Genomic DNA, 56,555 nt, shown 5'->3' on the forward strand with positions numbered 1-56,555 from the left:
ACACAGTGTTTGAGCTTCGGATTTACCAAAACGGGTTTCCACTTTTGGTCCGAGGCTCCAAGGCGCCGCCCCGCTGGGGACTGGCCGGCGGCCCCGCAGAAGCGGGCCAGCCGTTCGCCTGGACTTTAGCCGAGCCCGGCTTCCTTGAGCTGGCCGTCGACGCTGGTGGCCAGCATGTCGAGGCCTTCGTCGATCGGCACTTCCTTGGCCACCATCTTCTGCAGCGTCGCCGCCCATTCGGTGGTGAGATCGAAGAACAGCGGCTGCGGGGTGAACTTGATGCTGGCGCCGGGCGCCGAAACGTCGAACATCTCGACATAGCCCGGATAGCTCTTGTTCAGCTTCTCGCGGAACATCTGGTCGTTCCAGACCGACTGACGCACCGGATTGACGAAGTCCATCTCGGTCGCACCGAACAACGCATGCTCGGGCCCGGATGCCCATTGCATGAAGTACCAGGTGGCGTCCTTGTCCTTCGAGAAATTGGACATCGACAGCGACCAGATCCAGATATTGGGCGTCGGCGCCTTGGCAGCGGGATTGGCCTTGAAGGCGGAGAAGGCGAGCTTGCCTGCCATCTTGTTGTCGCCGCCGTTCATGAAGTAGCCGAGAATGTCGGCGTCGAAGATCATCGCCGAGGCGCCGGCGCCAAGGTCGGTGCCGACCTGATACCAGGTGTAGGTCGACCAGTCCTTGGGGCCGCTCTCCTGGATCATCTGGACCCACTGCTTGTGGAAGGCCTTGGATTCGGCAGTGTTCATCGCGGCCGACAATTTGCCATCGGCCGAGACATTCAGGTCCTTCTGGTCAAAGTTGGCGTAGGCCGACAGGAAGCCGGGATGGATCGTCGCCCAGGAGCGTGAACCGCGCACGCCGATGCCGTAGACGCCACCACCAACATCCTTGGTGAGCTTGGCCGCCGTAGCGACCATCTCGTCCATATTGCCGGGAACGCTGACGCCGACCTTGTCGAACATACCCTTATTGTAGGTGATGTTGTTCTGTTCGAAGCCCCACGGGATGCACCACTGCTTGGCGTCGTCGGAACCGAGCACGCCGCCAGGCTGACCGTTCCAGGCGCAGGACTTCCTGACACCGGGCAGGAAGTCGTCCCAGGCATAGTTCACGTTGGTCTTGGTCGGATCCTTGATCCACTCGTTGAGGTCGGTGATCCAGCCGGCCGGGCCGTAGGTCCAGGTCATGTAGGCGCCGGTCATGAAGGCATCGTATTCAGGCGAGCTGGCCGACAGCGCAGCGGTGACCTTGTCGAAATAGACATCCTCCGGGAAGACGTCGTAGACGACTTCCATGCCGGTCAACTTTTTGAAGTTTTCAAGGTTGGCGATCATCGCATCCGCGTAGGGATGCTTGTTGAGCAAGAGCTTGATGGTCTTGCCCTTGTGCGCCTGCCAGTCGAAATCCGCCGCCAGGGCACGTGTCTGCCCCAGATTGAGCAGCGTACCGGCCGTGCCGGCGGCAAGGCCCATTGCGCCGAGGCCTTTGATCAGCCCACGACGATCGACTTGTCCGCGCAGGAACGCGTCGATCAGGTCTTTCTCTTTCTCATGCATGTGTCTTCTCCTCCACAGGGTAGTTTCAATCGAATGGTTGCCGGCTACCCGACCGGCGTCTGCTCCACGAGTGATCGCGCCGTCCGCTCATCGGTGACCAGGCCTTTGAGATAGCGGCCCTCCAACACCGACTTGATGGCACGAACCTTCACCTTGCCGCCGGCAACGGCGACAATCCTGCGATTGCTGATGTCTTCGCGCGCCAGCGCCAGCGCCCGGTTGGAAAGCGTCGTCTCGACCGCTTTTCCAGCATCGTCGAAGAAATGGCCGAGCAGTTCGCCGACGCCGCCCTTGCGGCGGATCTCCTCCATTTCACCCTTTTCGATCATGCCGGTGGCGACCAGCGACGCCTCGCGCTCGGCGGTGCCGATACCGGCAATGAGCAGGTCGGCGGCCTTGCCGAGATCGAAGACCTCGCTGATGCCTTTCTGCCCAAGCAGCACGGTTCGATCCTCGACCGTGTTGGCGAACATCGGCACCGGCATCACATAGGCTTCCGCGCCGGTCCGTTCCGCCAGGCGGTGAATGACATCGTGCGGATTGGCCGAGAACTTGCGCGTCAGGCCACCAAGCAGTGAAACGAAGCGGGTCTTTTCAGCCGATATGCGCGGCAGATATTCGACGCAGGCGGCGAGCGTGCGGCCGTGACCGACGCCGATCAGCGCATCCTCGCCGCGTTCGATCTCACGCTTGAGGAACTGCGCGCCGGCAATGCCGAGCGCCTTGAGCGGCAGGTCTTCGCCATCGAAGTCGGGAACGACCTCGCAATAGTCGAGGCCGTAGCGGCTGGACAAATCGTCTTCAAGCGCAACGCATTCCGACACTTCGCCGTCGATATAGACTTTGACCAACCCTTCCTGATTGGCCTTGGTGATGAGGCGATGCGCCTTGAGGCTGGTCAGGCCAAGCCGCTTGGCGACCTCCGACTGGGTCAGGCCGCCAGCATAATGAAGCCAGGCAGCACGCGTCGCCATACTGGTTTCATCGTCGCGCAGGAGGCCGTTTCCAAAACCAACCATTTCCGCCCTAGATATTTTTATCAGTTGGTGCAAAATTTTTCACAAGCCGCCGCCGGAGTCAAGCGCCGCGTAGTTCAAATTGCACCAAGAGGGCAAAAAAATTCAGCCCGCTGGAGAGCGATCGTGCAGGTTAGGGCCCGTTGAAGGGCCATGCCTATCGACCTGAAGGGCAAGGCTAAACGGCTCGCTCCAGGCGAACCGGTTGCATGGGCCGGCAAGGCCTGCTCCGCCGTCCAACACTGAGCGCATACCTGGGCTGGCGACGCCAAACGCCGCGTCTTGCTGAAAATCCTCTGCCTGCCGAACGGCGGTAGACTTCGCTTGCGGATCAGGCGGATTCGGGCACATTAGAACAGGGGCAGAGACGTATCGATCTTCGCTTCACGAGAGCTACAGTAATTCTTCACAAACGGCTATCTATCCTGGCGTCAGGCGTTTGGTTCGAGTCACGAGGGGCGCGGCTTGGAATTCGATTTGAAGACCATTGAGGCGCTTGCTCCCGATCAGGCGTCGCTGAGCGCCGCCTCGAAGCTTACCAAGCGATCGAACTGGCCGCGGCTCGAAAAGAATGAGCAGCAGGCGCTCATCTGGGGTGAATGCCAGGGCTCCGGCTCCAATCCCTATCGGGTGGTGGTCGACACAGGCGATCACGGCTACAAATGCACCTGCCCGTCGCGAAAATTTCCGTGCAAGCACACGCTGGCCCTGATGTGGATTGCAGCCACCGCGCCAGCCAGTTTTGCAGCCGCTGAATCGACACCGGAATGGGTGAATGATTGGCTCAGCCGGCGTAGGAAGACGACGCCACCGCCAGCGCAATCGGGACCCGGCGCGGCCAAGAGCATTGATGAAGCCGCACGGACGGACGGGAGCGCCGCCGTCGAAGACGCTGCGGCTGTGGAGCGTCGTGAGGCAGCGCAGCGCAAGCGGGCGGAAGACACACGAAAAGCCGTGTCGGCGGCGCTCGATGAGCTCGATCAATGGATCGCCGATCAGTTGCGGCTTGGTCTTTCCGGCTTCATCGACGCCAGCAGCGACCGTTGCCGCCGGATTGCCGCGCGGCTGGTCGACATGAAGGCAACCGCGCTTGCCGGTCGCATCGACGAGCTCCCATCGCGGCTGATGGCGCTGCGCAGTGAGGAAAGACCAGATGCGGCGATCCGCGAGCTCGGCAAGCTTGTGCTGCTGGCCAAGGCATGGCGGGCGTCGCCCGACGATCCCGAATTGAAGCGCCTCGTATCGACCTCTGAAACCCGCGAACAGGTCTTGGCCAATCCGGATGCAAGACAGGTCGAAAGCTTCTGGGAGGTTCTGGGCGAGAAGATCGAGAGCCGCCGCGACGGTCTCGTCAGCCATTCGACCTGGCTGCTTGATCTGAAGAGCGCTACCCCGCAATTTGCCGTGCTGCTCGATTATTTTCCGGCTTCCGCCGGACGGCGGTCCAACGCTTTTGCACCGGGCGATCGTTTCGATGCCCGGCTGGTCTTCTATCCATCACGCAAGCCGCTTCGCGCACTGGTGGCGGAACGCATGGGGGAAGTGATGTCCGGCGCGTGGCCTGATTTCACCTTCGGCGCCGCAAAGGACCCACTCGCCACGCATGCTTCCTATCAGGATGCTGCGCCTTGGATTGCCGACTGTCCCCTTATGCTGCCGCCTGGTGCGATCCTGATTGACGACCGCGGCACAGGCTGGTGGCAGGCCGCGGATGATCCGCACGGGATCGCCTTGCCGATCGCAGGCGCTGTCAATCAAACATTGCTTGGTCTCGACTTTGCGGCCACGGCAGCGCTCTGGGATGGCGCTCGGCTTGACCTTCTGGCGGCTCAAAGCGGGTTCGGGAGGCTTGACCTGTCGTGAATGAGGGCGAGCAGACAGGCCTGGCGACAATGCGCGATTGCTGGATCGCCGGCGGAGCCGCCTTCGATCTGGTTCCGACCGCCTGGAAGGCAATCGCCGGCGATGCAAGTGCCGACGAGCAGGAGCGCCGGCTCCTGGCAATCGCAGCGCAAGCGCTGGACGTCGCCCTGCGGCCGGCGGCGCCGAAGACGCTCAGGCGGCGGCCGCCGCTCCCCAGGCTTGCGCTCCCTATGCTGCCGGAGCGATTGCGGCCGCTGTTGAGAGCCGCTCTGAAACACGCCGCCGACGCGAGACGCAAGACGCGCGTGGTGACGCTTGTGGCCAGCCGCGGCTTTGTCCTTCATCCGATGGACTGGATGCCCGCCGCGTCGGATCAGAACAGCCCGGACGTCTACGCTCCCTGGATCGACTGGCAAGCAAGCGTGGACGAGGAGAGACATGCCCCGCAGGAGAAACTGACGGCGGAAAATTGGGATGAATTCTATCCCGCCGCGCGACGCATCGCGCTGGCAGACATGCGCCGCAGTGAACCGTCTTCAGCTCGAATGCTGATCGAGGCCAAGGCATCGGGCGAGCCCGCCGAGGTCAGGCTCGCGCTCATCGAACTCATGCGCTTCGGCCTGGGTGCCGATGATGCGCCATTCCTTAAAAGCCTCTCCGCCGACAGGTCCGGCAAGGTGCGCGAACTGGCTGGCCGGCTACTGGCAAGGTTGGGCGAGCACGGCCACTCAAACGAAGGCGGGGCGGATGATCCCGCAGTCGAACTCGCGGCCTTCATCAGCGAAGGCAAATCCGGCTTCATCCGCCGCCGGACAACTTACACGCCGGCGAAACTGAAATCCCCAGCGCAGGAAAAGCGCCGCGCCGAATTGTTTGAGACCTGCAATCTGGGCGACCTTGCCGCACGGTTCGGCACTACAGAAGCCGAATTCATAGGCGCCTGGCAGTTCGGCGCCGACAACAATGCCGACATGCTGATCGCACGAATGGTCGCCGCTTCAGGCAGTGATGCCGCGGTGACGCATATGGCGGACGCGCTTGTCGCCGATGGGGGCAAACCGGCGCTGTTCGTACTGCACCTCACGCCGCGCCTGGACAGTCGCAGACAACGAGCTCTCGTCCGGCTGATCCTCAAGCAAGCAAATTACCTCAGCGCGATCAATCTGGCGGAAGGCATTGATGCTGGTTGGCTGGAATGGGACGACCTTTCGAACGGGCCAGCTCTTGCGGCGCTGCGTTCCGCCGTTGCGGCAAACGACGACGCCATGCGCCGGGCCGACGATTTACTGGAAACGATCGGCTTCCTTGCCACCGCGATCGCAGCAGCAAAATTGATCGACGAGGTCGTCGCAGCCGGCATGCCGCCCGCTGCCCCATCACTCAGTATCCTGCGTCTAAACGCGGCGCTGGCCGAATATCAGTCTAGAACCGACACATGATCAATCCGGAGAATTCATATGAACGCTGCCATCCGTCTCCCGGTCGAGCAGGCCTATGCCTCTGAATTGCAGGCGCTGGCGCGCGGTGACGACAGGCAAAAGCCTGCCGGCTGGAGCCTCTCGCCGCAGGCTGTGCTGACCTATCTGCTGGGCGGGAAGGCCGGTGACGGCACGCCGGTAACACCAAAATATGTCGGTCGCCGCCGACTAATGGAGACCGCGGTGGCGACGCTCGCCACCGACCGCGCACTGTTGCTGCTCGGCGTTCCCGGAACGGCCAAGTCCTGGGTGTCGGAACATCTGGCCGCCGCCATTATGGGCGACTCGACGCTGATCGTGCAGTGCACGGCCGGCACCGACGAGAACCAGATCCGCTATGGCTGGAACTATGCACAACTTCTGGCAAAGGGCCCGAGCCAGGAAGCATTGGTGCCGACGCCGCTCTACCGCGCCATGCAGACCGGCAAACTCTGCCGGCTCGAGGAGCTGACGCGCATGGGCTCGGATGTGCAGGACACGCTGATCACCGTGCTTTCCGAAAAGATGATGCCGATTCCGGAATTGAACACATCGATCTATGCCCAGCGCGGCTTCAACATTATCGCCACGGCAAACAACCGGGACAAAGGTGTGAATGAGCTCTCCTCGGCACTCAAGCGTCGCTTCAATGTCGTGGTGCTGCCATTGCCGGAAGACATGGCGGAAGAGGTGGCGATCGTCTCCAAACGGGTCGACGAGATGGCCGGCGGGCTCGACCTGCCGGTGCCGAAAAATGTCGGTGAGGAGATAGCCCGGGTATTGACCATCTTCCGCGAATTGCGCTCCGGTGCGACCGCCGACGGCAAGGTGACGCTGAAGACGCCCTCGGGCTCGCTGTCGACCGCCGAGGCAATCGCGACGATGGTTGGCGGCCTGAGCCAGGCGGCGTGGTTCGACAGCGGCAAACTCGGCGCCGAAGGTCTAGCCGCCAGCCTTGTCGGCGCGATCGTGAAAGATCCGGTCCAGGACAAGGTCGTGCTGGAAGAATACCTGGAAACGGTGCTCAAGAAGCGGCCCGACTATGCCGGCTATTACGCGGCGCTGAACGCAGCGATCTGACGCTATGGGCGACGTCGTCTATTTCGGCATACGCCATCACGGGCCGGGTTCCGCCGACAGCCTTGTGCAGGCATTGCAGGATTTGCAGCCGGTCGCCGTGCTGATCGAGGGGCCGATCGATGCCTCCGCGCTGCTGCCGTTGCTGGCCCGCCCGGAGATGCAACCTCCGGTAGCACTGCTTTGCTATCCGGAGGAGGATCCAGCTTCGACAAGCTTCTGGCCGTTCGCCGAGTTCTCGCCGGAATATCAGGCGGTCCTTTGGGCCGTGGACAACAAGGCGGCGTTGCGCTTCATCGACCTGCCATCGTCGGCGCGCTTGGCGGAAGCGGCGGCCGATGGCGCGGAAAAAGTGGATGCTGGCGAAGCGAAAGAAGCAAGCGAGCATGATGACGTGGCTCCGCATCGGCGTGATCCGATAGGCACGCTGGCCCGCGCCGCCGGCTATGAGGATGGCGAAAGCTGGTGGTCGGACATCATCGAGCAGAATCCGGAACCAGGCCCGATATTCGCCGCCATCTCCGACGCGATGATGACGCTGAGGGATGGTGAAGGCTCGATCGCGCAGCTCGAGGCCCAGCGCGAAGCGCATATGCGGCTCGAAATCGGGGCGGCGCGCAAGGAATTCGACGGACCTATCGCCGTCGTCTGCGGGGCGTGGCATGTGCCGGCACTGCAGGCCACACACACGCAAAAAAACGATCAAGCCCTGCTTAAGGGGATTGCAAGGCGCAAGAGCACGATGACATGGGCGCCGTGGACGGGACCGCGTCTGGCGCTGGGCTACGGCTATGGCGCGGGCGTCGTCGCACCCGGCTGGTGCAAGCATCTCTGGCGCACGCGCGGCCGGCGCGATGCAGCAACCTTGTGGCTTGCAATGATTGCAGCGGTGCTGCGGGTGAAGGGTCACCTGGTCTCGACCGCTTCGCTGATCGAAGCCGAGCGGCTCGCCCGCACGCTCGCCGCGATTCGCGAGCGGCCGAAACCCGGGTTTGAGGAATTGCGCGACGCCGCAATTGCAGCTCTGTTCAATGGCGAAGCGTTGCTGTGGGCCCTGGTCGAGGCCGAGCTGCTTCTAGGTGCGGACGTCGGCGAAATTCCACCCGACACGCCGTTGGCGCCGTTGATCGAGGATCTGCAGCGCAACCAGAAGGCGGCGCGGCTGAAACCTGAAGCGCTGGAGCGGGAACTATCCGTCGACCTGCGAAGCGACAGCGGGCTGTTTCGTTCGACATTGCTGCATCGGCTGAACGTGCTTGGTGTGCATTGGGGCAAGTTGACGGACGCCGGTCGCAGCCGTGGCACCTTCCGCGAGCGGTGGACCCTGGCCTGGGAGCCGGAATATGCCGTCCGTCTGGTCGAGAACCTGATTTACGGACCGACCATCGAAAAGGCTGCCAACGGCCGCCTGATCCAGATGATCGACGCGGCGGCAACCCTCGATACGCTTGCTGCACTGGTCCAGCGCGCTATTACGGCAGGCCTGTCGGAAGCGTCGACAGCCGGTCTTGCGGCCCTGGAGGCGCGGGCGGCGCACAGCAGCGAATGCCTGGAGATCCTGGCGTCGGTGTCGCCGCTCGCCGACATCATCCGCTACGGCGAGGCCCGCAAGACGCAGACGAACCGGCTTTCCGGCCTCATGGAGCGGCTGATCGTCGAAGGTGCGATCGCGCTTCCTTATGCGGCACGCGATCTGGATGAGCAGGCCGCCGCGGCCCTGGCTGGAGCGATGCGCAAGGCCGATGAGGCGATCAGGCTGGTCGAGGCCGGGGAAGACGTGCTGAACGGATGGCGCAACGGGCTGGCTGCCGTGCTGGAGGGGTCGCGGTCGACGGCGCTGCTGGCCGGATGCGCCGCGCACCTGCTCTACGAGGCCGGCCGGCTGCCCGCCGAAGCCGCGGCCGGGTTGCTCGGGCGACGCCTGTCGCCGGGCACGCCGGTCGCTGAAGCGGCAGGGTTCTTCGAGGGCTTCTTCAGCACAGCCGGTCAACGGCTGATCTATGATGAAGGTCTGCGCGGCGCTGTCGATTCCTGGCTTAAATCGCTCGACGAAGATGCTTTCATCGCGCACCTGCCGTTGCTGCGCCGCGTCTTTTCCAATCTGGACAGCATGGAGCGCCGGCGGCTGATCGAGGCAGTTCTCGGCCGCGCCGCGCGCTTGCCGGCCGGCCTGACGCCGACGCCGGATGGCGGCGAGGCGTGGCGCCGACACCTGGAGCTGCTTGGACCATTGCTCACGGGAGGAAACGGCAATGGATGACGAGGGCGAAATGAACGAGGCCGGCCCACTCACAGCCGATGGCGGAAGGGAGCGCCGCTGGCGCCTGGCGATCGGCGCCGCCGATGAGGCATCGCCGTCGCTTTCCAGCGACGACAAACGGCTTTCGGCGGCGCTCGATGCTCTCTACGGCGATGGCGACAGCGCCGCAGCCAGCGACCCGCGCAAGCGGCGCGGCGGACTCGGCCGCTCGGCGCCGCGCGCTGCACAGTGGATGGGCGACATTCGCTCCTTCTTTCCCGCGCAGGTCGTTCAGATCGTCCAGAAGGACGCTTTCGAACGGCTGGACCTGAAGCAGATGCTGATGGAGCCGGAATTCCTCAAAGCGATCGATGCCGACGTCAACCTCGTCGCCGACCTGATTTCGCTGCGCTCGGTCATGCCGGCCAAGACGAAGGACATCGCCCGCACGATCATCGCCGATATCGTTGCCAAGCTGATGCAAAGGCTGGAGCAGAAAACCGCCGAGGCGATACGCGGCGCACTCGACCGATCGAGGCGCACCAACCGCCCGCGTGCACGCGATATCGACTGGCAGCGCACCATCTCGGCGAACCTTCGCCACTACCAGCCCGAGCATAAGACTATCGTGCCGGAGAAGCTGGTTGGTTTCATGCGCAAGCAGCGCCGGCTGGTCGATCTCGACGAAGTCGTTCTCTGCGTCGACCAGTCCGGCTCGATGGCAAGCTCGGTGATCTACGCCTCGATCTTCGCAGCGGTGATGGCCTCGCTGCCGGTCGTGCGCACCAAGCTCGTCTGTTTCGACACGGCCATCGTCGACCTTACCGAGGAACTCAGCGATCCCGTCGAAGTGCTGTTCGGCGTGCAGCTTGGCGGCGGCACCGATATCAACCAGGCCGTCGCCTATTGCGCCGACCGTATCGAGCGACCAACCAAGTCGCACCTGGTGCTGATCACCGACCTCTACGAAGGCGGCAATGGCCAGGAGTTGCTGCGGCGGCTGGCGGCGCTGGTTCGATCCGGCGTCAATGTCGTCGTGCTTCTGGCACTGACCGACCAAGGCCGGCCCGGCTATGATCCGGCAATGGCAGGTTCGGTTGCCGCACTTGGTATTCCCGTCTTCGCCTGCACGCCGGATCTGTTCCCGGACATGATGGCGGCGGCATTGCGCCGGGATGATATCGGCGCCTGGGCGGCGGGCGCCGACATCAAGCTGGTTCGTGCCGAGGCCGAAGCGCCTAGGGCGAACGAGTGAGCCCCATGTCACAGAAGGTTGCCGAGCTCCTGTCGCGGCTGGAAAAGCGGCTGGACAGGTCAGCGGTTGTTTCGGCCTACGAGGCAGGACTACGCTACCGGGAAGACCCAGACAGCAAGACAGGCGCACCGCCGGAGTTCGTGCTGCGTCCGCGCACGGCCGGCGAGGTGTCGGACATACTGCGCCTGTGCAACGAGGCGGGGCAGAGGCTCGTCATCCAGGGTGGCCGGACCGGGCTTGCCGGTGCGGCTCGCATCCAGCCCGGCGAAGCGGTGCTGTCGCTGGAGCGCATGACGGCGATCGAGCCCCCCGACCACGAGGCGGCGACGATCATCGCCGAGGGCGGCGCGCCGCTGCAAATGGTGCGGGACGCGGCCGATGCGGCCGGCTTGCTGTTCGGCGTCGACATCGGCGCGCGCGGCACGGCCACCGTCGGCGGCAATGTTGCCACCAATGCCGGCGGTATCCGCGTACTGCGCTACGGCATGTACCGCGCGCAGGTGCTCGGCCTGCAAGCTGTGCTTGCCGACGGCAGCATCCTAACGTCGCTCAAGGGCTTGCCCAAGAACAATTCCGGCTATGACCTCAGCCAGCTCTTCATCGGCAGCGAAGGTACGCTGGGCGTCGTCACGCGCGCCTGCCTGCGGCTGCACCCGAAGCCGGCCACCGAGGTCAACGCCTTCTGCGCGCTCGCGTCGCTCGAAGCGGCGATCGCGCTGCTTACGCTGCTCAGGCAGAAGCTCGGACCGTTGCTGTCGGCTTATGAGGTGAATATCGCACCGCTCTATGGCGCCATGGTCGCCGGCATGGACGCGCCGGCGCCGCTGCCCGTCGGCTCGCCCGTCTATGTGCTCGCCGAGATACAGGGCAGCGAGCCCGACCGCGACGGCGACCGTTTTGCCGACGTGCTGATGCAGGCGGTTGAGGACGGGGTGATCGATGACGTGATCGTCTCGCAGTCGCCGCGCGAATTCCGCGCGCTGTGGGCGGTGCGAGAAGACGCCAACCGCTTCCTGTTTTCGATAAAAGGCCTGATCAGCGTCGACATCAGCCTCCCGCTGGCAAGGATGGGAAGGTTCCTGCGAGAAGCGGAAGCGGCAATCCGGGCCATCGACCGCAACGCCGAAATCTACGTCTTCGGCCATCTCGGCGACGGCAATCTGCATTATCAGGTGCGCACCGTGGATCCGGCGGCGGCGTATGACATCGTCTATCGTGGCGTGGCTGCAGCCGGCGGCAGCGTCTCGGCCGAACATGGCATCGGCGCCGACAAGAAGGAATGGTTGCACCTGGTGCGCAGCGATGCCGAGATCGCCGCCATGCGGCGCTTGAAAGCGGCTTTCGACCCGAACAATATCCTCAATGCCAGGCGGGTCTTCGATCTCGCGCCCGTCTGAAAATCGAAGGCCGGAAGGTTCCTCTACTTCATGTCCTTCAATTCCGCATGCGCCACTGCGATGCGAGCGGCAAGCGCGGCATTGTTACGGACCAGCGCGATGTTGGCTTTCAGGCTGCGACCCTGCGAAAGCTCGTTGATGCGGGTGAGCAGGAACGGCGTCAGTTCCTTGCGCCCGATGCCGCGTGTCCCGGCTTCGGCCACCGCTGCCGTGATCGTGCCGTCGATGAAGGCCGGATCGAGCGCATCCTCCTCGGGAATCGGATTGGCGACGAGGATGCCGGTGCCGGAGCCGATCTGCTCGTGCAGCAGCATGGCCCCCGCAATGTCCCCCGGCGTGTCGAGGCGGTGATCGGCTTTCAGTCCGCTGGAGCGGGTATAGAAGGCCGGAAAATCATCACTCTGATAGGCAATCACCGGCACGCGTTGCGTCTCCAGATATTCCAGCGTTTTTGCAATATCGAGGATCGATTTTACGCCGGCGCAGACGACGGTCGTGCCGGTCTGGCCGAGTTCGGTGAGGTCGGCCGAGATATCGAAAGTGGCCTCGGCGCCACGATGCACGCCGCCGACGCCGCCGGTCGCGAAAATGCCGATGCCGGCCAATGCGGCGATCCGCATCGTCGCCGAGACGGTGGTTCCGGCCGAACCGCCGCGCACCATGATGGCGGCGAGGTCGCGCCCGGAGGCCTTGACCACGTCTTTTGCCGCTGCCAGCTGTTCCAGTTCACGGTCGTCGAGCCCGGCCTTGATCTTGCCGGCGACCACCGCGATGGTGGCGGGCACAGCACCGTTCTGGCGCACCACGGTTTCGACGCCGCGCGCAGTCTCCAGATTGGCAGGATAAGGCATGCCATGGGTGATGATCGTCGATTCCAGCGCCACCACCGCGCGGCCTTCTCGAAGTGCTGCCGCGACTTCGTCGTTCAGGTGGAGAAGGGAAGGTTTCATCGTCATTTCGCTTTCAGGGTTCGGCTCGCGTTCAGGCGGGAATGCGGTACATGCCGGCGGTTAGGAAGCGCGGCGACAGATCGGGATGGACGCTGGATTCGCTTTCGGTGGTCAGCGTGGCGAGCAGCGCCCCGGTGCGCGCTGCGTCGAGCACGGGATCTCCCGAAAGCACCTTGTACATGGTGCCGGCAATCATCGCGTCGCCGGCGCCGGTGATATCGACGGTGCGGGCCGGGACGGAACGCATTGTCGTCACGCCGCTTTCGGTCGCGACCGCAAATCCATGCGCGCCCATGGTCACGATCACCTCGCTGGCGCCGGCCGCGCGCAGCGCCGCGGCTGCCTCTTTCGGCTTCAGCCGCTTGTCGGCATCGGTGATGCCGAGCATCGAATTGGCCTCGTCATGGTTGGTGAACAACAGGTCGATGCCGCTCAGGTCTTTCGGCAGGCGCGCCGATTTCGGCGACGACACCGTGTCGACGGCGAGTTTGAAGCGCGCGCCCTGCTTACGTGACATCAGCGCTGCGATCGTTGCAGCCGGCAGATTGCAGTCGATGAACACCCATGTCGCCGAAGCCAGATGCGGCCAGAAGCGGTCGAGATAGGCCGGCGAAAACAGATCGAATATCTCCATGTCGGCGATGCCGAGCACGAGATCATTGTTGAGATCGAGGATGGCCACATATTCCGCCGTCGGCCGCTCCGTAGTGGTGATGACCTGGCTGACGGCGGCGCCGAGGTCGCGCAGATGCCGCACCAGCGAGCGGCCGGTTTCATCATCGCCGACAATCGAGACGAAGCTTACGTCGATGCCAAGGCGGACGAGGTTCTCGGCGACGTTGCGGGCGACGCCGCCGAAGCTGCGATAGCCGTCGACCGGGTTCGACGTTTCGAAGATCAGATCCTTCTTGGCGTGATACTTACGGTCCAGAACCGCGCCGCCGATGCAGATCATGCGCTTGGAGGCCGGCAAGACATAGCCGCGACCAAGAATGTAGCCCTTGTTTACGAGCTGCACGATGTGGGCCGCGACGGTCGAACGGGCAATGCCGAGCGCGGTTGCTATGTCCTGCTGGCCGGCGAACGGGTTCGCTGCGATGAGGTCGAGAACCGCCTGTTCCTGTGCTCCAAGGTCGTCCATCGTCTCACCCGCCCGTCCAGTTCGTCCCTAAAGGTTTGAACAACAACAGATGATCTTGTCAACATTTGTTTGGAGCGACAGGAGGTCTCCCTCAATGCCATCGGCTGGTACTGGTCGACGCCTGGCGGCGCATCACATTACTTATTGCGACGGCAGGAACTTGAAAGCAAGCGGATGAGCGAACAGGAGTTGATGTCGGAGCTGGAGCGGTTGGTTTCCGAGGACCGAAACCCGAAGACGATGGATATCGACCTGCTGCCAACCATCGAGATCCTGCGCAAGGTCAATGACGAGGACAGCGGCGTCCCGGCCGCCGTCGAGAAAGTCATTCCGGAAATTGCTGCCGCGGTAGACCGGATCGTTAGTGCGTTTCAAAAAGGCGCGCGCCTTGTCTACATGGGCGCCGGCACGAGTGGCCGGTTGGGAGTTCTCGACGCCTCGGAGTGTCCACCGACATTCGGCGTGCCCGAGGACATGGTGCTCGGCCTGATCGCTGGCGGCCCCAAAGCGCTGGTGCGGGCTGTGGAAGGCGCCGAGGATGATCCGCAACAAGGCGTGAAGGCACTGCAGGATATCAGGTTGACCGCCGACGATGTGGTGGTCGGCATCGCGGTCAGCGGCCGCACGCCTTATGTCATCGGCGGTTTGACTTACGCAAAGCAGGTGGGAGCGACGACAGTGGCGCTCTCCTGCAATCCCAGATCGACCATTGCCGGCATTGCCGACGTTGCCATCTCTCCGCTTGTCGGCCCCGAGGTTCTCGCCGGCTCGACCCGGCTGAAGTCGGGGACCGCGCAAAAGCTGGTTCTCAACATGCTGACGACAGCCAGCATGATCCGGATCGGCAAGAGCTATCAGAACCTGATGGTCGACCTTAATCCCAGCAACAAGAAACTCGTCGCCAGGGCGGTTGGGATCGTGATGCAGACCACCGGCTGCACAGCGCAGCGGGCACGACAGGCGCTCGACCAGACCGGCAAAGACGTGAAGCTGGCGATCCTGGTGACAATCACCGGCATGAGCGTCGAAGAGGCGCGCAAGGCGCTCGACAATGCGGGAGGATTCCTGCGAAAGGCGATAGGCGAAAAGACGTTGTGAAGCCGCCTGGATACCGGGATACTGGTATACAGAACGGATCGACCTCGACAAAGGCAAGGCAATGGACCTTGCTCACCAACCGGATCCATCCGACACATCAACAGCGGGATTATCGAGATTCGCCAACCGGTCGGCGATCCGTCAACGGAGCCTAACAAGTGAAAAGTGGGGAACCAAGCTGGGCCGTCGGCCTGATGACCGGCACCGTGCTGGACGGCAATATCGATGTTGCGCTGATCAAGACCGACGGCGAGCGGATCGCGGATTTCGGCACTTACACGCTGGCGCCCTACCCCAGATCAATCCGCACTCTGCTGGAGGATACGCTGGATCAGGCCAGGGCGTGGAATTTTGCCGGGCCGGAACCGGCGATCTTTCGCGAAGCTGAAGAAGCCCTGACGCGCGCCCAGTCAGCAGCCGTCAAGGACCTCGTCGAAAGCTATGGGCTGACGATGGCCGATATCGGCGTCGTCGGCTTCCATGGCCAGACCGTGCTGCATCGCGCCCCGCAAACCGGCCGGCTCGGCCAGACCCGCCAGCTCGGCGATGGAGCGTTGATGCATGCCATACTGGGCACCAAGGTCGCCTATGATTTCCGCTCGGCCGACATGCGCGCCGGCGGGCAAGGCGCGCCGCTGTCGGCCGCCTACCACGCCGCGCTGCTGCGCGATGCCGATATCAGCGGCGACACGGCGGTGCTCAATCTCGGCGGCGTCGCCAACATCACTTGGTGGGACGGCAAGGACAATGTCGTCGCCTTCGACACAGGACCGGCCAATGCGCCGTTGAACGATTTCATCAAGGCGAAAGGGCTTGGCGAAATGGATCGCGACGGCGCGCTCGCGCGGACCGGCACCGTCGACGAAGCCCGGCTGGCCAAGCTCCTGCAGCATCCCTACCTGGCCAAGCCCTATCCAAAGTCGCTGGACCGGTTCGATTTCGGCGCAGCCATGGCGGATGGGATCAACGCTGAGGATGGCGCCGCACTGCTGACGGCCTTCACCGCCGCAGCCGTCGGCAAGGCGCTCGACCTCCTGCCGCACCGGCCGAAGCGGCTGGTGGTCAGCGGTGGCGGCCGCCACAACCCGACGATCATGGCCATGCTTGCCAGCCGCGCCGGCGTCGAAGCGGTGCCGGCGGAGGCGCTCGGCTGGAAGGGTGATGCGGTCGAGGCGGAGTGCTTTGCCTTCCTTGCGGTTCGCGTGCTCAGGGGCCTGCCGATCAGCTTCCCGACCACCACCGGGGTGCCACAGCCGATGCGCGGCGGGCGCCTTGCCGGCTGATCAAGTCGACAATTTCTTCTGCAAGAAGACGCGGGCGCGGTCGACGGGAAAATCGGGAAGCACGCCGAAAGGCTGATATCCCTGACGCTCATAGACGTTTGCCGCTTTCGGATTGAACGTGTCGATCAGGGCGCCATGACAGCCGCGTGCGACGGCTTCCTGTTCGGCTGCGTCCAGCATCCTGCCGGCCATGTGCTGGCCGCGCAGTCGCTCATCGACCCAGAGCCATTGCACATAGAGCCAGCCCCAGGCGGTGTATCCCGAGATGCCGGCGACAACCGCACGGTGCTCGTCGCGTACGAACACGGCGAGTGCCTTCCTGTTGGCCGGACCGACGTCGCTGTCGTTGAACGCGCTGAGCCGCTCCCCGAGAAAAGCGAGTTCTTTCGGCGAAGGGTCGGCGGTGGTTTCAAGCGTCATGTTCATCGCTTGTCCAGACAGGCTCACAGCCGGATACCCGTATACAGCGCTCCCGGACGCGTGGCACTTTCATTTACATTTATCGAAGGAAAGGAGGGGAGCGCAAGCTCTGCCGCCGCGTGGCTCCGCGACTACACGGGCCGCGGCGAACGCCACGCCGCCGCCGAAGCGGCGACCAGCATGAGCAACGCTGCAACCACTGCCGATGCCGCAAAACCAAAGCTGGAATAAAGCGGTCCGAAAGCGGTGGCGCCGACAAACACCGCGAGATAGGTCACGGCGCTGTTCAAGCCCATGATCGTGCCGCGCCGCGCCGGATCGAGCGCCGAAAGGCGCATCACCAGGACGTTCAGTCCAAAATGATTGGCAAGGCCCCAGACTGCGACCATCGCGATGACCAGGCCGAAGCTGCCGCTTGATGCGGCAAGCGCGACGTAGATGATCGCGACGAGGAGATAGGCGAACGGCATGACGCGTCGCGCGCCCAGGCGATCGATCACGCCGTCGAGAAGTGCCGCCATGCCGAAGCCAGCGCCATAGGCGAGTGCGGCCAAGCCATTGGCGCTGACCGGCTGTCCCAAGCCATTGTGAAGGTGATCGCCGAGATAGCCGTAGACGCCGTAGAAGGCGGTCATGAAGGCGCCGCAGGCGACCAGAAGCGGCACTATGCCGGGAACGGCCAAGGCGCCGAGCGGCGTCGGCGCCGGACCGCTTTTCCTAACGTCGCTCAGCGACGTCAGCGTAAGAGCGGTCAACGCGAGCGCCGCAAGCACCGCGACCGCCGCGAAAACTGCGCGCCAGTGCAGCAGATCGGCAATTACAGCCGACAACGCGACACCAGCGACCATGCTCAGGGTCCAGCCGGTCAGCACGACGCCGATCGTCCCGCTCTCGCGGCCAGGCGGCGCGATCGCAGCGGCGCTGGCGTAGATTGCCGGCATGGCGACGCCGGCGGCGATGCCGGCGAAAAGCTGGGCCGCAACCAGCGTCGTTACCGTCGGCGCAGCGGCGCTGGCGAGAAGCGCTATCGCCAGCAGCAGCAACGCCGCTTGCAGCATACGGCGAGCGCCGAGCCGGTCGATATAGCGTGCCAGGAACAAGGCGCTTGCTGATGTCCCCAGGCCGAACGCGGCGGACGCGATCATGACGGCCGGCACGCTCGTCGCAAACGACGCGGCCACTGCCGGTGCTATCGGACCGAGAACCAGCGAGTTGGAGCCGATCACCGCGATGCATCCGGTCAGGAGATAGGCGAGCGCCGGGATAGGCGGCCTTGCCGTCAATGTTGCGACTTGATCACTGTTCGTCATACGGCAATAATGGCCGTATTAAATTCTGTATCAATCAGGAATTTCGATATGGATGAAGAAACAGATGGCATTCTGCAGAACAGGCCTGCTGCCCGTGGCATCGACCCGATCGACCGAAAAATATTAGGCGTTCTGGTCGATGACGCTACGATCAGCTATGCCGAGCTCGGCGAACGTGTCGGCCTGTCACCCCCGGCAGCCCATGAACGGGTGAAGCGCCTTCGGCGCAGCGGCGCCATTCGCAACACCGCGATAATCATCGACCCCAAGGCGGTGCGCAAGCCGTTGCTCGCTTTCGTGCACATCGACACCAAGGGTTGGGGAAAGACCCCCGAACTGATGGCGATTTCCGAGCACCCCGAAGTCGAGGAGATTCATTCGGTGGCCGGCGACACATGCATGCTGATCAAGGTCCGCACCGAGGACACAAGGGCGCTCGAAGGCCTGCTGTCGCGGCTTTACGAAACGCCCGGCGTCACCTCGACGCGAAGCTACGTGGTTTTATCGACCTATCTGGAGCGGCCGGTGCAGCCCGGGATCACGACGGAATGGCCAACGCCCCGGCACATGGCCAAGCCGCTGTATTAGGGGTCGCCCTGTCTTCAATCAACCAAGCTCCAAGGTCGTGATTGCAAAGACCCCGGATTGCGCTAACTGCGGCGCTTTTCCCTTGTACATTCGAGCCGTTTCGAAGCCCGGGTGGAGGCCGGTGGACGTCAGCTGAGCTACGAAATGCCCGTTTGTCTCGGGAACGTCGAGATAGACATTTCCGGGTCCCGCGGTGTTGGCGAGCGCGGCAAAAAGGCGGCTTGCCGCGTCCAGGCTGTTGGAAAAGAGCGGCCCGATCTTGCAGCCGTCGCGGCATCGGCGCGCGACGCCATATCCCTCGATCGCGCCATCCCTAACGATCGCAAGCGCCATGTGCGGCGGGCGCAGCCATTGTTCCAGGAAGGATCGCCTCGGAGCGGGAAAGAAGCGGCTGTCGTAGTCCAGGACATCGGGCATGAGTTCCGGGTCTATGGCACGAATACCACTGTCGGCGGTTGCCGGAACACCCGGCGATCCGACGAACCGGATCGTCCGGTAGACCGGCGCAAAACCCATGCTGCGGTAATTGGCCTGCTGTTCGACGACACCATCGAGGCCGATCGTACGGTCGCCGAGCCGCGCCATGCCGGCATCCCAGACCGCCTTGCCATGACCCTCTCCTCGCCTGTCCGGCCGACAGATATAGAGGCCGATGAAGCCGAAATCGTCACCATAGGCGACGGCCGAAATTCCGGCCACCATCTCGCCATCGACAAAGGCGCCGATGAAGCCGTCTGGATCCGCCGCATGGAACGCCACGGCATCGCCGAGGCCGGGATTCCAGCCCTCCGCTGCCGCCCAGTCGACAAGGGTTTCCACGTCTTCAAGTGCGAGCGTTCTGATCGTTCGGCGCATTGCGGTCACTCGGCGGCAACAGATCAGGGGGCGAAGGATTTCAATGCGCCACGATAAGGCTTTGCCAGTGGGCTTGCATAGGCGCCACGCTTGGAGGTCGACAGGCCAAGCGCGATCAGAGCCTCGGCCTGCTTGACCGCTGCGCCGACGCCGTCGATGACCGGAACGCCGAATTCCCGCTGCAGCTCGGCTGCGAGATCGGCCATGCCAGCGCAGCCGAGCACGATGGCCTCGGCGCGATCCTTGTCGAGCGCGCGCGCGATCTCGCCCCGCAGTTTCAGGATCGCGTCCGATGCCGGGTCTTCGAGAGCAAGAACCGAGATATCGGCGGCGCGCACGCGGGCCCGCCCCGCCATGCCATAGCGCTGCACCAGCCCTTCGACCGGCACGCGCGAGCGCTCGGTCGTGGTGACTACGGTGAAGCGCTGGGCGATGAACGAGGCCGTGCTGAGCGCTGCCTCGCAGATGCCGATGACCGGAATGTTGGCCATGGCGCGCGCGGCATCGAGGCCGGTATCGTCGAAACAGGCGATGATCGCGGCTTGCGCGCCTGAGCGCTCGCCGGCGGCGATCTCGACCAGCAGGCCCGGCACGGCAAGCGCCTCGTCATAATAGCCTTCGATCGATACAGGCCCCATGGACGAGGTGACCGCGACGATGTCCGTGCCGGCGCCGGCCACGAGCCGCGCCGCCGCTGCAATGGTTTCGGTCATGCTGGCGGTCGTATTGGGATTCACCACGAGGATTTGCACTGGGGGTCTCATGCACGCGCCAGGCGGCCGACATAGAGGATTGCGCCGAGCGTCAGCAGGATCACCAGGAAGGAAAATACTGTCGTCACGGTGCCCAGCGCATAGAGCACCGGCGTCGTGACATTCGTCGTCATGCCGTAAATTTCGAGCGGCAGCGTGTTGAACGTGCCCGAGGTCATCAGCGTGCGGGCAAACTCGTCATAGGACAGGGTAAAACCGAACAGGCCGACACCGATCAGGCTGGGCGCGATCATCGGCAGCACGACATGCGCGAAGGTCTGCCAGGAGGTCGCCCCGAGATCACGCGCGGCTTCCTCATAGGCCGATGAGAACCGGTTGAAGACGGCGAACATGATCAGCACGCCGAAGGGCAAGGTCCATGTCAGATGCGCACCGAAGGCGGATGTATACCAGGCGGGGCGGAAGCCGATCTGCTGGAAGACGACGCCGATGCCGAGCGAGATGATGATCGACGGCACGACCAGGCTGGCGACCGCCAGATAGAACAAAGCGGTGGCGCCGCGAAATTTTTGGCGGAAGGCAAGACCAGCGAGAAGCGACACGCCGACGGTCACGATCATCACCATCAGGCCAAGGATGAAGGAGCGTTTGAAGCTGCCGCCGAAATCGCCGACCGCCTGGCGCTCGAACAGATTGGCGAACCAGTGCAGCGAAACACCGTTCAGCGGAAAGGTCAGCCCGCCATTCTCGCCCTGGAAGGAGAGGATCAGGATCGCCGAAAGCGGGCCGTAGAGAAACAGCACGAAAATAGCGAAGAACGCCGCCAGCACGTAGAATTCGAAGGTGCGCTTGTCGTGGGTCACGTCACAGCTCCTTGCGAATGTCGACGATGCGCAGGATGCCGGCGACCATCAGCAGCACCAGCACCAGCAGCACGACCGCGTTGGCGGCCGCCGCCGGATATTGCAGCAGCGACATCTGGTTTTTCATCATCAGCGCGACGGAGGCGCTCTGCCCGCCGGACATCACCTGCACTGTCGAAAAGTCGGCCATCACCAGCGTGACGACGAAGATGGTGCCGATTGCCATGCCGGGCTTGGCGAGCGGGATGATGACGTTCCAAAGAACCTGCCAGCCGGACGCGCCGGCGTCGCGCGCGGCTTCGATCAGCGACTTGTCGATGCGCATCAGCGTGTTGAAGATCGGCGTCACCATGAACAGCGTGTAGAGATGCACCATGGCGAGCACCACGGCGAATTCGGAATAAAGCAGCCATTCGATCGGCTTCGGGATCAGCCCCATCTGCACCAGCGTCGAGTTGACCAGGCCATTGCGGCCAAGCACCGGAATCCACGAGATCATGCGGATGATGTTGGAAGTCAGGAACGGCACGGTGCAGACCAGGAACAGCACCATCTGCATGGCAGTGGTCCTGATATGGAAGGCGAGGAAATAGGCGACCCCAGAAGCCGACGAACAGCGTCAGCGCCCAGACGATGGCGGCGTATTTCAGCGTGTTCAGATGGGTTTTCCAGGTGACCCAGGAGCCGAGCGTGTCGGCGTAGTTGGTGGTCAGGAAATCCGGGTACATCGCCGCGAAATCGTAGTCCCAGAAGGAGACCACGGCGATCATCAGGATCGGCAGCAGAAGGAAGGCGCCGAGGATCAGCGCCAGCGGCGCCGCCTGGAGGTAGGGGACGAGGGCGTTGATCGAGAGCCGGCGGCGTCTGGCGGGTCTGGCGGCGGCTATAGGCTGGTCGAGAGCCACGGTCATCCGGAACCCCTTCGGGACGATGTGGCGAAAGAGAAATTTTGCCAGATTGCGATCCTTCCCACCCCCCTCTGTCCTGCCGGACATCTCCCCCGCTAGGGGGGAGATTGCGCCCTCAATGCCGCTTTCGCCAACCATCGGCGCTGCAGGAATGACGCCGGCAGCGCAACTGCCAATCTCCCCCCTTGCGGGGGAGATGTCCGGCAGGACAGAGGGGGGTGGGAAGGAATGAGGCATCTCAAATGGCGCGTTGGTTTTGCACTACGCCGCGATGAACTCGTTCCAGCGCCTCACCATGTAGCGGTCCTCGTCCATGACCGAGTTCCAGCAAGCGACCTTGCCCATGCGCTCGACGAAGGAGCCGCCGTCGCGCACCGCGCCCGCCTTCTCCATGATCTTGCCGTCTGGCGCCAGGATATCGCCCTTTGCCGGCTTGCCGTCGACCCAGTAGCCCCATTCGTCCTCGGACATGAACTGCTTGGCCGTGTCCATGGCGGCCGAGTAGTAGCCCTGGCGATTGAGATAGGCGCCGACCCAGCCGGACAGGTACCAGTTGATGTATTCGTAGGCGGCGTCGAGTTCGGCGCCCTTGAGATGCGCCGCCAGGCCAAGGCCGCCGCCCCACGAGCGATAGCCTTCCTTGAGCGGCTGGTATTTGCAGGCGATGCCCTTGGAGCGCACCGCAGCGACCGCCGGCGACCACATCGACTGGATGACCACTTCGCCTGAAGCCATCAGGTTGACGCTCTCGTCGAACGATTTCCAGAACGCCCGGAACTGGCCGTCCTGCTTGGCCTTGATCAGGAAGTCGATCGTCTTGTCGATCTCCTCTTTGGTCATATTGCCCTTGTCGGCGTATTTGATGTTGCCCATGGCTTCCATGATCATCGCAGCATCCATGATGCCGATCGACGGGATGTTGAGGATGGCGGCCTTGCCCTTGAAGGCCGGATCCATGATGTCGGCCCAGGTGGTGATGTCGCGGCCGACAAGGTCGGGGCGGATGCCGAGCGTATCGGCATTGTAGATGGTCGGAACCATCGTCATCCACTGCGTCGGTTCCTTCGCGAAGGTCTTGGCGTCCTGCGCCTCGACGAAGCCGACCGTATGCGGCGCGGTGCCCTGGGCGATGACGCTGTCGGGCGTCAGCTTGCCGGTGATGAACAGCGGCACGATCTTGTCGTAATATTTCAGCTTCTTGACATTCATCGGCTGCATCACCCCGGACGGATACACCTTCTTGGCGATCCAGTATTCGATGTCGGCAATGTCGTAGCTGTCCGGCTGGGTCACCGCGCGCTGGGCGGCGGCGTCGGAGTCGGTCGCCGTCATCTCCAGCGTGATGCCGAGGTCGGCCTTGCACTTGTCGGCGATGGCGTTGAGGTTGGACACGCCGGTGCCGAACTGGCGCAGCGTGATCGGGTTCTGCGCCCAGATCGTCGGGAAGCCTGATATGACACCGGAGCCGGCGGCAAAACCGACGGCGGCGGCACCTGTCTTGAGCAGCGAGCGGCGGGAAATTCCTGTCTTCTTGTCGGTGGTGTTGGTCATGTCAGTTCCCCTTTTTTGATTGGTTGTTCTGGTTCAGGAATCGAGACGGCCAAGGACGATCGCGTCCTCGGCGTCCCAGGCGATCGGTATGGCGTCGCCGACGGCGACCGGCTTGGCGAAGAAGCTGGTGTCGTCGACGATCACCGTGAAATCCTCGATGCCGGCGCCATTGACCGAAAGCTTCACGGTCGAGCCGCGGTATTCGACGTTGGAGACGATGCCGGTGAACCCGAGCCCCGCGGCCGGCGGGTCGCCGATCCGAACATGGTCGGTACGAATGGCGATATCGATCGGCTCACCAACCTGCCTGCCCTGCCCGCTGGCCGCAAGCGAGCCGCCACCAGGAACATCGAAGACAACCATGCCGTCGCGGCTGCCACTGACGCGGCCGGAGACGACGTTGTGATCGCCCATGAAACGGGCGACGAACGCGGTGGCCGGCCGCTCGAAGACGACGCGCGGATGCGCCGCCTGCTCGATGCGGCCGTCGTTCATGACCACGATCAGGTCGGCGAGCGCCATCGCCTCCTCCTGGCTATGGGTGACGTGAACGAAGGTGATGCCGAGCGACGTCTGCAGCTTCTTCAGTTCCGCCCGCATGCGGATCTTCAGGAACGGATCGAGTGCCGATAGCGGCTCGTCGAGCAGCAGCGCCTCGGGGTCGGTGATGAGCGCCCGGGCCAGGGCGACGCGCTGTTGCTGTCCGCCCGAAAGCTGCGCCGGGCGGCGGCCGGCATAGGCTTCCATCTGCATCAGCTTCAGCATGACGAGCGCCTTGGCGCGGCGCTCTTCCTTGCCGATACCCTTCATCTTGAGGCTGAACGCAACATTGTCGATCAGGTCGAGATGCGGAAACAGCGCGTAGGACTGGAACATCATGGCGGTGCCGCGCTGGGCCGGCGGCAGATCGGTGACCACAATATTGCCGAGCCGCACGTCGCCGCTGGATATGCTCTCGTGGCCGGCAATCATGCGCAGCGTCGAGGTCTTGCCGCAGCCGGACGGGTCGAGCAGGCAGCAGTAGGTTCCCGCGGGGATTTTCAGGCTGATGTCTTCGACGGCAGTCGTTGCGCCGTAGATTTTCGAAACGGACACGATGTCGATTTCGGGGGCTTTGGACATCCAGCTTCCTCTCTGCTCAACTTAAGCAAAGCATCATGCATGCCAATTGCCCTATGTCGGCCTCAAGCGATTGAAACCTTAGGAAAATCAGGATTGCATTCAGCTGCCCCCCGAAACGGCATGCTTGTGCAATGCACAAATTATAGGCGATAGCGGGCGATTCTCGCAAAAATCGTATGCAATCTTTTCTGACATCGTATTCACTTTGGCCCTCGTGCACGCGGCCCGATTCAGGGTAGAAAGGTGCAGGGACTACCATCATGAATATAGCCGACCAGACTTTCCCTGCTGTCGACAATGCCAACGAGGATCGCGCCCAGGCGATCCGCGACCAGTTGCGCGATGCGATCGTCGATCGCCGGCTGGCGCCCGGAACCAAGCTGTCGGAAGGCGAGGTCGGCACTTTGTTCGATGTCAGCCGCACCGTGGCCCGCGCGGCGCTGCAGATGCTCTCCTTCGAAGGATTGGTGCGGACCGAGCGCAATCGCGGCGCCTTCGTCGCCAATCCGTCGCCGGAGGAAGCGCGTCAGGTCTTCGCTTCGCGCCGGCTGATCGAGCCCGGCATCGCGATTGCCGCAGCCGGCCGGATGACGCCGGACCATGTCGCTGCCTTCAAGGCGCAGCTCGATGAAGAGGGCCGCTTCATTGCCGAACGCGGACCAAATGCAAGACGGTCGGAAATCAAAGCTTCGGGCGATTTTCACCTGCTGCTGGCTTCGGTTGCCGGAAACCCGATCCTCCAGCGCTTCATGGAAGAACTGGTGGCGCGGTCATCGCTGGTGATCGCGCTTTATGGCCGCTCGGGCGTCTCGAGCTGTGGCCATAGCGAGCACATGAATATCCTGGAGGCGCTGGAAAATGGCAATTCCGATCGCGCCAGCGCGCTGATGCTGCACCACATCGACCATATCGAGGCCGACCTCGATCTGCGCATCAGGAGCGGTCCGGCGCTCAGGCAAGCGCTCGAATTCTGACGCTCATTTCGACCGGAGGGACGCGAAAACGGCGCCCCTCAAAGCCGCTCCGCCCGGATTTTCAGGATCTGGTACAGCATGTCGCGAATGCGCCGCAGCCCCATCGACCATTTTTGGCTCATCTGCATTCCAGTTCTGTTTGCCGACTGCCTGCATTGATCGCCTCCATCAGAAGGTCTGTGCCGCCATGGCCATTCCAACCGCCGAGGTAGCGAGCCCCGCGGTGCGGACCGTCATCGGCCAACCAGCGAGCTTGAGGACGGACACCACGCCGATCGCGTGAAACATCGACGTGCCGAGCACGAAGCCCGCAGCGTAAGCGATGCCGCTGGCGCTCTCGGGGATCTCAAGGCCGTGGGCGTTGCCGTGAAAGAGGCCGAACAGGGCCGTCAGTGCTGCGGCGGCGGGCAGCGGCAGCGGCTTGGCAAGACCGACCATGGCGCCAAAGACCACCAGCGACAGCGCGATGCCGGTTTCAAGCGAAGGCAGGCCAATGCCCGCCATGCCGAGCAAGGCTCCGGCGACCATGGCCGAGACAAAGAACAGCGGGACAAGGACAATACTGCGCCCGCCGGTGCGAGCGCCAATGATGCCGACCGCGATCATGGCGAGCAGATGATCGATGCCGAAGAGCGGATGTTCGAGGCCGGCGAAAAAGCCGTGGGCGTGAGGGGCGCCGCTATGGGCAAACGCCAGTGATGGTGTGAGGGCGGCGAGAGCTGAAAGGGTGCCAAGTCTAGCTAATGTTTTCATGGTTGTACCTGTCCGATGAGAGTGATGGGATCTGGTTTCAGTGCCCGGGAACGGTGAATTGCGAAGCGGCGGAGCGGTCCGCAAGTGCGCGCGCCGCGGCGAAGCCGAGTGGCTTTTGCTCATTGCCATCGTGATAGATGAAGGCAAGGCGGCGGCGGTGCGATATCAGGCGCGCCGGCAGCGGGTGATAGGCGACACCGCTGCCGCCGACGAGCGGCATGACCGCGCCGACATCGACCAGATCCTCGGTCTCGACGCGAAGCAGATGAAGCCGAACGCCGTCCGCCCTCTCGCCGACAAAGGGTATGCCGGCCAGACGCAGAAAGCTGGATGGGTCCGGCGCCCGCGCAAAGCCTTCGAGGAAGGCTGTTTCAACAAGGTCGAGGTCGACCGATGCGGGATCGGCCGGCGGCTCGTGAGCCTGGTCCGGCAGATGCGGCGTCTGCCATTGCAGCGGCTTGCCCGCGGGCCCGTTATGGCCGAGGGCGTGCGGATGGTCATGATGACCATTCGGCCCATGATGATGGTGATGACCATCGCCATGATCGTGACTATGGTGGTGATCGTCATGCATGGTCAAAAACTCACCGGTTTGTCGATGATCGATTTATGCTTGCCGAGATTGCCGTGGGCGACCATCGAGCCGAGCGCCTCGACGACGACACGCACACCGAACAGCGCCGTGATGTCCGACGTGTCGTAGGGCGGCGAAACCTCGACCACTTCCAATCCGCAAATACCGGGCGCCGTCACCAATCCGAGAAGCTTGAGCGCCTCGCGCGGCAGGAAGCCGCCCGGCTCAGGCCAGCCGGTGCCGGGCACGAAACCGCAGTCGAGGCTGTCGACGTCGAAGGAGATGTAGACGGCGTCGGTGTCTTTCCATGCGAGTTCGAGCGCGATTTCCGCCGCCTTCTCAAGTCCCATCTGCTCGATGTCGGCAATGGTCAGCACGTTGGTGCCGCGCTTCCTCGCCTCGGCGACGCCGTAGCGGGGAACCTGCCAGCCGCCGATGCCGAGCTGGACGAGATTGGTCGCCGAGACATTCGGCAGGTTGGTCGCCCAATACCAGGGCGTGGTGTGCATGCGCTCGTCGAGATCCTTTTCCTGGATGTCGATATGGCGGTCGAAATGGATGATGCCGATGCGTTTCGAGGTCACGTCGGCAATGCCGCGCACGCAGGGAAATCCGATCGAATGGTCGCCGCCCAGCATGATCGGCAGCGCGCCGGACGAGGCGACGTGGCTGACGCCCTTGGTGATCTGGTCGAAGCTCTTTTCGAGGTTGGCGGGAATGGTGAAGACGTCGCCGGCGTCGCACAGCGTCATCTGCTCGCGCAGATCGACGCCGAGCTCGTAGTTGTACGGGGTGTAGAGCGCCGAGATGCGACGAATGCCTTGCGGGCCGAAGCGGGTTCCCGGCCGGTAGGTGGTGCCGCTGTCGAAGGGAATGCCGATGACGGCAGCATCATATTTGCCGACATCACGGACATTCTCGACATAGGGCGCCTTGAGAAAGGTGTTGATGCCGGCGAAATGCGGCAGCTCGCCGCGCGCGAATGTCGGGATCGACTTGTCGACGATCGACTCCGATCCCGGCAGGCCCATGTCGAGCGCCCATTGCTGCTCCTTGCGCCAGCCGCTTTCCGGCAGCTTGCCCTCGGCCTCGATCGACTTCCAGCCCTGCGTTCCGCGGGCATCGAAATCCGGGTGGTGGAAGCGTTCCCTGGCCTCCCGGGCGACGAGCCCTGCCCGGCGGTGGCTGCGTTCGGGGATATTTCTGGACATTCACGGTCTCCGTTACGACGCCGTCGTCGCCATTGCTGTATCCGGCCGGGTCGTCCCGACCATCGCGGCCACCTTGGCCAAGTGATGAGAGGAAGCCCGGGTCTTGCGATCGAGCCTCAGATCGTAGGTGATCGTCGCGCCATAAGCGGACGGAAACTGCGGATCGTGGCGCACCTTGTCGAAGACCAGCACGCGGGTACCGAGCTTGAAGGCTTCGCCGATATCGTGGGTGACCATCACCACGGTCATGCCGTGCTCGGTCCAGAGCTCGGTGAGCAGCTCGTGCATCTCGACGCGGATGCCGGGATCGAGCGCACCGAACGGCTCGTCGAGAAGCAGGATCTGCGGACGTCCAAGCAAGGTCTGCGCAATCGCCAGCCGCTGCTGCATGCCGCCGGAAAGCGATGCCGGATAAAGGCCGCGCGCATGGGCAAGGCCGACCCGTTCCAGCATGGTTTCGGCCTCTTGCCTGGCGTTTGCGCGCCTGGCGCCGAAGACGCGGCCAAGCGGCCCGCCCGAGCGAAAGTCTTCGACCAGCAGCAGGTTCTGGATGGCGGTCAGATGCGGAAACACCGAATAGCGCTGAAAGACGATGCCGCGCTGCGGCGTCGGCTCTGGCACGATTGGGCCATCGCCGACGATCACAACGCCACTGCTCTGCTGCTCCTGGCCGAGCAGGATGCGCAGGAACGTCGATTTTCCGCAGCCGCTGGCGCCGACCAGCGACAGGAATTCGCCGGCTTCGGCGGTGACATTGACCCGCTCGAGCACGCGAGCATCGCCGTAGCTCTTTTCCAGCCCATGGACGACGATGCGGCTCATCTGGCCTCCGCCGGATGCGCCCAAGGGGACACCGCCCGCGACAGCCGCACCAGCAGCCAATCGGTGATGACGGCAAGCAGCGTGATCCAGGCGACATAGGGCAGGATGACATCCATCGAGAGATAGCGGCGGACGAGGAAGATGCGGTAACCCAGCCCTTCGGTCGAGGCGATGGCTTCGGCGGCGATCAGGAACAGCCAGGCCGGCCCGAGCGCCAGCCGCACGCAGGTGATGAGGCGCGGCACGACTTGCGGCAGCACCAGCCGCAAGACCATGGTCCAGCTGTTGCCGCCAAGCGTCTGCGCCTTGGCCACCAGTTCGGACGGCAACTCCATCACCCGGTTGGCGATGTCGCGCACCATCACCGGCGCGACGCCAAGGGCAATCAGCGTGATCTTGGCCGTTTCGCCGAGGCCGAGCGCGATGAACAGGATCGGCAGCAGCGCCAGCGGAGGAATGACGCAGACGACGGTGACGAAGGGCAGCAGGAAAGCCCGCACCCGCGGAATGAAGCCGATGGCGATGCCGAGCGAAAGCGCGGCGAACGTGGCAACGCCCACGCCCGCGGACAGCCTGAGGAGACTGGCATAGGTGTCGACCCACAGGATAAGGTCGTCGGAGCGCTTGTCCGGAACCGTCGCCAGGTCAAGAAAGGCCGACCACATCTGTGCCGGCGAAGGCAGCAGCTTGTCGCTGGGATTGACGGCCAGTCGTTGCGCCGAAGCGATCAGATAGGCGACCGCCACGAACAAGAACGGCAAGCCGCCGAGGAACAAGGCGCTGCCGCGCGAGACCTTCGCATTGATCATGCGAAGACGCACTCTCGGCCTTGGCCGGGAAGGGCGCACGGTGCCCTCCCGGCCGGTCTCGGACACTTCATCCCTGGCACTCATTTCCTTGGCCAGCATGTCGCGTCAGGGCGCTGCGGTTGCGGCCTCGGCCATGAAGGCTGGATCGAAACGCAGCTTGACGTTTTTGGCGTCGCCGAGCGTGGATCCGTCGGGAAAACTCATACCGACCACGTCTACACTCGTGGCGTTGGTGCCCAGGATGCCGTGGCTGAACAGGAAGTTGCGAACCAGATCCATCGTTTTCGGCAATTCGGTGCCGTTGGTGAACTCGACCGCCTTGGCAGGGTCGAAGAACATCGCCGTCGAGGCGAGTTGCGCGTCGAAGCCGGCGAGGTCCGTGCCGGACGCCTTGGCCATCTCCTCCTTGGCTGCCTTGCCCTCCGGCGTGTCCGAGGTCATCAGGTCCATCGCTTCGTACCACGCGCCGACAAGCGCCTTGCCCAATGCCGGATTGTCCGTCAGCGTCTCGGTGTTGACGACCATCATGTCGATGATCTCGCCGGGAATCTGCGAGGAATCGAAAACCTTGTGCGCACCCGGCATGGCGACGATCTCGGAAACCAGCTGGTTCCAGGTGACGACCGAGGTGACGTCGCTGGTGCCGTAGGCGGCGACCATGTCGGCGTCGGACGTGTTGACGACGGTGATGTCCTTCTCGGCGAGCTTGACGGTGTCCAGCGCCCGCGCCAGCAGGTAATGCGAGACGGAGAGCTCGACGAGATTGACCTTCTGGCCGGCAATGTCGGCGAGCGCGGCCTTGTCCTTGAGGATCACGGCATCGTTGCCGTTGGAGAAATCGCCAATGATCACCGCGGTGGTGTCGACGCCGCCGCCAGCGGGGATCGAGAGCGCGTCCATGTTGGTCATCGAACAGCCGTCGAAGCCGCCGGCCGTGTACTGGTTGATGCTTTCGACATAGTCGTTGATACGGGTGATCTCGACATTGATGCCGTATTTGTCGGCCCATTTCTTCATGATGCCGCTGTCGGAGAGATAGCCCCACGGCATCCAGCCGACATAGATCGACCAGCATATCTTGAAGTCTTTCTTGGGCGCCGCGTCAGCGGCGGAAATCATGGGAAGGCTGAGTGATGCGGCTAGGATGATTGCGGCCAGCTTGCGAAGCATTGCGTACCCCTGTTCGCGATCCGGATTGCGACCGGACTTTATGTTGGGGTTTGCGAAGCGCGCATCCGGGAGAGGTTCGCGCCAGCAAACCCGTGCAGGGTTCTCCCGGGATTTTGGCCCGCCGTGTTCCGCCGGATGCCTCAGTGCACCCTTGGCGGTCGCATCTCTTGGACCAGCACCGCTTTGTTGCGGCCGGAACCCTAGACGCTCTGCACACGGTCAACGAAGCAAAGAGCATGCCAAAGCCGAATTGTGCCAAAAGGCCGGCATTTGTGGAGCTGTGCGGCTTCGAGCATTCGCACGAGTGACGCGAAAATCATCGCATCGCCGACGGATTGGGCAGTTCGCCTGATTGCTAGGAAGGCACCCCGATCGAATCCGTCCCCGACTTTATCGGGTCAACCGCGGCAAAGATGGCGCTCGCCTCGCTGACGATGGAAACGTGATCCTTGGCTGCCTGCCCTGCGGCAACGCCGTCACCGCGCATGATTGCGGTAACGATGACGTCATGCTCCTGCCAGGATTTGGCCAGGCGGCCCGGCAGCATGAATTGCGCGCGCCGGAACGGCGCCAGCCGGCTGCGCGTCATGACGGTCAGTTCATAGATATGCTTGCTGTGAGCGCCGCGATAGAGCCGGGTGTGGAACTCGGTGTTGAAATATTCGTAATCTTCCTCCGCACCCAGCTGCACAAGGCACGCCGAAGCCTGATGCTCGACCTCGAGCGCGCGGCGTTCGCCGGCGGTCATGCGCTCGGCCGAGAACCGCGCGCAGATCGCTTCAAGCTCGGCCATGCTCTCGAACATCGAGGCGAGATGCTCCTGCGTCACCACGGCGACGGTGGCGCCCCGATTGGGCCGCCTTTCGACCAGCCCCATGGCGCTCAGCCGGCCAAGCGCCTCCCTGACGGGGGTGCGCGACACGTCGAAGCGGGCAGCGAGTGAGGCCTCGTCGAGCTTTTCGCCGGGCCGCAGGAAGCCGGTGACGATCCGGTCGCCGATCGCCCTCACCATCTGATCGACGGTCGTGCCCGACCTGATCAAGCTGCGCTTCCCCGACAATTCTCCTCCGTCAGTCTTTTGCCAGAGTCGAGTGGCTCGCCGGAAGCTTCGACTCGGGCGCGTCCTCTATGCCTTTATTTTAATCCAGATGTCAAACTGGCTAATTGAAAGGCAAAAAGTGTATGCAATTGCCTCTCACTTGAGCACGTCGGATCGGCGCACCAGCTGATTTCGCTGGATAAATTCCAGCTTTTGAACTGGCACGGCGATTGCATGCACTTTGATGAGAAGGGAATCAATCGACCCGGAAAAGGGTCCAACAGGGAGCATTCACATGACCGAGAGATTCATGCTTAGCCGCCGCGAACTGCTCAAGACCTCCGCCGCCGGAGCGGCGCTCGGTCTGGCCTCGGCGTCATTCCCGATCAGCAGGGCGTTCGCCGCCGCCGTCACTGTCGGCTTCATCTATGTCGGACCGAAGGACGACTACGGCTACAACCAGGCGCATGCCGAGGGAGCCGCCACATTGAAGGCCATCGAGGGCATTTCCGTGGTCGAGGAGGAGAACGTCCCCGAGACGGTCGATGTCCAGAAGTCGATGGAATCGATGATCAACCTCGACGGCGCCTCGCTGATCTTCCCGACTTCGTTCGGCTATTTCGATCCGCACATGCTGGCCATGTGCGCGAAATTCCCCGACGTGCAGTTCCGCCATTGCGGCGGCATGTGGAACAAGGACAAGCATCCGATGAATGCCGGTTCCTATTTCGGCTATATCGGCATGGGCCAGTATCTCAACGGCGTCGCCGCCGGCCACGCCACCAAGACCAAGAAGCTCGGCTTCGTCGCGGCAAAGCCCATTCCGCAGGTCCTGCTCAACATCAATTCCTTCCTGCTCGGCGCACGCTCGGTCGACCCGGCCATCACCTGCCAGGTGATCTTCACCGGCGAGTGGTCGCTGGCGGTCAAGGAGGCGGAAGCCACCAACGCACTGGTCGATCAGGGTGCCGACGTCATCACCTGCCATGTCGACAGCCCGAAAGTCGTGGTCGAAACGGCGGCGGGGCGCGGCGCCTTCATCTGCGGCTACCATGCCAACCAGAGCCCGCTGGCGCCCGAAAAATATCTGACCGGCGCGGAATGGAACTGGGCAAAAGTCTACAAGATGTTCGTCGACGACCTCGTGGCCGGCAAGCCGCTGCCCAATTTCACGCGCGGCGGACTGGCCGACGGCTTCGTCAAGATGGGCCCGCTCGGCCCCGCCGTCAGCGAGGCGGCGCGCACACAGTTCGACGGCACGCTCGCCGAAATGATGAAGGGCGGCTTTTCCGTGATCAAGGGGCCGTTGAAGAACAACAAGGGCGACGTCGTCGCAACCGAGGGCCAGACCTTCGTCGAGGCCGCGATCGAGCTGGAAAGCATGGACTATCTCGTCGAGGGTGTCGTCGGCTCGACCGCTTGAGCATGGATCGGAGACGGGGGCCATGGCAGACACCATGAGCAGTGCGAGCGTGCCAGTGATGCTCGGCGCCCGGGGCTACCCGACGGCGATCGAATGGATCGCCCGGCGTGCGGAGGCCTTCGTCATCCCACTCGCGGCGCTGATCGTCGGCATGGCCCTGTTCAGCCTGTTCATCGCGCTGGTCGGCAAGCCGCCGGTGCAGCTCTATGAAACGATGTGGCGCGGCGGCTTCGGCTCGTGGTTCTCGGTCCAGAACTCGCTGTCGCGGGCCGCACCCTTGCTGCTTGCGGCGCTCTGCGTGGCACTGCCGGCCCGGCTCGGCCTCGTCGTCATCGGCGGCGAAGGCGCGATCATGCTGGGCGGTGTTGCCGCCGCTGCGATGGGCGTGGCCACCAGCGGCGCCCCCGCCTTTTTCGTTATTCTTGCCATGGGCGTGGCGGGCCTGGCCGCCGGCGGCATCTGGATCGGTGCCGTCGGCGCGCTACGCCACTACCGTGCCGTCAACGAAACCATATCGAGCCTTTTGATGGCCTATATCGCCATCGCCCTGATGAACCATTTGGTGGAAGGGCCGCTGCGCGATCCCGCCTCGCTCAACAAACCCTCGACCGAGCCGCTGGCGGAGGCCTACCGCATTGGCACCATTCCGGGCATGGACGTGCATTGGGGCCTGGTCGTCGGCGTCATCGCCTGCGTTCTGTCCTGGCTGCTGATCGAAAAGACCCGCTGGGGCTTCGCCGCCCGCATCGCCGGTGGCAATGTCAGGGCAGCACAGGTGCAGGGGCTTGCCGTCGGACCGCTGATCGTCGGTTTCACCGCGCTGGCCGGCGGCTTCGCCGGCCTTGCCGGCATGCTGGAAGTCGCCGCCGTGCAAGGCAGCGCCAACGCCTCGCTCGCCACCGGCTACGGGTATACCGGTATCCTGGTCGCCTTCCTCGCCCGCCACAATCCGCTCGCCATCATCCCGGTCGCCTTCCTGCTTGGCGGCATCGACGCCTCCGGCGGGCTGATCCAGCGCCGCATGGACCTGCCCGACGCCACCGTGCTGGTGCTGCAAGGCATGCTCTTCGTCGTTATCCTGTTCAGCGAAACCTTCTACGGCCGCTTCAAGGCCTTCAATCCCGACCTCTGGCAGAGGCCCGATCTGTTGAAGGGAACTGCCTGATGGACGCGACCGAGATCGGCCTCTGGGGCGTTCCGCTTGCCATGCTCGGCGGCGCCATCCGCGTCTCGACGCCCTTTATCTTCGTATCGCTGGGCGAAGCCATCACCGAACGTTCGGGGCGCATCAATCTCGGCCTCGAAGGCACGCTGGTGTTCGGCGCAATGACCGCCTATGCCGTCGCAGTGATGACCGGCTCGCCGTGGCTCGGCCTGTTGGCCGCCGCCGCTGCCGGTCTTTGTTTCGGCCTGTTCCACGGCTGGATCTGCAAATTCCGTGGGGTTAACGACATTGCCATCGGCATTGCGCTGATGCTGTTCGGCTCGGGTCTTGCTTTCTTCTTCGGCAAACCGTTCATTCAGCCTTCGGCGCCCGACCTGCCGGCGATCCCCTTTGGCGGCTGGTCCGATATTCCGCAGGTGCAGGCGGCGCTCAACGTCAATGTGCTGTTCCTGATCGGTGCAGCCCTTGCCGTGTTCCTGTGGTGGGCCTTCCGCAACACCCGCGCCGGCCTGATCGTGCGCGTGGTCGGCGACAGCTCCGACGCCGCGCGCGCCATGGGCCTCAACCCGAACACCGTGCGCCTCATCGCCACCGGCATCGGCGGCGCGCTGGCCGGCATCGGCGGCGCCTATCTGTCGCTCTACTACCCCGGCAGCTGGACCGAAGGCATTTCGTCGGGCCAAGGGCTGATGGCGGTGGCGCTGGTCATCTTCGCGCGCTGGAACCCGCTCGGCTGCTTTGCCGCCGCGCTGCTGTTCGGCGGCGCCGGCGCGCTCGGGCCAGCGCTGCAATCGGTCGGCGTCACGCAAGGCTACTATCTGTTCTACGCCGCACCCTACATTCTCACCCTCGTCATCATGATCGCCACATCGTCGCCGAGCCGTTCGCTGGCCGGCGCGCCGGACGAACTGTCGATCACCAAATGACGTTTCCAGACTGGAGTTTTGCTCAATGAACGCCAGAGCCGGGGTCACGCAGCGCTACATCGATGCCGATCCCTATCCATGGCCCTACAATGGCGAGCTTCGGCCCGACAACACGGCGCTGATCATCATCGACATGCAGACCGATTTCTGTGGGCCGGGCGGCTATGTCGATCATATGGGCTACGACCTCTCGCTGGTGCGGGCGCCGATCGAGCCGATCAAGTCGGTGCTGGCTGCGATGCGGGCGAAGGGTTACACCATCATCCACACGCGCGAAGGCCACCGGCCCGATCTCGCCGACCTGCCGGCCAACAAGCGCTGGCGCTCGCGCCGCATCAATGCCGGCATCGGCGACCCCGGACCTTGCGGGCGCATCCTGGTGCGGGGCGAGCCGGGCTGGGACATCATCCCCGATCTCTATCCGGCCGAAGGCGAGCCGATCATCGACAAGCCGGGAAAGGGCTCGTTCTGCGCCACCGACCTGGAATTGATCCTCAACCAGCGCTGCATCGAAAACATCGTGCTCACCGGCATCACCACAGATGTCTGCGTGCACACGACGATGCGTGAAGCCAACGACCGCGGCTTCGAATGCGTGATGCTGGAGGATTGCTGCGGGGCGACCGACTACGGCAACCATCTCGCCGCGATCAAGATGATCAAGATGCAAGGCGGTGTGTTCGGTGCGGTGTCGAACTCGGCATCCTTCGTTGGCCAGTTGCCATGAGGTTCGCCCATGAGTGACCACGGCAAAAGAGCGGTTGGCGTCGAGACCATCGGCATGAGCATGCGCTTCGGCGCCTTCACCGCTCTGGACGACGTCTCCATCAAGGTGCCGGCGGGATCGTTTCATGCACTGCTTGGCGAAAACGGCGCGGGCAAGTCGACGCTGGTCAAATGCATCATGGGTTTTTATCACCCGACCGCCGGCGACATTCTGGTCGACGGCCGCGAGGTCGGGATCGCCAGTCCGAAGGACGCCTCGGCGCTCGGCCTCGGCATGGTCTATCAACATTTTACCCTGGTCCCGTCGCTGACAGGTGCGGAGAACCTGGTCATTTCCCGCGAAAAGGTGCCGGGGATTATCGACTGGCGCAAGGAGCGCGCCGCACTTGCCCAGTTCATGGAGCGGATGCCGTTCAAGCTGCCGCTCGACGTCAAAGTGGCCGAACTCGCCGCCGGCGAAAAGCAGAAGCTCGAAATCATCAAGCAGCTTTATCTCGGCCGCAGTTTTCTGGTGCTGGATGAGCCGACGTCGGTGCTAACCCCCGGCGAGGCGCAGGAAGTGCTGGGCCTCGTGCGCGGCATGAGCAAGGCGGGCGATCTCACCGTGCTGATGATCTCGCACAAGTTCCACGAGGTGACGGTGTTCGCCGACGAGATCACGGTGCTGCGCAAGGGCAGACCGACAGGAACGGGGAAAGTTTCGGAGCTGTCTCACAAGCAGATGGCGGCGATGATGATCGGCGACCAGCCGATTGCCGCGCTCGACTCACGCGCTCCAGTGCCTGTCGGCGCCCGGCAAATCCTGACGGTGAAGGCACTGAAGGCGCCCGACCGAACGGGCCTGAAGACCATCAATATCGGCGAGCTCGATGTGAAATCCGGCGAAATCGTCGGTGTCGCCGGCATTTCCGGCAACGGCCAGAAGGAGTTTTTAGAAGTCCTTGCCGGGCAACGCACGCGTGATGCCGGCGACGTCCTGGTGAAGGGATCGCCCTACGGCGCCAGCCGCGCCGAGGCCCGCACGCTCAATGTGCGCTTCATCCCGGAGGAACCGTTGCGCAATGCCTGCGCGCCGAGGATGACGGTGGCGGAAAACATGGCATTCCGGACCTTCGACCTGAACGACGCCGGCAAGCCGATCGCCTGGATCAGGATGAGTGCAATCAGGGACTATGCCGCCCGCCTGGTCGAGCAGTTCAAGGTCAAGACGGCCTCGCTCGCCTCGCCGATTTCGTCGCTCTCCGGCGGCAACGTGCAGCGCGCTGTGCTCGCCCGCGAACTGACCGGCGAGGTCGATCTGCTGATCGTGTCCAATCCCTGCTTCGGCCTCGACTTCTCGGCGGTCGCCGAAATCCGCGCCCGCATCATGAAGGCGCGCAATGCCGGGGCGGCGGTGCTGCTGATGTCGGAAGATCTCGATGAGCTGCTTGAACTTTCGGACCGCATTTTCGTCATGTCCGACGGCGCGCTGGTCTATGAGACGCCGATCGCCCAGGCGAGCGTCCAGACGATCGGCGAGCATATGGCGGGACATCACTGATGGCCGAGATCGACGCGTTGCCGTTTCCGTTTGCCTTCAGGCCTGAGGCGATGGCGCTGATCGTCATCGACATGCAGCGCGATTTCGCCGAGCCGGGCGGCTTCGGCGCCAGCCTCGGCAACGACGTCGGCCGGGTGGTGGCGATCGTGCCGACGGTGAAGAGACTGATCGAGGGATTTCGCACCGCCGGCCTGCCGGTGATCCACACGATGGAGTGCCACAGATCAGACCTTTCGGACCTGCCGCCGGCCAAGCGCAATCGCGGCAATCCGTCGATCCGGATCGGCGATGCCGGTCCGATGGGCCGCGTGCTGGTCGTCGGCGAGCCGGGAACGGCGATCCTCGACGAGGTGGCCCCGCTGCCTGGCGAAATCGTCATCGAAAAACCCGGCAAGGGCGCGTTCTACGCCACCAGCTTTGGCGAGGACCTGAAGCGGCTCGGCGTGCAGCAACTGGTCTTCGCCGGAGTCACGACGGAAGTCTGCGTGCAGACGACGATGCGCGAGGCCAACGACCGTGGCTATGAATGCCTGCTGGCCGAGGATGCGACAGAAAGTTATTTTCCGGAGTTCAAGGCGGCCGCGCTGGCCATGATCAGGGCGCAGGGCGCGATCGTTGGCTGGACGGCGATGACGGACCAGGTGCTCAAAGGAATTGCCGATGCCTAACATTGCATACCCGGCTCTCATCCATGGGGGCTGGCGTGATCTGGCATTCGAGCGTTTTCGCGAAGGCATCATGGTGCATTGGCTGCTCAAGGGCGGACCGGCCGAACCGTCCGTCGCGATCCTAAACTATCGGCCCGGCGCCGGCGTGCCGCGCCATCGCCATGTCGGGCTGGAAACCATCGTCGTGCTGGAAGGCACCCAGAGCGACGAGAATGGCGACTATCTTGCCGGAAGCGTGATCCTGAACCCGGTCGGGACCGAGCATTCGGTGTGGACGAAGGACGGCTGCGTCGTGCTGATCCAGTGGAATCTGCCGGTGGTCATTCTGGACGAGACGAAATGAGCGACATCCGCTTGGATATCGGCAGGCTGCACGCGGCCTATGCCTCCGGCATGTCGGCCGCTACCATTATTGAAACCGTGTTTCAGCGCACAGCGAAAGCGGACGATCCAGGCATTTTCATCCATCTGGCGAGCAAGGCGGACCTGCTCGCCGAAGCCGAGGCACTCGGCGGATTCGACCCCGTGGCAAAGCCACTCTGGGGCGTGCCGTTCGCGGTCAAGGACAACATCGATGTTGCCGGCATGCCGACCACGGCCGCCTGCGCCGAATATGCATACTTACCGGCGAAAGACGCCACCGTCGTCGCGCGTCTGAGGGCGGCCGGCGCGCTGGTCGTCGGAAAAACCAATCTCGACCAATTCGCCACCGGGTTAGTCGGCGTGCGCACGCCCTATCCGATCCCGAGAAACGCGATCGATCCGAAACTGGTGCCGGGCGGTTCCTCGTGCGGCTCGGCCGTGGCGACGGCGCACGGCATTGTTTCTTTCGCGCTCGGCACCGATACCGCAGGATCCGGCCGTATCCCCGCCGGCCTCAACAGCATCGTCGGGCTGAAGCCGACGGTCGGCGCGCTGTCGGCCGCCGGCGTCGTGCCGGCCTGCCGTACGCTCGACTGCGTCTCCGTCTTCGCGCTCACCGTCGATGACGCCTACGGCGTCTTCAGGGCCGCGGCGGCCAAAGATGACGCGGATTCTTATTCGCGCTCCATCGCGGCACCGTCACTCGGGCCGCGTCCACCCGTTCTGTCTGTCGGCGTTCCGGCAAAGACGGATCGGGAATTTTTTGGCGACGCGGCCATGCAGGCGGGATTCGAAACGGCGCTGCGGACGCTGGCACAGCTCGGCTGCCGACTGATCGAAATCCCCTTCGGCGATTTCTATGCCACCGCCAACCTGCTCTACGAAGGCGCCTGGGTGGCGGAGCGCTATGCGGCGATTGCGGATTTCATGGACGTGAACGAGGCGGCAATGCATCCGGTGACGCGCCAGATCGTCGGCGGCGCGCGAAAACTTTCCGCAGCGGACGCTTTCAAAGGCCTCTATGCGCTACAGACCTACAAGGCCAGACTGGCGCCTGTAATCGCCTCGGTCGACCTTTTCTGCGTGCCGACGGCGCCGACGCATTATACCATCGACGCCGTCTTGGCCGATCCGATCGTCACCAACAGCCGACTCGGCACCTACACCAACTTCGTCAATCTGCTCGACATGTGCGGCATCGCCGTACCGACGGGCAAGCGCGACGACGGTCTGCCGATGAGCGTCACTTTGCTTGCGGCGGCCGGCAAGGACGCCCTGACGGCGACGCTGGCCAGCGAGCTCCATGCAGCCAGCGGTCTCGGCCTAGGCGCGACAGGCTGGGCGATGCCTGCCAACGTCGCCAGAACATTCGACCCTGGTGACGACATGATCGAGCTCGTGGTCGTCGGCGCGCATTTGTCGGGAATGCCGCTTAACAGCCAACTCTGCGCGCTGGGCGCGCGATTGAGCAGAGCCGCCAAGACGATCGCCTCCTATCAGCTTTATGCTCTCGCCGGCCAAGCCGTGCCGAAGCCGGGGCTCGTGCGTGTTGCCGATGGCAACGGAGCGGCCATCGATGTCGAGGTTTGGCGGCTTTCAGCAGATGCGTTCGGACGCTTCGTGGCCGCAATCCCGCCGCCGCTCGGCATAGGCACGATTGAGCTCGATGACGGAACATCGGCCAAAGGCTTCCTGGTCGAAACCGCCGGATTGTCACAAGCTATCGACATTTCAGCCTATGGCGGTTGGCGCAGCTTCATCGCAAAGGCCGGCGGAGAGCGACTGGAAAGCGTCCCGGCCGATTGAACGACCGGCCGTTCGCGCCGGTACCGTCAGCGCGACCTCAAATCATAGCAGCGATGCTCGCCGAGCCTGTCACGCCGAAGGCGGTAAGCGATCCGTAAGCGCGTGTTCGAAAATTGCACCGTGAGTGGCAGGCGTCACCAAGCGCTTGCAACCGACAACAGGGCTTCATCTGTCGCCACCTGGCTTGTTCGGTCCTGCACCCTTCTGCATCTGCCGCCTCCCACACAACGTAGTGTGGAAGGCAGGCGCATATGGATCGCTTACGGCAAAGCCGCAGTCCCGTTCCCAGGTTCACGGTTCGAGACCGGACCTGGACTAACAGCTAGACTGCGGCACACGGATCGATTTGTTCAAACAGCTCGTGCTGCACGCACCCAATCGAGTCGTGCGGCGGGGACAAGGCCGTAGTTATAAAAATTGATACCGTCGACGTCCGGCGCCAGGGCCGGTTTCAGCTTGGCGGCGAGGATTTCAGGGCCTGCCATTTCCGGATAGAAGAGCCGGTAACCGATGCCGAGGAATTTCTCTGCTCCGAGCGCGGTGCGGCCGGCCGCCATCAGGCCTGCGACTTCGCCGGCCTGCATATCATAGGCACACAGGATCGCCCCGTCGCAGACCTTGCCGAGCGATGCCAGATCGCAGCCGCCGAGCCAGCCGTCTTTCAGGTCGATGATGAGGACACGTGTCCCCGGATCGGCAACCTCGCGCAGCTCGGCGACAAGACTGGTCACCGGCTCGAACCGCCACAACAGATAGGCGTGGAGTTGCGGCCAGGGCAGAAAGGCGTCCAGGCCACTTGCGGGAAATTCGGGAAGGCGCCGTTCAGGCACTGCGCGCTCGCACGCCTCGGCAATCCACTGCTTGACGAGCTCACGCGCCGGCTGGCCTTCGATGCCGGCAGCAGCGGCGCGGGCGAGGCAGGACGGACAAAAGCACAGCGACAGAAGAAAGTCGTCTTCCGGCGTCAGCCCGACACCATCCTTCTCGTGATGATATTCGTGGGCGAAGCCCATGAAGGACGGGCTTTCAAGTTCGATCCTGTCCGGCTTGTAAGTATGCGTGATATCCGCGGCCAGCGCACGGACATAGGCGCGCGCATCCGGATGTGACGGACAGAGATTATAATAGTTGGGATCGCCAAAGGCATTGCGGGTGACGGCTTGCGGATAAAGCATGCCGAGGCGGGTGTTGTGCAGGCAGACCGTCCAGCATGACACCTGGAGGCCGCCTGCCTCGCGCCGTTGGACGAGTTCGGCCAGAACGTCGCCACGTTCCGTGATCACGTCCGCCACCTTGGGCTGGATCACGAGATCGGCCCATCGCGCGGTGGTTGGTTTGAAGTAGATCGTGCCGTCCTCCGGGAAATAGGCTTTGCGGCGCGGGCTGCGCGGCTGCAGGAAGCGGCCGGCATGATAGGAGGTCGCGAGACTGATCATGTTGAGCCCGGCGCGCTCGATAAGATCGCGTTCGACGGCTTCCAAACCCAGATCCTGGACATCCCAGGGATAGGTCCACATCGAAAGCTGCATGAAATATCCTCTCAGTTTTCTGCAATGGCGCCGTGAGCAGACGCCGATTGGGCTCCCGTCAGCCTTCCACCGGTTCGGCGACTTGCAAGAGGCAATCTCCCGCCTCGCACATCGTGTGCAGCCGGCGCGAAAGTACGATACCGCTTTCGGCGAAATGCAGGGCTTCCTCGGCAAGATCGAGCCGTTCGAGGTCGTGATACCAGCCGGCCAATTGTCCGGCGCTCACGCCGTCGCCGAGCCTGACGGCGGGTTCGAACCAGCCGCGGCGGGTGGCGTACAGGCCCTGACTGTGCCGGGAAAGCGAGAGCAGTCGCGTCGGCGCCGAAGGCTTTGACTCCGGCGGGAGAACCGGGGCCTCGACCACGCCGACGGCGACCATCAGATTGTCGATCGCGCGAGCAGTAATCGCCATCGTGTCGACTGTGGCGGTGCCGCCGCCGCCGAACTCGCCGCTGACACCAATGGCGCCGGCCCGGCGGGCTGCGCCCATCGAGGTCGGCGAGGCCTGACCATTGTCGGCCACGAACCCATACGGCATGCCAAGCGCCCGCATCAGCTCCACCCCGCGCCCATGCTGGTCGGGATCGGTATTGCGCTCGACAAGCGCCGTGGGAAGATGCTCCATCGAGGTGCCGCCCGAATGAATATCGAAGATGACGTCGTGGCGGGGAAACAGTTCCGTCTCCAGGAAACTGGCAAGCCGGCTTGTCGGCGTGCCCGACGGATCGCCTGGAAAGGCGCGGTTGAGATTGCCGCCATCGAGCGGCGAACAGCGCTTGGCGGCCATGACCGCCGGTGGGTTCGCCATCGGCAGGATGGTGACGCGGCCCTTGATCCGCTTGGAATCCAGCCGGCGGATCAGCTTTGCCAGCGACAGCTCGCCCTCATATTCGTCACCGTGATTGCCGGCCATCAGAAGCAGCGACGGGCCTTCACCGTTGCGTATGTGGCAGATCGGGACCTTGACCTGGAAATAGGGCGAACGGTCTATCGAGAAGGGAATACTGAGATGGCCTGATGTCTTGCCGTTCCGGTCGAAGTCGAGCGTATGGGTGAGGCCGGTGTGCATGGCGGCAACTCAGAGGGCGGCGATCGCTGTGATCTCGATGCGGAGGTCGGGATCGGCGAGACGCGCCTCGACGCAGGCCCGCGCCGGCAGGCGTTGAGGATCCACCCAGGCATCGTAGATGCTGTTCAAGGCGTCGAAGTCGCCGATTTGCGGCAGGAAAATGTTGACCGCCACAAGCCTTGACTTGCTGCTGCCGGCCTCGACCAAAAGCGCCTCGATCTTGGCGAGCACATCGCTGGTCTGGCCTTCGATGCCGGCCTTGCGATTGTCGGCTACCTGGCCTGCGATGTGAACGAGGCCGCCATAGACGACCGCCTGCGACATGCGGGAGCCGGACTGGAAATACTTGATCATATCGGATCCTTTCGAGGTTTCCTTGGGGCCGCCGCAAGATCCGGTCAGCCGAAATAAGTGGGAAAGGCATGGCGGACATGCCCGGCCGCGTCGACGCCGAAGATCACGCGATAGCGATCGAGGCAGGTGCAGGGATGAGAGATGCCGAATTCAACGACGTCGCCAACGGCAATGTCGTCGCCCGGCGCGACTGTCAGGAAGGCGTGCTGGTCGTTGAGCTTGAAGACCTCGGCGCGTGGTATCGGCAGCGACTTGCCGGCCCGGAAGATCGCGAGCACTATCGGAAAGCCCTGATCGAACGACACGTCCCGCATGCCCATACCGCATATCGCGAGGCCGGGCTCCGGCCGCGACAGCACCTCGGCCCACAGGCGCAAAGCCGGACGAAACGAATTTCGTGCGGAAACACCGACGCCGCCGACTGCAAAGCCCTTGCGGGCATCGAGCGCGCCAAGCGAGCGGTCGTAGATGCCATGGTCGTGGAAGAAGATGGCGCCGCTGCGCAACACCAGCGTCGCATTGCCGTCCCTGGAAACGGCGGGCGAAAGTGCTGCGACCACTTTGTCGAAGAACACCGAGCCGCCGGCTGTGACGATCAGCGGCACATCGCCGCCGACGCGGGCGCGCAGCCGCAGGAACATGTCGGCGGTTATCGCCAGCAGAGCCGAGATCGCCTTATCAGTGCGGCCAGGATCGGGTTGCGCCGCGGCACCTTCGTAGGTTGCGATGCCGGCGATCAGCAGCCGTCCGCCGGCTGCGGCAACTGCATCGGCGATCGCCTCGGCTTCGCCAGTGGTCCGGGCGCCTGCCCTCCCCGCACCGAGTTCGACGAGCACGCGTAACGGCGGCAGCATCGCATTGGCCCGCCAGGCTTCGGCGAGCACATTCACGGCGGCGATCGAGTCGGCGAAGACGAAGGGCTCGGCGCCTGGCCCGGCGCCAACCAGCGCCGCGAGCCGGTTCGCACCGCCTGATCCACCAACCTCGTTGGCGATGATCAGCCGAGAGAGCCCAGCCCTGAGCATCACCGCGGCCTGCCTGATATCCGCGACGGTCGTGCCCCATGCTCCGGCTTCTACCAACGATCGGGCAAGGTCGGGCGCCATCGGGGTCTTGGCATGTGGTGCGATCATGGCGCCCTGTTCGCGCGCGTAGCGCAGAAACAGGTCACGATTGGCGATGAAGGCTTCCTCGTCGAGGGTCAACACCGGCAACGACATGCGCCCGTCGGCCGGATGCCAGCGCTCAGATGCGACAAGGCTGCTGTCCAGCCCGAAGGTGCCGGGCGGCACGCCGCGGATGCGATCGTCGAGCAGGAAATTTTCACTGGTCGCGAGCGCCGGCATGGGTGAGTTTTCGGTCATCCGATGCTAGTCCTTTCGCCTTCCCAGGATGAAGTCCGGATCGATCTCCAATGCCGGCCACACCATGAGAGAGATGCGTGCCAAAGCCTTACTCCGGACCGATCATCGATGCCCACCATCATCTTTGGGATCTCGGCCTCGGCCGGCACCCCTGGCTCGCGGCTGGCGAACGCGGCGGCCTGGGCGAGCTTGGCCCCTTGCGGCGAAACTATCTTCCTGAGGATTATTTGCGCGATGCCAGCCGACACAATGTTGTCGCCACCGTCCATGTCGAGGCCGGTTGGGCCGGGGACAACTGCATCGGCGAAACGCGATGGCTTGAGACACTCGACAAGTCGCGGGGCGTGGCTGCCCGCTACGTCGTTCACGTCCCGCTGGCGAACCGCGATGCGCCGGCGCTGGTCGAGGCGCAGGCGGCATTCGACCGTGTCGTCGGCGTGCGCGACATACTGAGCTGGGATCCCGACCCTGCCCGCCGTTTCGCTGCCCGTGACGGCATCATGGACGATCCGGCCTGGCGCGCCGGCCTGTCCCTGCTTGCCGGCCAACGGCTGGTTTTCGATCTGATGGTGTTTCCGCGCCAGCTCGCCGGTGCGGCGCGCCTCGCAGCGGCCTATCCGGACCAGCTCTTTGTCCTCAACCACTGCGGCAGCCCGATCAATCGCGATACGGACGGAATGCGGGCGTGGCGCGAAGGGGTTCGGCGTTTGTCCCAGTGTGACAACGTCGCCATCAAAATATCGGATCTGGTCGCCTACGATCATGACTGGTCGCTCGACAGCCTGAAGCCGGTTGTCATGCATTGCATCGACTGTTTCGGCACGCAGCGCGCGATGTTCGGCAGTGACTTCCCGGTAGCCGGTCTGCACGCGTCGTTCGATGCGGTATATGACAGCTTCAAGGCCATTGCCGGGGAGCTTTCCGCAGACGAGCAGACGGCGCTGTTCTTCGGCAACGCAAGGCGCATCTACCGGCTGGACGATATGTCATCGGCGGGCCTGCTCCCTGCCTGAGAGAAGCAGCAGCCCCAGGATCAGCGAACCGAACAGGATGCTGCGCCAGCCCGGTGATGCGTTGACGACGGTGATCAGAGCCGTGATCGTGACCAGCAGGATGGCGCCGGGGATGGTGCCGGCATAGGTGCCGAGCCCGCCGAGGATCGAGGTGCCGCCGAGCACCACGGCCGCAATCGAGGCGAGCAGATAGGGATCGCCGATCCCGACATAGCCTTGCCCGTTCATGCCGAGCACCAGCACGCCCGCAAGCCCTGAAGTGAAGCCGCTGATGCCGTAGACCGCCAGCGTCGTCGAGGTCACTGGAACCCCTGACAGTGCCGCGGCGAGCGGATTGGCGCCCATGGCGAAGAGCCGTGCTCCAAAGGATGTGGCATGCATTGCGGCCAGAACGATCACGGAGACGGCCACCCACAAGAGCACACCTGCGGGAATACCGGCCGGCCGCGCATTGCCGAGCCATCGAACCAGCGGGTTTTCGGCGGTCACGGCGCTGCCGCCGGCGATGATGATCAGCAGACCCTGCAGGAATGTCGCCATGGCCAGGGTCATGATCATCGGATGAACGCGCAACAGCGCCACGCCCAGCCCGTTCACCAGACCGATTGTCGTCGTCAACGCAAGGACGGCAAGGACGGCGGTGAGCCCGGTCGGATCCCCCTGCCACGACAGCAGCGGCAGGCTGACGGCGCTCACTGTGACGATAGCCGCGACGGAAAGGTCGATGCCGCCGGCAATCACCACGAAGGTCTGGCCCGCCGCAACCAGGCCAATTACCGCGGCCAGTTCGACCAGATAGCGCAAATGGCCATAGGCGCCGAAGCCACGCGAAACGAAGCTCGCGACGATCCACACCGCGGCAACGATGGCAACGGTGAGAAAAGGCCGGCTGCGCAGGATTGTCAGGGCGCGCCTGCCGCCTGCGCTCTCTTTCCATGCTGTCATTGCTGCACCTTGCGGAATTGCGGGATGGCGACCGCCCCGATGATGATGAGGCCTTGTGCGACATACTGAGCGACCGGCGTGAAGCCGAGGAAGAACATCACACTGATCATCAGGCTGAGCAGCAGGCTGCCGGCAAGAGCGCCGCGCATCGTGCCTTGACCGCCGAGGAAGCCGATGCCGCCGAGCACGGCGGCGGCGATGGAATTCAGCGTGAAGGCCGTGCCGATGACCGGATCACCCGAACCCGTTTGCGCGGCAACGAACAGACCGGCGCCTGTGCAAAGCAGGCCACTGATCGCGTAAGCCGCTATCCGTGCGCCATCGACCGGCACGCCGGAGCGATAGGCGCCGACCGGATTCTCGCCGGCAGCATAGAGGCTCAAACCAAGCGGCGTGGCGAGATAGAGCTTCCACAGAAGGACTATGAGCATCAGCAGCACGAAGCCTGCGGGCGTGTTGCCGGCAAGCAGGTCCGACAGCCACTCTGGAATGGCGCCGCCGGGTCTCGGCAGGATGAGCAGCGCAGCACCGCCGATGATGAAGGAGCCGGCGAGCGTCACCACGATCGCCGGCAACCGAAGTTTCACCACGATGAACCCGGTCGCGGCACCGATGCCGACACCGGTCAGCGCCACTGCAGCGGCACCGCCGGCTACGCCCAGCGGCCCGGTCATCGTCGTCGCGGCGATCACCGCGCCCAGGCTGACCATTGCGCCGATCGCCAGGCTGATGCCACCAGTGAGCATGAGGATCGCCTGGGCCATGGCGACCAGCGCCAGCGGAAACCAGCTTTGAGTGAATTTGGCGAAGCCGGAACCGGTCAAGAGGCCGGGAAACAGGACGCCATAGGCGACGAGGAACGCCATGACCACGGCGAACAGGCCGCGCACGCCGACATTGCGGCGCAGTTGAACCGGCCAGTAGAGAGCGCCGGCTTGCCTTGAGGGGGCCACCGTATTCATGCCGCAACCTTTCGCTGTTCGGCGCCCATCGCGGTGGAAACGATCGCTTCCTCGCTCAATGCGCTGCGCTCGAGCATGGCAACGATGTGGCCCTCCCGGACCACCGCAACGCGATCGCAAAGGTGCACCAGTTCGGGTGTGTCGGAACTTAGCAGCACGACCGCCTTGCCGGCGGCGGCGAAGTTGCGAAGCATCATGTAGATTTCGCGCTTGGTCTCGACATCGACGCCACGTGTCGGGTCATTGAGGAGAAGCACAAGCGGGTCGTGCGGCATCCATTTCGCCAGCGCGACCTTCTGCTGGTTGCCGCCCGACAGGGCCTGTGCCGGCCGGCCGAGATCGCCCTTGATGCCAAGCTGGACGGCGAGACCTCTTGCCGTCTCACGCTCGGCACGGCGGCTGCGCAGCTTCAGCGCCGGCAGTCTTGCGAAAGCGGGCAGCATCATGTTGGTGATGATGGAATGGATCAGGTGCAGGCCTTCGCGCTTGCGGTCGGCCGGGACATAGGCGAGGCCAAGCGCGTTGGCTTTCGGCACACCGGCGGGCAGCCCCGAAGCACCGTTGACGGCCGCGGATGCCGTCCTCGCCGGAATGGCACCGTAGAGGCCGAGCAGCAAATCTTCTTGCCCTTGCCCAACCAGGCCTCCGATGCCGAGCACCTCGCCCGTCCTGATGTCGAGATCGACATCGCGCATCAGGCCGGCCGAAAAATTGCGAACCGAGATGGCGCTGGCAGCCGATGCCGAAGGCTGCCAATGCGGAAAGAGGTCGCCGGGGTCGCGGCCGACCATCAGCCGTACCAGCCCGCTGGCGTCGGTTCCTTCCAGGCTGCGGTCCGCCGTGCAGGTGCCGTCCTTCAGCACGGTGACATGCTGGCACAGCGCCATGACTTCGTTCAGCCGATGCGAAATGTAGAGAATTGCGATGCCCTCGCCGCGCAGCCTCTCCAGCAACTCCGTCAGGACTTTCGTTTCGGTTGCCGAAAGCGACGAAGTGGGTTCGTCGAGAATGAGCACGCGCGGCCGGCGGTAAAGCGCCTTGGCTATCTCCACCATCTGCCGGCGGCCAAGCGACAAATGTCCGACCGGCATCGAGAGCGGTTCGTGAAGCCCTACAAGATCGCATGCTGCCCTGGCTCGCACGGCGAGTTCGGGATAGTCGAGCAAACCGAACCGGCGAGGATAGGCGCCAAGGCCGATGTTCTCGGCGATGGAGAAGCTGGCCGTCAGGCTGAGTTCCTGCTGGACAACGGCAATCCCCGCCTGTTGCGCATAGGCAGGGGTCATGCGCGACACCGGGCGCCCATCGACCTCGATCGCCCCGCCGTCCGGGCGCAAGGCACCGGACAAGAGGTTGATCAGCGTCGACTTTCCGGCGCCGTTCTCGCCGAGCAGCGCATGCACGCGGCCCGGCTGGAGAGCGATGGAAACGTCGCGCAGGACGGGATTGCCGAAGAAGGACTTCGACACACCCCGCGCGGCAAGAAGCGTAGCCGTGGCCAGCACTTTCTGCGACCTTTCAGGCTTATTGCTCAGCCAGAAGTTTCTTGAACAGCTCCTCATCGTAGGGCGAATAGATGTAGCCGTCGGCCGGAAAATCGGCCGCCCGCGCGAGGTATTGATCGATGCTGGAGTTGTCGATCACCGGCAGCGGGATCTTGACGAAAGCCGGCAAATCCTTGCCTTCCAGCGCCTGGACGGCGGTGTAGGTGGCGAAAGCGCCGAGCCAGTTCGGCTGCATGGTCGCCCAGCTCTTGAGGTCCTTTTCCTTCCAGAGTTCAAGGAACTGACGGGCATTCTCGCCGGTGATCGGCACTTGTTCGCGGCCCTGCTTGTCGAGGGCGAGTACAGCGCCCGCCGACAAGGCGCCGCCGAGCGACAGTATCCCGTCGATCTCGGGATTGGCGAACAGCAGGCTGGTGACGGCTTCCTGTGCAGGCGCGACATTGTAGGGTGTGTTGGTCTCGGCGAGCACCGTCACGTCAGGATGGGCCTTGAGCGCCGCGTCAGCTCCTTTGCGCCGATCGTCGCTGACCGAAACGCCAGCCGGGCCGTTGAGGATGAGGATCTTGCCCTTGCCGCCGATCGCGTCGATCAGGAACTTGGCCGCCTGATCGCCCCACTGGGCGGAATCGGTGTTGACCTTGGCGGTGACCTGGTCGGTGTCGACGAGGCTGTCGAAGTTGATGATGGCGATGCCCTTGGCGCAAGCGTCCGCCAGCACACGCGCCGGCGCGGTCGACGAGCCGGCAATCAGGATGATGGCGTCGACGTCGGAATCGATCATCGACTGGATCTGCTGGATCTGGACGTTTGCGTCGCCCTGGGCGTCGGTCACGACAAGCTTGTCGACCAGCCCCTGCTTCTTCAGGGTCTCGACTTCGGCTTCGATCGTGCCCTGTGTCTGCTTCATCCAGGTCGGCACGGAATAGATGTTGGCCCAGCCGATCGTGTACGGCGCCTTGCGGTCGCCGTTGATGCATTTGGCGGCCGCGTTGGCCTGCGAACCGGCGCCGAGGCTCAGGAGAAGACCGAGGCAAAGGGCGCTGGCGGATGCGAAAAACGGTGATTTCGTCATGATTGTTCCCTTCTGAGGTTAGGGCTGGACGTGCGGGGTCCGGACGAAAAAGCCCGCCGGTTGCCGCATCCGGAAACCGCCTGTTTTTCTCGTCAGAACGTTCTGCGCCTGGCTCGTTATTGTCTGATATTTCGGACAACATGTCTGTATATCGGACAAATGGGATGCTAGACTGAGCCTTGACATCTTTCAAGCGTCTTGAGACGAGGGCCGAATTGATTTTTACGCGGATGCGGCCGACATGAGCGATGGAGCTACTGGTCTGATCGAAACGGAAGCCGGCGCCGAGCCGCGCAATGGCGAACGCCGCCGCGGCATCGACCGCGTCATCATGCTGCTGGAAGCGCTTTTGCGGCACCGAGCGCCGATGCGCGTCGGCGACATCGCCAAGATGATCGGCGCCCCGCGTTCGACCACTTACGAAATCGTCAACAGCCTGCTCGAAGCCGAAATGCTCGAAAACGTCGGGACGGAGGGCTACGTCTATTTCGGGCGGGCTATGCATCTGTTCGGCTGGGCCTACTCGCATCACAACGCCCACTACCGGCGCATTATCGAGACGCTGGACAAGATGGCAGCGGAGACGGGCGAGACCGTGCAACTGTGCGGCCTGCGCGGAAACAAATATATCGTTCTCGATTGCCGGGACTCATCCGGCCCGTTCCGGATTTCAAGCGATGTCGGGGTCGAGGTGCCGATCCCGTGGACGGCGTCCGGGCGGCTCCTGCTCGGCCATATGAGCGAGGAAGAGATAAAGGACTTCATCCCGCCTGGCGACTACAAGCTGCCCGACGGCCGCGTCATTCCTCCAGCCGAATTCTTCAGCGATGTCGCCCTGGCCCGCCAGCAAGGTTTCAGCGAGACCGCCGCCCTCGCCGACCGCTTCACGTGGTGCATGGCCGCGCCCATCCGCGATAGCTACGGCGCCATCAACAAGACCCTTTGCTTCGTGTTGCCAGTCGACACGCCGGAAGCGCGGCGCAGCGAATTGCTTGCCCTGCTGTGCGAACGCGCCCGTGGATTGTCGTTGGCGGGAAGCTAATGCATGTCGCCCAAAAGAGCGCAGCGGTTTTGGGATGACGACATGCATAAAAACAACCAACTTAAAGCGCGTCGCGTGAATTCCTTTTGACGCGACGCGCTTTTTGAAGAATCGGCTCTGACGCCTTCGCCAAAGGGAGCGCGAAAAAATGGCCGGGCTCGAATACGGCCCGGCCAAAAGAAGGTTACAACCTTCAGAGGGGAACGCCGTTCAGGGGAATGGGAGGAAACCGCCGAACGGTGTTACCTGTTTGAGCTTGTTTGAGCGGGTTGGCGACGAACAAAATTCCAAAAGCCGGCGGGATAACGAAATTCCTGTTCTTTTTGCTCTGACCTCATCAGACGGGTGATACCCTTGTCTCAAGAAGATCGGCATAGTGCCGGCGCGCCACGTCAGGATGCGAGCGCAGGCGACTCTTCAGCACATTGGTTCCGACGTCGCGAAACAGCGTGTTGTCCGGATCGCTCGCCGGTCCGCGCGCCTCGGCAGCCAGTTCTTCAGGCAAGGTGAGCAACGGGATCGTCGCATCGAGCCGGGCGCTGAAGAAGAAAGGAACGGAAATTCGCTCGATACCAGCCGGCGGCGTGACGACACGGTGCACCGTTGCCCTGAGATAACCGTTCGATGCCAGTTCGAGGAGCTCGCCGATGTTGACCACCAGCGTTCCGGGGATGGGATCCACATTCACCCAGCTTCCGTCATATTCGACCTGCAGTCCCTTATTCTCGTCCTGAAGCAGGAGCGTCAGGAACCCGCCGTCCTTGTGTGCGCCGACACCCTGGTCGTCGCCGGTTGCGTCGCGTCCGGGACAGCGCACGATCTTCATGCGATGGTTGGGCTCACCGCTATAGATCGGATCGAAAGCGTCCTCGGCCTGGTCGAGCGACAGCGCGAACGCCTTCAGCAGGCGGACGGCCACCGCCGTCGCTCTGGTCTGCCATGCCAGCAACGCCGGCTTGAGTTGCGGCAGGGCCGAAGGCCACTGGTTCGGCCCTTGCAGCCGCGTCCAGGCAGGAATGCCCGGCCCCTGTGATATGGGTCGAGCCAATCGGCCTTGCCCTTGGTCAGTTCGCCACCGGTGCGCGTGTAGCCGCGGAATTGCGGGGACTTGACCATTTCGATGGCCAGCTTGTCGGCTTCCGGCAAGGCAAAGAACCGGCGCGAGGCGTCGAGCACCTCGTCGATCTCCACAGCCGAAATTCCGTGACCGCTGAGATAGAAGAAGCCGACATCGCGGGCCGCCTTGCGCAGATCGAACAGAAAGGTCCGACGCTCCGATGCGCCCTGTTCGAGACGGCTAAGATCGAGCACGGGTACAATCCTGGCCATGGTCAACCTTCCTTCTGCCTCAGGCTTGGATCAGGCCTCGACGGTGACACGCAAGTCGTTGCGATCAAAGCAACGCTCGATCCAATCTCGATGCCAATGGAAGAAAGTCAGCGCTGCGTTTGGGGGCCGCCAGGCAAATAACGTCCGAATGGTGTTCCATGGCACGATGGCACCATGGCAACCATATGCACGAATTGCAGTCCGGCCGAGACTCAGAAATTTTCGACCCACGGCCTGAGTTCGAGCTCCCAAGTCCAGGCGCTGCGATGCTGGCGGTGGATTGCGAGATAGGTTTCGGCGATCGCCTCCGGAGATAGCCGGCGATCCTGCCGGTCGGGTTCGCTGGCCTGTCCGGGCCTATTCTGTCCGGGCTCGTTCGGCGCGATCACACCGTCGATGATGAAATGCGCGACATGGATGTTTTTCGGCGCAAGTTCGCGGGCCATGGATTGCGCCAGTCCGCGCAGGCCGAACTTTGGCATGGCAAAGCCGGCCGAACCCGGAAACCCCTTGACGCTCGCGGTGGCGCCGGTGAACAGGATCGAGCCGGAGCCGCGGGAAAGCAACCGGCGCGCGGCCTGCTGGCCGACCAGGAACCCGCCATAGGCGCCGACCAGCAATGCCTGCCTGACCGCTTCGGGTTCGAGGTCGGCGATCGGTCCACGGGCGCGGCCGCTGGCGTTGAAAACCACAAGCGACAGAGGACCGGCCTTGTCGGCGACGTCGAACAGGTTTTCCACCGACGCGACATCGGCAACGTCCGTTTCGACCGCCAGCGCGCCGGTCTCGTCGACCAGCGTGCTCAGCTTGCCGACGTTGCGGGCAGCCAGGACCACGCGAAAGCCCTCCTTGGCGAGAAGACGTGCAAGCGAGGCGCTCAGCCCCGGTCCTGCTCCAGCGATAATTGCCACATCTGATGTCATGGAGCTTCTCCCTTATGGATTCTGGTGTGGTACGGATTCTAGTGCGGCGGATTGGCGATTCAGGTCCTGCCACTCGTATTTCTGAGGCAGACCGTCCGGCAGACCGAAGTCGGATTTCGGGCCGACATAGAGACGATTGTCATGGCATTCGAAGGTTCCGCGACCCCAGGTCGCTCTCCATCTACCCTACTCTTCAAGAAGGCGACTTGATTGCGGGCGTGCAGATTGCTCGATAAGGCAACGAGGCGCCATAGCCGATTTCCAGCCATCAATCGCCCCGTATTGACAAAATATTTTGTCAATACGAAAAAGAGAATGCTTGAGCTTGGGCGGGCGGTCGCATCGGCCAGTAGTGGCGTCGTGCCCTGGCGACGCCAACCCTGAAAGGAGTTCCCATGCCAATCAAGAAAGACGAATCCGGAAAGCGCTGGGTCGAGATGGAGTTCATCACGCCCGGGACACCCGAGCGGGTGTGGCGGGCAATGGCGACGGGCCCCGGCAACACTGCCTGGTTCACAAAAACGACGATCGACGAGCATGTCGGCGGCAGGCTTCATTTCGACTTCGGTCCCAATGGAGCCTCCACCGGCGAAGTGACGACCTGGGAGCCTCCCTTCCGTTTCGGCTATGTCGAACGCGAGTGGAGCGAAGGGGCACCGCCAGTCGCAACGGAGATCACCGTGACCAGCCGGTCGGGTGATCGGTGCGTTGTTCGCATGGTCCATTCGCTGTTTGCCTCGACCGACGATTGGGACGATCAGTTGGAAGGGTTCGAGAGCGGCTGGCCCGGCTTTTTCGAGGTGCTGCGCGTTTACCTTTCGCACTTCGCCGGCGAAAAGGCCGCCAGCTTTATCGTCATGGCCAGCACGGAGGCCGACCAGCTCGCGACTTGGAGGCGGCTTACCGAGACGCTCGGTCTCGCCGGCGCAAACGTCGGTGAGGAGCGGAATGGCCCGCAGCGGCCGGAGAGATTATCCGGCATAGTCGAACGCGTGCGGCAGGACGACAAGCAGCGCTTCATCGTGCTGCGCCTGAATGGGCCTGCTCCCGGCATCGCCCTGATGGGGACCTATGGTGCCGACGGCAGCGCAAATGCCAGCATGGCCCTGTATCTTTATGGCGACGACGCCGAGCAGCGCGCCGAGGAGGGCGAGCCTCGGTGGCGGAACTGGTTTGTCGAAACTTTCAAACACCCGGGCTGACGGAGCGCCTGGATCTGGACTTTCTGACGAACTCTGCCACGAATGAAACGGTCTTTGCATCCAGCAGCAATATCTTCGGCATCGAGCGGTCTCTTGATGTTGTTTGCCTGCGGATATACATATCGCTTAACGTATATCCATAGGAGAGTGTGATGCAGGTCGCCAAATGGGGCAACAGCCTCGCCATCCGTCTTCCTGCCGTTGTGGTCGAGGCCCTCGAACTTAGAGAAGGCGATGAGATTGAAATCCATGTCGCCGATGCCCGACGACTCGGCGTCGCGCGCAAACCCGCGCGCGACGAATTGCTGAAGCGGCTTCGCGCCTTCCGGGGTCGCCTTCCCGCCGATTTCAAGTTCGACCGGGATGAGGCGAATGCCCGGTAGCTTCTTCGACACCAATGTCCTTGTCTATATCGCGTCGGGCGATCCCATAAAAGCCGATCAGGCGGAGATGGCCATCGCCGCCGGCGGCGCGATCAGCGTGCAGGTTCTCAACGAACTCTCCAATGTCGCCCGCCGCAAGATGCGGCTGTCGTGGATGGAGACACACATGTTTCTGTCTACGCTACGCGGCCTGCTGACCGTCCATCCCGTCACCATCGAAACGCACCAGACCGGGCTGGCGCTGGCCGAGCGTTACAGTTTTTCCATCTACGATGCCATGATCGCCGCAGCAGCGCTTCACGCTGGCTGCGACACACTGTGGTCAGAGGATATGCAGCGTGGGATGACGCTCGACGAAGGGCTGCGTATCGCCAATCCGTTTCGGCCAAGTGCTTGATCCTTCGCGGATTTCCTCCCTGACATCTCAACGGGGCAACGCCTCGCCCTGCACGGGCGTCGGGCAATTCGAGCGAAAAACACAACCGTCCGACGCCGCGCCTATACAGCCTCGGCGCCCTGCAACGGGGTCGGCGCTCGGCGTGAACTCCACGATGTGCCGCGGTCATCGTTGTCCCAGTTGAAGCGGAAGGATTCCGGTCGGATTGAGACGATCACCTTGCCTCGCAATTCGCCTGTCGGAACGATCCCACTGTGAAAGCGGAGCCCCAATCCGGTGACAGGACGCATCAGTCATGGAGTTCCCTCGAGATCGGCGGGCCGACCGAAAAATCACTGAATGTGACTTCGAAACCTTCACGTTGCGGCGAACAGCACATCACGCCGATATCGACTGTTTTCGAGGGCGGGAAATAGGCGAGCCGCACCGGCTTCCAGTGATGGTCGGAGGCGTCAAGATACTGAACACGGATTGTCTCGGCATGGCGGGTCAGCCGGATCCTGACGCCGTCCGGACCGGCCGGGATGCTGACCAGCGACCAGTCGGAAGCGTCGTTGGTGACGACGACGGAAAAATATGCCAGCCCGTCGGTGAACTCGATGCCGGCCTTGACCCAGTGCGTCTCGCTCAGCCGGACCATCAAACCGGCCTGATCGTAGAGCACCTTGTAGTCCCCCTTGACGGTGACCTCGGCGCTGAAATCGCCCTCGGCCTGCCGGTAGAGGAAATGGCCATTGTCGCGCCAGAAGCCATAAAACGTCTCGCGCCAGAAATCGGTTTCCTTGCCGGTCCGCACATGCACGGAGCTGTCGCGGAAGGC

51 protein-coding genes, 2 pseudogenes and 1 riboswitch (1 of these 54 running past the window's edge) are annotated in these 56,555 nt (G+C 63.4%); of the genes and pseudogenes, 23 read left to right on the forward strand and 30 right to left on the reverse strand.

Annotation, left to right across the window (positions count from 1 at the left end; all coding sequences use genetic code 11):
- Nucleotides 1-125: 125 nt before the first annotated feature.
- Nucleotides 126-1,571, reverse strand: coding sequence for an ABC transporter substrate-binding protein (locus NKH36_RS22760; protein WP_123146896.1), 1,446 nt, complete (start codon nucleotides 1,569-1,571; stop codon nucleotides 126-128).
- Between the two features lie 44 nt (nucleotides 1,572-1,615).
- Complete coding sequence (locus NKH36_RS22765) at nucleotides 1,616-2,590, reverse strand: sugar-binding transcriptional regulator (RefSeq protein WP_352961901.1); 975 nt, start codon at nucleotides 2,588-2,590, stop codon at nucleotides 1,616-1,618.
- Nucleotides 2,591-3,052: 462 nt separating this feature from the next.
- On the opposite strand from NKH36_RS22765, the gene NKH36_RS22770 reads away from it, so the two are divergent.
- Genes NKH36_RS22770 through NKH36_RS22795 form a run of 6 tightly spaced genes read left to right on the forward strand, consistent with a single transcriptional unit; the run spans nucleotide 3,053 to nucleotide 11,875 of the window.
- Entirely contained in the window at nucleotides 3,053-4,450 is a 1,398-nt protein-coding gene (locus tag NKH36_RS22770; RefSeq protein ID WP_352961898.1) for an SWIM zinc finger family protein, read from the forward strand.
- A complete protein-coding gene (locus tag NKH36_RS22775) occupies nucleotides 4,447-5,889 on the forward strand; it encodes a DUF5691 domain-containing protein (protein WP_352961895.1) in 1,443 nt (480 codons plus the stop codon). Before NKH36_RS22770 ends, NKH36_RS22775 begins: the two co-directional genes overlap by 4 nt.
- 18 nt (nucleotides 5,890-5,907) lie before the next feature.
- A complete protein-coding gene (locus tag NKH36_RS22780; protein WP_287336526.1) occupies nucleotides 5,908-6,987 on the forward strand; it encodes an ATP-binding protein in 1,080 nt (359 codons plus the stop codon).
- 4 nt (nucleotides 6,988-6,991) lie between these two features.
- Entirely contained in the window at nucleotides 6,992-9,244 is a 2,253-nt protein-coding gene (locus tag NKH36_RS22785; protein WP_352961892.1) for a DUF5682 family protein, read from the forward strand.
- Nucleotides 9,237-10,478, forward strand: a complete 1,242-nt coding sequence (locus NKH36_RS22790) for a VWA domain-containing protein (RefSeq protein WP_352961890.1) — start codon at nucleotides 9,237-9,239, stop codon at nucleotides 10,476-10,478. The genes NKH36_RS22785 and NKH36_RS22790 overlap by 8 nt, the downstream gene beginning before the upstream one ends.
- 5 nt (nucleotides 10,479-10,483) lie before the next feature.
- Nucleotides 10,484-11,875: an FAD-binding oxidoreductase gene (locus NKH36_RS22795; protein ID WP_352961887.1), complete on the forward strand. Its 1,392-nt coding sequence runs from the start codon at nucleotides 10,484-10,486 to the stop codon at nucleotides 11,873-11,875.
- 23 nt (nucleotides 11,876-11,898) lie between these two features.
- Here NKH36_RS22795 and NKH36_RS22800 read toward each other — a convergent pair whose 3' ends face one another.
- Both NKH36_RS22800 and NKH36_RS22805 read right to left on the reverse strand, forming a co-directional pair.
- The gene (locus NKH36_RS22800) at nucleotides 11,899-12,825 is read right to left on the reverse strand and encodes a pseudouridine-5'-phosphate glycosidase (RefSeq protein ID WP_352961884.1); all 927 of its coding nucleotides are present in this window, start codon (nucleotides 12,823-12,825) and stop codon (nucleotides 11,899-11,901) included.
- A gap of 31 nt (nucleotides 12,826-12,856) precedes the next feature.
- On the reverse strand, nucleotides 12,857-13,966 hold the full coding sequence (locus NKH36_RS22805) for a carbohydrate kinase (protein ID WP_352961882.1): 1,110 nt from the start codon (nucleotides 13,964-13,966) through the stop codon (nucleotides 12,857-12,859).
- A 174-nt stretch (nucleotides 13,967-14,140) separates the two neighbouring features.
- Between NKH36_RS22805 and murQ the strand changes: the two genes are divergently transcribed.
- A complete protein-coding gene (gene murQ / locus NKH36_RS22810) occupies nucleotides 14,141-15,064 on the forward strand; it encodes an N-acetylmuramic acid 6-phosphate etherase (RefSeq protein ID WP_352961880.1) in 924 nt (307 codons plus the stop codon).
- Nucleotides 15,065-15,222: 158 nt separating this feature from the next.
- Nucleotides 15,223-16,347 carry an anhydro-N-acetylmuramic acid kinase gene (locus NKH36_RS22815; RefSeq protein WP_352961877.1) on the forward strand — a complete coding sequence of 375 codons (1,125 nt, stop codon included), beginning with the start codon at nucleotides 15,223-15,225 and terminating at the stop codon, nucleotides 16,345-16,347.
- Here NKH36_RS22815 and NKH36_RS22820 read toward each other — a convergent pair whose 3' ends face one another.
- Both NKH36_RS22820 and NKH36_RS22825 read right to left on the reverse strand, forming a co-directional pair.
- Nucleotides 16,348-16,773, reverse strand: a complete 426-nt coding sequence (locus NKH36_RS22820) for a GNAT family N-acetyltransferase (RefSeq protein WP_352961875.1) — start codon at nucleotides 16,771-16,773, stop codon at nucleotides 16,348-16,350.
- Nucleotides 16,774-16,898: 125 nt separating this feature from the next.
- Entirely contained in the window at nucleotides 16,899-18,077 is a 1,179-nt protein-coding gene (locus NKH36_RS22825) for an MFS transporter (RefSeq protein WP_352961872.1), read from the reverse strand.
- A 48-nt stretch (nucleotides 18,078-18,125) separates the two neighbouring features.
- On the opposite strand from NKH36_RS22825, the gene NKH36_RS22830 reads away from it, so the two are divergent.
- Nucleotides 18,126-18,665: an Lrp/AsnC family transcriptional regulator gene (locus NKH36_RS22830; RefSeq protein WP_352961870.1), complete on the forward strand. Its 540-nt coding sequence runs from the start codon at nucleotides 18,126-18,128 to the stop codon at nucleotides 18,663-18,665.
- 18 nt (nucleotides 18,666-18,683) lie between these two features.
- On the opposite strand, the gene NKH36_RS22835 is transcribed toward NKH36_RS22830, so the two are convergent.
- From NKH36_RS22835 to NKH36_RS22860, 6 genes and pseudogenes are all read right to left on the reverse strand, one after another.
- Nucleotides 18,684-19,520 (reverse strand): GNAT family N-acetyltransferase, encoded by an 837-nt coding sequence (locus tag NKH36_RS22835; protein WP_352961867.1) that lies wholly within the window; start codon nucleotides 19,518-19,520, stop codon nucleotides 18,684-18,686.
- Between the two features lie 23 nt (nucleotides 19,521-19,543).
- On the reverse strand, nucleotides 19,544-20,272 hold the full coding sequence (locus tag NKH36_RS22840; RefSeq protein ID WP_502912092.1) for an aspartate/glutamate racemase family protein: 729 nt from the start codon (nucleotides 20,270-20,272) through the stop codon (nucleotides 19,544-19,546).
- 8 nt (nucleotides 20,273-20,280) lie between these two features.
- Nucleotides 20,281-21,096, reverse strand: a complete 816-nt coding sequence (locus NKH36_RS22845) for an ABC transporter permease (RefSeq protein ID WP_352961862.1) — start codon at nucleotides 21,094-21,096, stop codon at nucleotides 20,281-20,283.
- Nucleotide 21,097: 1 nt separating this feature from the next.
- Nucleotides 21,098-22,007 (reverse strand): annotated as a pseudogene (locus tag NKH36_RS22850) (ABC transporter permease).
- A 258-nt stretch (nucleotides 22,008-22,265) separates the two neighbouring features.
- Entirely contained in the window at nucleotides 22,266-23,555 is a 1,290-nt protein-coding gene (locus tag NKH36_RS22855) for an ABC transporter substrate-binding protein (RefSeq protein WP_352961859.1), read from the reverse strand.
- A gap of 33 nt (nucleotides 23,556-23,588) precedes the next feature.
- Entirely contained in the window at nucleotides 23,589-24,677 is a 1,089-nt protein-coding gene (locus tag NKH36_RS22860; protein WP_352961856.1) for an ABC transporter ATP-binding protein, read from the reverse strand.
- Nucleotides 24,678-24,937: 260 nt separating this feature from the next.
- On the opposite strand from NKH36_RS22860, the gene NKH36_RS22865 reads away from it, so the two are divergent.
- Nucleotides 24,938-25,651: a GntR family transcriptional regulator gene (locus NKH36_RS22865; protein WP_352961853.1), complete on the forward strand. Its 714-nt coding sequence runs from the start codon at nucleotides 24,938-24,940 to the stop codon at nucleotides 25,649-25,651.
- Nucleotides 25,652-25,819: 168 nt separating this feature from the next.
- Here the strand turns inward: NKH36_RS22865 and NKH36_RS22870 are convergent, their stop codons facing one another.
- The 7 genes from NKH36_RS22870 to NKH36_RS22900 all read right to left on the reverse strand — a co-directional run bounded on the left by NKH36_RS22870 (nucleotide 25,820) and on the right by NKH36_RS22900 (nucleotide 32,032).
- Complete coding sequence (locus NKH36_RS22870; RefSeq protein WP_352961851.1) at nucleotides 25,820-26,404, reverse strand: HupE/UreJ family protein; 585 nt, start codon at nucleotides 26,402-26,404, stop codon at nucleotides 25,820-25,822.
- A gap of 37 nt (nucleotides 26,405-26,441) precedes the next feature.
- Complete coding sequence (locus NKH36_RS22875) at nucleotides 26,442-26,978, reverse strand: hypothetical protein (RefSeq protein ID WP_352961848.1); 537 nt, start codon at nucleotides 26,976-26,978, stop codon at nucleotides 26,442-26,444.
- 2 nt (nucleotides 26,979-26,980) lie between these two features.
- Nucleotides 26,981-28,189: an agmatinase family protein gene (locus tag NKH36_RS22880; protein ID WP_127289529.1), complete on the reverse strand. Its 1,209-nt coding sequence runs from the start codon at nucleotides 28,187-28,189 to the stop codon at nucleotides 26,981-26,983.
- A gap of 12 nt (nucleotides 28,190-28,201) precedes the next feature.
- Nucleotides 28,202-29,011 carry an ATP-binding cassette domain-containing protein gene (locus tag NKH36_RS22885; protein ID WP_352961845.1) on the reverse strand — a complete coding sequence of 270 codons (810 nt, stop codon included), beginning with the start codon at nucleotides 29,009-29,011 and terminating at the stop codon, nucleotides 28,202-28,204.
- Complete coding sequence (locus NKH36_RS22890; protein ID WP_352961842.1) at nucleotides 29,008-29,820, reverse strand: ABC transporter permease; 813 nt, start codon at nucleotides 29,818-29,820, stop codon at nucleotides 29,008-29,010. Before NKH36_RS22890 ends, NKH36_RS22885 begins: the two co-directional genes overlap by 4 nt.
- Nucleotides 29,821-29,925: 105 nt before the next feature.
- Nucleotides 29,926-30,990: a putative urea ABC transporter substrate-binding protein gene (locus NKH36_RS22895; protein WP_352961839.1), complete on the reverse strand. Its 1,065-nt coding sequence runs from the start codon at nucleotides 30,988-30,990 to the stop codon at nucleotides 29,926-29,928.
- A 100-nt stretch (nucleotides 30,991-31,090) separates the two neighbouring features.
- Nucleotides 31,091-31,205, reverse strand: a riboswitch (guanidine-I (ykkC/yxkD leader).
- Nucleotides 31,206-31,345: 140 nt separating this feature from the next.
- Complete coding sequence (locus NKH36_RS22900) at nucleotides 31,346-32,032, reverse strand: GntR family transcriptional regulator (RefSeq protein WP_352961837.1); 687 nt, start codon at nucleotides 32,030-32,032, stop codon at nucleotides 31,346-31,348.
- Nucleotides 32,033-32,324: 292 nt separating this feature from the next.
- On the opposite strand from NKH36_RS22900, the gene NKH36_RS22905 reads away from it, so the two are divergent.
- Genes NKH36_RS22905 through atzF form a run of 8 tightly spaced genes read left to right on the forward strand, consistent with a single transcriptional unit; the run spans nucleotide 32,325 to nucleotide 40,646 of the window.
- Nucleotides 32,325-33,452, forward strand: a complete 1,128-nt coding sequence (locus tag NKH36_RS22905; protein WP_352961835.1) for a BMP family ABC transporter substrate-binding protein — start codon at nucleotides 32,325-32,327, stop codon at nucleotides 33,450-33,452.
- A gap of 34 nt (nucleotides 33,453-33,486) precedes the next feature.
- Nucleotides 33,487-34,617, forward strand: coding sequence for an ABC transporter permease (locus NKH36_RS22910; RefSeq protein ID WP_352961906.1), 1,131 nt, complete (start codon nucleotides 33,487-33,489; stop codon nucleotides 34,615-34,617).
- Nucleotides 34,617-35,543 carry an ABC transporter permease gene (locus NKH36_RS22915; RefSeq protein WP_352961834.1) on the forward strand — a complete coding sequence of 309 codons (927 nt, stop codon included), beginning with the start codon at nucleotides 34,617-34,619 and terminating at the stop codon, nucleotides 35,541-35,543. Before NKH36_RS22910 ends, NKH36_RS22915 begins: the two co-directional genes overlap by 1 nt.
- 25 nt (nucleotides 35,544-35,568) lie before the next feature.
- Nucleotides 35,569-36,270 carry a biuret amidohydrolase gene (gene biuH / locus NKH36_RS22920; RefSeq protein WP_352961833.1) on the forward strand — a complete coding sequence of 234 codons (702 nt, stop codon included), beginning with the start codon at nucleotides 35,569-35,571 and terminating at the stop codon, nucleotides 36,268-36,270.
- A 9-nt stretch (nucleotides 36,271-36,279) separates the two neighbouring features.
- Nucleotides 36,280-37,809 carry an ABC transporter ATP-binding protein gene (locus tag NKH36_RS22925; protein WP_352961832.1) on the forward strand — a complete coding sequence of 510 codons (1,530 nt, stop codon included), beginning with the start codon at nucleotides 36,280-36,282 and terminating at the stop codon, nucleotides 37,807-37,809.
- Nucleotides 37,809-38,477, forward strand: a complete 669-nt coding sequence (locus tag NKH36_RS22930) for a cysteine hydrolase family protein (RefSeq protein WP_352964620.1) — start codon at nucleotides 37,809-37,811, stop codon at nucleotides 38,475-38,477. The genes NKH36_RS22925 and NKH36_RS22930 overlap by 1 nt, the downstream gene beginning before the upstream one ends.
- Nucleotides 38,470-38,820: a cupin domain-containing protein gene (locus NKH36_RS22935; protein ID WP_352961828.1), complete on the forward strand. Its 351-nt coding sequence runs from the start codon at nucleotides 38,470-38,472 to the stop codon at nucleotides 38,818-38,820. Before NKH36_RS22930 ends, NKH36_RS22935 begins: the two co-directional genes overlap by 8 nt.
- Entirely contained in the window at nucleotides 38,817-40,646 is a 1,830-nt protein-coding gene (atzF, locus tag NKH36_RS22940; RefSeq protein ID WP_352964621.1) for an allophanate hydrolase, read from the forward strand. Before NKH36_RS22935 ends, atzF begins: the two co-directional genes overlap by 4 nt.
- 350 nt (nucleotides 40,647-40,996) lie before the next feature.
- On the opposite strand, the gene NKH36_RS22945 is transcribed toward atzF, so the two are convergent.
- Genes NKH36_RS22945 through NKH36_RS22960 form a run of 4 tightly spaced genes read right to left on the reverse strand, consistent with a single transcriptional unit; the run spans nucleotide 40,997 to nucleotide 44,962 of the window.
- A complete protein-coding gene (locus NKH36_RS22945; protein ID WP_352961824.1) occupies nucleotides 40,997-42,175 on the reverse strand; it encodes a hypothetical protein in 1,179 nt (392 codons plus the stop codon).
- A gap of 58 nt (nucleotides 42,176-42,233) precedes the next feature.
- Complete coding sequence (locus tag NKH36_RS22950; protein WP_352961822.1) at nucleotides 42,234-43,244, reverse strand: succinylglutamate desuccinylase/aspartoacylase family protein; 1,011 nt, start codon at nucleotides 43,242-43,244, stop codon at nucleotides 42,234-42,236.
- Nucleotides 43,245-43,253: 9 nt separating this feature from the next.
- Nucleotides 43,254-43,598 (reverse strand): RidA family protein, encoded by a 345-nt coding sequence (locus NKH36_RS22955; RefSeq protein ID WP_352961820.1) that lies wholly within the window; start codon nucleotides 43,596-43,598, stop codon nucleotides 43,254-43,256.
- Nucleotides 43,599-43,642: 44 nt separating this feature from the next.
- Nucleotides 43,643-44,962: an alanine racemase gene (locus tag NKH36_RS22960; protein WP_352964622.1), complete on the reverse strand. Its 1,320-nt coding sequence runs from the start codon at nucleotides 44,960-44,962 to the stop codon at nucleotides 43,643-43,645.
- Nucleotides 44,963-45,039: 77 nt separating this feature from the next.
- On the opposite strand from NKH36_RS22960, the gene NKH36_RS22965 reads away from it, so the two are divergent.
- A complete protein-coding gene (locus NKH36_RS22965) occupies nucleotides 45,040-45,975 on the forward strand; it encodes an amidohydrolase family protein (protein ID WP_352961816.1) in 936 nt (311 codons plus the stop codon).
- Here NKH36_RS22965 and NKH36_RS22970 read toward each other — a convergent pair.
- Genes NKH36_RS22970 through NKH36_RS22985 form a run of 4 tightly spaced genes read right to left on the reverse strand, consistent with a single transcriptional unit; the run spans nucleotide 45,949 to nucleotide 50,459 of the window.
- Nucleotides 45,949-46,920, reverse strand: a complete 972-nt coding sequence (locus NKH36_RS22970) for an ABC transporter permease (RefSeq protein ID WP_192358209.1) — start codon at nucleotides 46,918-46,920, stop codon at nucleotides 45,949-45,951. The genes NKH36_RS22965 and NKH36_RS22970 overlap by 27 nt on opposite strands.
- A complete protein-coding gene (locus tag NKH36_RS22975; RefSeq protein WP_352961814.1) occupies nucleotides 46,917-47,882 on the reverse strand; it encodes an ABC transporter permease in 966 nt (321 codons plus the stop codon). The genes NKH36_RS22970 and NKH36_RS22975 overlap by 4 nt, the downstream gene beginning before the upstream one ends.
- A complete protein-coding gene (locus NKH36_RS22980; protein WP_502912093.1) occupies nucleotides 47,879-49,387 on the reverse strand; it encodes a sugar ABC transporter ATP-binding protein in 1,509 nt (502 codons plus the stop codon). The genes NKH36_RS22975 and NKH36_RS22980 overlap by 4 nt, the downstream gene beginning before the upstream one ends.
- Nucleotides 49,388-49,406: 19 nt before the next feature.
- Nucleotides 49,407-50,459, reverse strand: a complete 1,053-nt coding sequence (locus NKH36_RS22985) for a substrate-binding domain-containing protein (protein ID WP_352961811.1) — start codon at nucleotides 50,457-50,459, stop codon at nucleotides 49,407-49,409.
- Nucleotides 50,460-50,700: 241 nt separating this feature from the next.
- Between NKH36_RS22985 and NKH36_RS22990 the strand changes: the two genes are divergently transcribed.
- Entirely contained in the window at nucleotides 50,701-51,501 is an 801-nt protein-coding gene (locus NKH36_RS22990; protein WP_352961809.1) for an IclR family transcriptional regulator, read from the forward strand.
- A gap of 337 nt (nucleotides 51,502-51,838) precedes the next feature.
- Here the strand turns inward: NKH36_RS22990 and NKH36_RS22995 are convergent.
- A pseudogene (locus tag NKH36_RS22995) lies at nucleotides 51,839-52,830 on the reverse strand (isopenicillin N synthase family dioxygenase).
- Nucleotides 52,831-53,042: 212 nt separating this feature from the next.
- Nucleotides 53,043-53,753: an SDR family NAD(P)-dependent oxidoreductase gene (locus NKH36_RS23000; RefSeq protein ID WP_352961807.1), complete on the reverse strand. Its 711-nt coding sequence runs from the start codon at nucleotides 53,751-53,753 to the stop codon at nucleotides 53,043-53,045.
- Nucleotides 53,754-54,148: 395 nt separating this feature from the next.
- Here NKH36_RS23000 and NKH36_RS23005 point away from each other — a divergent pair, with 395 nt between their 5' ends.
- The 3 genes from NKH36_RS23005 (at nucleotide 54,149) to NKH36_RS23015 (ending at nucleotide 55,735) form a co-directional block, all read left to right on the forward strand.
- On the forward strand, nucleotides 54,149-54,955 hold the full coding sequence (locus NKH36_RS23005; protein ID WP_352961805.1) for an SRPBCC family protein: 807 nt from the start codon (nucleotides 54,149-54,151) through the stop codon (nucleotides 54,953-54,955).
- 152 nt (nucleotides 54,956-55,107) lie between these two features.
- Nucleotides 55,108-55,338 (forward strand): AbrB/MazE/SpoVT family DNA-binding domain-containing protein, encoded by a 231-nt coding sequence (locus NKH36_RS23010; RefSeq protein ID WP_352961804.1) that lies wholly within the window; start codon nucleotides 55,108-55,110, stop codon nucleotides 55,336-55,338.
- Nucleotides 55,328-55,735: a PIN domain-containing protein gene (locus NKH36_RS23015; protein ID WP_352961803.1), complete on the forward strand. Its 408-nt coding sequence runs from the start codon at nucleotides 55,328-55,330 to the stop codon at nucleotides 55,733-55,735. The genes NKH36_RS23010 and NKH36_RS23015 overlap by 11 nt, the downstream gene beginning before the upstream one ends.
- A gap of 289 nt (nucleotides 55,736-56,024) precedes the next feature.
- Here the strand turns inward: NKH36_RS23015 and NKH36_RS23020 are convergent, their stop codons facing one another.
- Nucleotides 56,025-56,555, reverse strand: partial view of a DUF1349 domain-containing protein gene (locus NKH36_RS23020; protein ID WP_352961801.1) — the 3' portion only. The gene runs 51 nt beyond the window's last position; 531 of the gene's 582 nt are visible here — the last part of the coding sequence; its start codon lies off the right edge, out of view — the gene reads right to left on this strand; it ends in the stop codon at nucleotides 56,025-56,027.

This window comes from Mesorhizobium sp. M1312 (assembly GCF_040318115.1).
Classification (GTDB): domain Bacteria; phylum Pseudomonadota; class Alphaproteobacteria; order Rhizobiales; family Rhizobiaceae; genus Mesorhizobium.

What these genes read in the sequence shown, in the direction of transcription:
- NKH36_RS23010 (WP_352961804.1), top strand. Translation starts at nt 55,108, where the DNA reads ATGCAGGTCGCCAAATGGGGCAACAGCCTCGCCATCCGTCTTCCTGCC.
- NKH36_RS22955 (WP_352961820.1), bottom strand. Translation starts at nt 43,598, where the DNA reads ATGATCAAGTATTTCCAGTCCGGCTCCCGCATGTCGCAGGCGGTCGTC.
- biuH (WP_352961833.1), top strand. Translation starts at nt 35,569, where the DNA reads ATGAACGCCAGAGCCGGGGTCACGCAGCGCTACATCGATGCCGATCCC.
- NKH36_RS22990 (WP_352961809.1), top strand. Translation starts at nt 50,701, where the DNA reads ATGAGCGATGGAGCTACTGGTCTGATCGAAACGGAAGCCGGCGCCGAG.
- murQ (WP_352961880.1), top strand. Translation starts at nt 14,141, where the DNA reads ATGAGCGAACAGGAGTTGATGTCGGAGCTGGAGCGGTTGGTTTCCGAG.
- NKH36_RS22930 (WP_352964620.1), top strand. Translation starts at nt 37,809, where the DNA reads ATGGCCGAGATCGACGCGTTGCCGTTTCCGTTTGCCTTCAGGCCTGAG.
- NKH36_RS22860 (WP_352961856.1), bottom strand. Translation starts at nt 24,677, where the DNA reads ATGTCCAAAGCCCCCGAAATCGACATCGTGTCCGTTTCGAAAATCTAC.
- NKH36_RS22835 (WP_352961867.1), bottom strand. Translation starts at nt 19,520, where the DNA reads ATGCGCCGAACGATCAGAACGCTCGCACTTGAAGACGTGGAAACCCTT.
- NKH36_RS23005 (WP_352961805.1), top strand. Translation starts at nt 54,149, where the DNA reads ATGCCAATCAAGAAAGACGAATCCGGAAAGCGCTGGGTCGAGATGGAG.
- NKH36_RS22820 (WP_352961875.1), bottom strand. Translation starts at nt 16,773, where the DNA reads ATGAACATGACGCTTGAAACCACCGCCGACCCTTCGCCGAAAGAACTC.
- NKH36_RS22975 (WP_352961814.1), bottom strand. Translation starts at nt 47,882, where the DNA reads ATGAATACGGTGGCCCCCTCAAGGCAAGCCGGCGCTCTCTACTGGCCG.
- NKH36_RS22935 (WP_352961828.1), top strand. Translation starts at nt 38,470, where the DNA reads ATGCCTAACATTGCATACCCGGCTCTCATCCATGGGGGCTGGCGTGAT.
- NKH36_RS22830 (WP_352961870.1), top strand. Translation starts at nt 18,126, where the DNA reads ATGGATGAAGAAACAGATGGCATTCTGCAGAACAGGCCTGCTGCCCGT.
- NKH36_RS22855 (WP_352961859.1), bottom strand. Translation starts at nt 23,555, where the DNA reads ATGACCAACACCACCGACAAGAAGACAGGAATTTCCCGCCGCTCGCTG.
- NKH36_RS22870 (WP_352961851.1), bottom strand. Translation starts at nt 26,404, where the DNA reads ATGAAAACATTAGCTAGACTTGGCACCCTTTCAGCTCTCGCCGCCCTC.
- NKH36_RS22950 (WP_352961822.1), bottom strand. Translation starts at nt 43,244, where the DNA reads ATGCACACCGGCCTCACCCATACGCTCGACTTCGACCGGAACGGCAAG.
- NKH36_RS22890 (WP_352961842.1), bottom strand. Translation starts at nt 29,820, where the DNA reads ATGATCAATGCGAAGGTCTCGCGCGGCAGCGCCTTGTTCCTCGGCGGC.
- NKH36_RS22760 (WP_123146896.1), bottom strand. Translation starts at nt 1,571, where the DNA reads ATGCATGAGAAAGAGAAAGACCTGATCGACGCGTTCCTGCGCGGACAA.
- NKH36_RS22880 (WP_127289529.1), bottom strand. Translation starts at nt 28,189, where the DNA reads ATGTCCAGAAATATCCCCGAACGCAGCCACCGCCGGGCAGGGCTCGTC.
- NKH36_RS22785 (WP_352961892.1), top strand. Translation starts at nt 6,992, where the DNA reads ATGGGCGACGTCGTCTATTTCGGCATACGCCATCACGGGCCGGGTTCC.
- NKH36_RS22925 (WP_352961832.1), top strand. Translation starts at nt 36,280, where the DNA reads ATGAGTGACCACGGCAAAAGAGCGGTTGGCGTCGAGACCATCGGCATG.
- NKH36_RS23000 (WP_352961807.1), bottom strand. Translation starts at nt 53,753, where the DNA reads ATGACATCAGATGTGGCAATTATCGCTGGAGCAGGACCGGGGCTGAGC.
- NKH36_RS22875 (WP_352961848.1), bottom strand. Translation starts at nt 26,978, where the DNA reads ATGCATGACGATCACCACCATAGTCACGATCATGGCGATGGTCATCAC.
- NKH36_RS22910 (WP_352961906.1), top strand. Translation starts at nt 33,487, where the DNA reads ATGAGCAGTGCGAGCGTGCCAGTGATGCTCGGCGCCCGGGGCTACCCG.
- NKH36_RS22960 (WP_352964622.1), bottom strand. Translation starts at nt 44,962, where the DNA reads ATGACCGAAAACTCACCCATGCCGGCGCTCGCGACCAGTGAAAATTTC.
- atzF (WP_352964621.1), top strand. Translation starts at nt 38,817, where the DNA reads ATGAGCGACATCCGCTTGGATATCGGCAGGCTGCACGCGGCCTATGCC.
- NKH36_RS22805 (WP_352961882.1), bottom strand. Translation starts at nt 13,966, where the DNA reads ATGGACGACCTTGGAGCACAGGAACAGGCGGTTCTCGACCTCATCGCA.
- NKH36_RS22905 (WP_352961835.1), top strand. Translation starts at nt 32,325, where the DNA reads ATGACCGAGAGATTCATGCTTAGCCGCCGCGAACTGCTCAAGACCTCC.
- NKH36_RS22915 (WP_352961834.1), top strand. Translation starts at nt 34,617, where the DNA reads ATGGACGCGACCGAGATCGGCCTCTGGGGCGTTCCGCTTGCCATGCTC.
- NKH36_RS22885 (WP_352961845.1), bottom strand. Translation starts at nt 29,011, where the DNA reads ATGAGCCGCATCGTCGTCCATGGGCTGGAAAAGAGCTACGGCGATGCT.
- NKH36_RS22800 (WP_352961884.1), bottom strand. Translation starts at nt 12,825, where the DNA reads ATGAAACCTTCCCTTCTCCACCTGAACGACGAAGTCGCGGCAGCACTT.
- NKH36_RS22795 (WP_352961887.1), top strand. Translation starts at nt 10,484, where the DNA reads ATGTCACAGAAGGTTGCCGAGCTCCTGTCGCGGCTGGAAAAGCGGCTG.
- NKH36_RS22865 (WP_352961853.1), top strand. Translation starts at nt 24,938, where the DNA reads ATGAATATAGCCGACCAGACTTTCCCTGCTGTCGACAATGCCAACGAG.
- NKH36_RS22895 (WP_352961839.1), bottom strand. Translation starts at nt 30,990, where the DNA reads ATGCTTCGCAAGCTGGCCGCAATCATCCTAGCCGCATCACTCAGCCTT.
- NKH36_RS22970 (WP_192358209.1), bottom strand. Translation starts at nt 46,920, where the DNA reads ATGACAGCATGGAAAGAGAGCGCAGGCGGCAGGCGCGCCCTGACAATC.
- NKH36_RS22985 (WP_352961811.1), bottom strand. Translation starts at nt 50,459, where the DNA reads ATGACGAAATCACCGTTTTTCGCATCCGCCAGCGCCCTTTGCCTCGGT.
- NKH36_RS22945 (WP_352961824.1), bottom strand. Translation starts at nt 42,175, where the DNA reads ATGCAGCTTTCGATGTGGACCTATCCCTGGGATGTCCAGGATCTGGGT.
- NKH36_RS22765 (WP_352961901.1), bottom strand. Translation starts at nt 2,590, where the DNA reads ATGGTTGGTTTTGGAAACGGCCTCCTGCGCGACGATGAAACCAGTATG.
- NKH36_RS23015 (WP_352961803.1), top strand. Translation starts at nt 55,328, where the DNA reads ATGCCCGGTAGCTTCTTCGACACCAATGTCCTTGTCTATATCGCGTCG.
- NKH36_RS22790 (WP_352961890.1), top strand. Translation starts at nt 9,237, where the DNA reads ATGGATGACGAGGGCGAAATGAACGAGGCCGGCCCACTCACAGCCGAT.
- NKH36_RS22780 (WP_287336526.1), top strand. Translation starts at nt 5,908, where the DNA reads ATGAACGCTGCCATCCGTCTCCCGGTCGAGCAGGCCTATGCCTCTGAA.
- NKH36_RS22825 (WP_352961872.1), bottom strand. Translation starts at nt 18,077, where the DNA reads ATGACGAACAGTGATCAAGTCGCAACATTGACGGCAAGGCCGCCTATC.